Raw genomic sequence first — 57,128 nt, 5'->3', positions numbered from 1 at the left:
AAGTTTTCAAGTACTGACACAAGGTCGCCGAAGGCCTCCGGAGAGGTGTAGCGCAGGATTCGGGCCGCATTGCGCGTTTCCGCGAAGAGGTACTTCTCCTGCACACTCTCGGGAAACATCTCTTTCCAGCTCTCCGTCAGCTCCATATGTGTATCTCATCACATGTGAGACCGGAAGGTCGCGCGGGTACAGACCGGGTGACTGTCGAGCAACTGGAAACTGGGCATGTCTGACCCACCTGATAGAAAAGATCCGTATAGCGTTAGATCTAAAGATCCGCACAGACAGATACGAGTGTCCAGGGAGCAGCCCAGGACCAACGGGAAAGAAGGAACACACCATGTCTGCAGAACCAGTAGCACCCACAGCGGAACCATGTGAAACGCGCACGGAGTTCAAGAGCGCGGTCGCCCCCGTACAACCGCTGCGTCCCGAAGACGATGTTGCTCCACTCCCCCAGATCGCTGGTGGGTTCCAGACCGTGATGGCTGACCCGCCGTGGCGTTTTCAGAACCGCACCGGAAAAGTAGCTCCGGAGCACCGCCGTCTGGACAGGTACTCCACCATGACGCTGGAGAACATCTGTGACCTTGATGTAGACAGTGTCACCGCAAACAACGCTCATCTCTATCTCTGGGTACCCAATGCGCTACTGCCGGAGGGACTCAAAGTGATGGAAAACTGGGGGTTTCGGTACGTCAGCAATGTCATCTGGGCCAAACGACGCAAAGACGGCGGGCCCGATGGGCGAGGAGTCGGCTTTTACTTCCGCAACGTCACAGAGATCCTCCTCTTCGGAGTCAAGGGAAGCATGCGCACACTTCCACCAGCTCGCTCTCAAGTCAACATGATTGAGACACGTAAGAGAGAACACTCACGTAAGCCCGACGAGCAGTATGACTTCATCGAGCGGTGCTCCCCTGGCCCGTACCTAGAGCTCTTTGCCCGTTATCCGCGCGCGAACTGGACGGTGTGGGGAAACGAGGCCTCTGAGAAGGTGCAGCCGCGAGGCAAGGTCTACAAGGGGTATCAGGGCGGTGTCATCGAAAGCAACGTGGCATGGCTCTACCAGCAGGAAAACAAGAGCATCCGAGAAATCTCAGATGAGACAGGTCTTTCAATCCGGAAAGTCAACCAGAGCTTGGATGATGCGGGAGTGGAGAAGCGTAGGCCTGGCCGCCCCAAAGCACGCGTGAGCTAAGACGGCAGAATCCTCTACCAATTCGGGCAAAATAGCATCCCATGTGGGTCGGAAATGCTCCCCATCAGCTCCTTGACTCGAGCTCCTGGTAGTGGGCTCGGAGCAGCTCGGTAAGGCTCCGGCCGCGTACTACCACGCCCGGTTCAGGCAGTTGGTCCAGCAGCGCATCCGGGGCGGAACTGTATCCGGTCCGCTGCGGGAGCTCCGCCTGCAGGGAGTAGAAGCTCTCCAGGCTCTGCTCCAGCGGGGGGCCGGAATGCTCGGCGATATCGGCGGCGGGGGTTCCGCTGTCCCGGGCGGCCCGAAGGTTGATCAGCAGGTCCTCTCGCTCCCGGCCGCGCCAGGCCAGGATCGCGAAAGGGTCTTCGTCAAAGGATTCCGCCAGCAGGTAGAACACCGCAGCCAGGTGTTTGCAGGGCACCTCCCAGTCCGGGCAGGTGCAGTCCAGGCTGAGGTCCTGGGCATCGGCGGGAAACAGTGAGAGGCCGGCGGCGGTGAAGACCTCTTCCACATCCTCAGGCATCTCCCCGGCCAGCAGCTTGGCCAGGTACCAGGCGTTGGCCGCCAGCTCTCGCTCCAGCTCGGCCCACTGCGCCTTGCCGTAGGTCTGCAGACCGATGCGTACCCGGTAGGGCTTCTTGCGGCTGCCCTGCACCTGGGCAGAGACCGCACCGGGTTCAACCGCTAAGGAGATGACCTGGCCCTTGCGGGCATAGGTCCGTCCCCGCTGCAGGCGGGTGCCCACTCCGATGCTCTCCAGCACGTGGAGGAACCGTTGCGACCACCAGGACGTGCCGATCGCGCCCCGGGCGCTGCGGACCTTCAGACCGTCTATGACTTCCCGCGGCTTTGAGGGCGGCGGGAATCCTGAGTTCCAGCGGGAGCTCCTACTCACCGATCGCTCCTTCGGAGAGGGTGAAGAGATCTCGCAGGTCAGCGGTGGACAGCTCGGTCAGCCAGCCTTCTCCGTCGCTGACGACCATATTGGCCAGTGCTTTCTTCTGCTCGATCATGTCGTCGATCTTCTCCTCCAGGGTGCCGGTGCAGATCAGCTTATGCACCTGCACGCTGCGCTTCTGCCCGATCCGGAAAGCACGGTCGGTGGCCTGATTCTCCACTGCGGGGTTCCACCACCGGTCCAGGTGGATGACATGGTTGGCCGCGGTGAGGTTCAGTCCGGTGCCCCCGGCTTTCAGAGAGAGCAGGAAGACCGGCGGCCCCTCACCTGACTGGAACTCGGCGACCATCTCATCCCGGCGGGCCTTGGGGGTGCCTCCGTGCAGATAGGCGACATCAGTGTTGAACCTTGTTGCCAGATGCGGCAGCAGCATCTGAGCGAACTCGGTGTATTGGGTAAAGCACAGCACCCGGTCCCCTTCGGCGAGGATCTCCTCCAGCATCTCCTCCAGCCGCTGGATCTTGCCGGAGCGCTCCCCAAGCGGAGAGCGGTCGTGGAGGAGCTGGGCCGGATGGTTGCAGACCTGCTTGAGCTTGGCCATAGCGGCCAATACGTTGCCCCGCCGTTCAATGCCGGTGCTGTCTTCGATCTTCTGCATCATGTCGCTGACCACCGACTGGTAGAGCGTGGCCTGCTCGGCGGTGAGCCTGCAGTACTGTTTGGTCTCGATCTTCTCCGGCAGGTCATCGATGATGCTCGAGTCTGTCTTCAGCCTGCGGAGCACATAGGGCCGGGTGATGGCACGCAGCCGGCGGGCGGCGTCGTCGTCCCCGTACCGCTCCACCGGAATGCCGTAGCGGCTGCGGAAGAGCTCCTGGGAGCCCAGCATCCCTGGGTTCAGGAACTCCATGATCGACCACAGTTCGGACAGCCGGTTCTCCACCGGGGTGCCGGTCAGCGCCACCCGATGCTCAGCCTTCAGGCAGCGAACAGCTTTGGCCGTGCGGGACTGGCTGTTCTTGATGGCCTGGGCCTCATCCAGAACCACCCTGGACCACTGGATATCAGTCAAGTCCTCGATGTCGCGCAGCGCGGTGCCGTAGGTGGTGACCAGAAGGTCGGTGCTCTCCAGCTGTTCGGCCAGCTCCTCCCCGCGGGGGCGGTCGGAGCCGTGGTGGGCCTGCACTCTCAGGTGCGGGGCGAAGCGGGCGGCCTCCCGCTGCCAGTTCCCCACCAGGGACATCGGGCACAGCAGCAGGGTGGGGCCGCTCTTGGGCCGGCTCTCGCGGTCGTTGAGTTCCAGGGAGAGCAGCTGGATGGTTTTGCCCAGTCCCATGTCATCGGCCAGACAGGCACCCAGTCCCAGCGAGGAGAGAAATACCAGCCAGGAGAGCCCGCGCTGCTGGTACGGTCTCAGCTGAGCCTGCAGGCCTGCCGGCTGGTCCACCGGCGTGATGGCCTCAGCGGCTCTGCCCTGCAGGAAGGCACCGAGCCAGCCCTCTGCCTCCATGGCGGTGACATCCATGGGCGTGTCCAGGTCTTCGGGATGGGCGGCGGCCAGTGTCAGGACCTCCCCGAGGGACTTCCGGCCTGAACCCTGGGACTTCAAGAACTCCAGGCCGCGCTGCAGCTGCTGAGGATCGGCATGGACCCACTGGCCGCGCAGGCGCACCAATGGAGCTTTGGCCTCAGCCAGCGCGGCGAGTTCCTCCTCGGTGAGTTCCTCTTCCCCGACGGCGAGCCTCCATTGGAACTCACAGAGCTGGTCGCGGCCGAAGGCTGGGTCTTTGTCCACGGCCGTGTCAGTGGGTGTGGAGACCGAGAGCTTGAGCCCCAGCTTCTTCCGCTGGTCCCACCAGCTGGGCAGCAGCACACCGAACCCGGCCTCAGCGAGCTTGGGGGCGGCATGTTCCAAAAAGTCGTAGGCACCCGCGGTGTCAAGATCCAGACCCACCGGCCGGGCGTTGCGCAGCCCCTGAGCAATGTGTGGATAGATGCTGCTTGCCCGTCCAAGCTCCTGCAGGAGAATCTCCTGCGGCGCTCTCAGCCACCGGTTCAGGGAACCGTCATCGGCCCAGACGTGTTCTGCCGGAACCAGGAGGCTGGCATCTGCGGTGGACTGCAGGAGGAAATCTACCCTCCAGGAGGAGTGCTCCTGGGAAGGGTCTGCAGTCCCCTCAGCGGACTCCAGACCTTCTCCCTGCTCGACTTCCGGCAAGACCTCGGAGAGCCGGAAAGTGGCCTGTGCCGGGGTGACCTGTCCCCGGTTGGGGTATTCCCAGGCGCTCAGCTTTTGCTGCAGGTCGGTGAGTTCTTCAGGGGCGGCAGTGATCCAGGGATCCTGGCTGGTCAGCGCGGCAAGCCACAATTCAGCCGCTGGGAGCTGCTTGGGCCGGCGGCCGCGGCGGGGTGGTACCAGACTCTTGTCACCGAGCTGGTCCCGGACGGCAACATCTGTCAGTGTCTGCACGGCGTCGAAGAACAGCCGCTCCGGATCCTCCAGGTCAGGCTGAGCGCGGCATACTGGCGGCATTGCGCTGATCAAGGCATGTGCGTGCAGCGCTTCACGCCCGTGCAGATGGGGACGCCACAATGCCCGCCATTCCTGTCCCTGGCGTTCAATCCCCGGGATAACCCGGCCGTTCTGGGCAAGATCGACGGCCCATTCCGCCACCTCCTGGAGGTAGTGGAGGCTCTCACCTTCACGGTAGCTGGTTCCGCTGCTGGAGGCGGTCAGCCAGGCCAGGGCCGCGGGAGTATCCACGCTGAGGACCGGCACCGTCCACTGCAGCAGGTGGGGGTCACGCTGCAGGGCACGCCTAGGGGTCACGCGCACTACTTCGGGGGAGTCCAGGGGTGATTTTGCAGTGGAGGGAAGCTGGAGCACCGCCTGAGCCGGCGCTGCCGGTACACCGATCAGTTCTGAGAGTTTCTCTGCCGAGGCGGCGAAGGGGTGTGGGCGCGCGGACCGCAGAGCCTGGCTCTTGGAAGTCACAGGGAGTTCAGAGTCTTCCGCCCACAGGCAGAGATGCCGCTGCGGATCCCAGAAGCCGTGCACCACCAGCATCCTGTGCGCCCCTCCATTCCTCGCTGCGCAGGTCGAGAACCCTCATACCCTACCGGAGGCGGAAGCAGCGCAGGCCAACACCGCCGGCCAGCACCTGGTCACGGACAGCCCTGGCCCCCGTGGCACTATGGGGGCATGGCGAAGAACTGGTTGTCGATCACCGTGGAGCTGCTGGGTGGGCGCGGCCAGGATCTCTGGCCCTGGCCGGGACGGATTTTTGCGGTAGGCCCCTCACACACTTTTGAGGATCTGGCCCACGCCATCAACGATGGTTTTGCCCGATGGGACCGGGCGCACCTGTCCGTGTTCACTCTGATGGACGGCCAGGTGCTCACCGATGAGAAGACTGGAAATGAGCTGGCAGGTGCTATGGCCGGACCTCTGCTCCGCCCCCTTGACTTTGCTAGGACGAAGGTCGCAGAAACGGTCCGCCCCGGGGATGAGTTCCAGTTCGAGTTCGACCTCGGTGACGGCTGGATGCACCGTTGCACTGTTGGTTCAGAGAAAGTCGATCCGCTGAAGACACTCGGGATCCAGCCCAAAACTCCCCTGCCGTACTGGGGGTGGGGGACTATCCCTGATCAGTACGGGCGCCGGTGGGAGGATGATGACGGGCAGGGACGCACCCCTCGCCGTCCGCGCGAGCCCCACACGATGCTCACCGGTCAGTGGCCTAACCACCGCCAGCTCCCCCAGCTTGAGGCGGAAGAACTCCGCAGCGCCGCTGCATCTTGCGACGCTGAGGCCTTCTTGGCGGCAGTCAGCGGCCGGTTGATAGACGACGCATTGCAGCAGGTGGGCCAGGGCATGCTGATGGCGATAGAACAGAAGCCTGACGACGCCGCGGACGCGACCTTTTCTGTGATCAATCGGCTCATCTTCCGGGGCTTCCCCGGAGACCAGGAGCTTGCGGACCTGCTTCTAGCCCGTCTGCGCGGCGTGCCGTTGGAGGGGGAGGCGCTGCCGGTGGATCTTGAGCTCCTCAGCTCCCTGCTGGAGGGGGACCCTGGCCTTTCCTCAGGCGCTTATGTGGACCGCCACACCGGGGAGGTCTATCCCGGCAGTCTCACCGATCCTGCAATGGTGGGCGAGGACGCTACCATCGATACCGACCAGGATCCCAGCCGGTGGCTCTGGTTGGAACACATCGACTCCCGCAAAGCCTGGGAGGATATGGCTGCTTTTGCTCGGCAGCAGGTGCACAACCTCGAACTCAAAGAACGGATGGAGAGCGCAATCGAGGGCCGTGGTGCTTTCCGGGCCTTCCGTGCGCTTCTCCGCGAAGAGGGGCTCTCCGAGGCATGGGAACTCTTCTCCGCAGACCGGAGAATCGGCCGGGCCCGGCAGTTGCTGGCCGCCGAAGGGATCACCGTCACTCACCCCGCCTGAACTGACTGGACAGTACAGTGCAGGATTATCCCGGGATTACTGCTGCCGCCCCGGTTGCCAGAGGGTGTCTAATGGCAGTGCGTGCAGATTGTCTTCGTAGCTGTAGCTCCGTGAACCGAGATAGAGCACGATTCCGCCGAGGAACCGGCTACCCGCTTTTCTGCCGAGCATGCGCAGTGCGGAGAAGTCTTTGCCGGGCACCCGGCCTGACGCCTTGACCTCGATCCCCAGCACACGCCCGTCATATGTTTCAAGGACTAAGTCCACTTCATCATGATCGTGAGTATGGAAGTGGCCCAGCTCAATGAGTTCCTCTGACCAGGTTGCCTGCTTCATCACCTCATTCACGGCGAAGGTTTCCAGCAGGTGCCCAAACTCGGTGAGCGCAGAAGGATTCCGTGCAGCGAGCTTCTGGGGCGTCAGGCCCAGTAAGTGCGCAGCAACGCCCGTGTCAACCATGTGCAGTTTGGGGTTCCGGGTGATCCGGGATCCCAGTGTGGTACCCCAGGCAGGCAACCGATGCACCAGGAACACCGCTTCCAGCAGTGTGGTGTAGCGCTCCGCGGTAGACCGGTCGAGTTTCACATCCTGGGAGACTTCACTCATGTTCACCAGCTGGCCGGTTTGGCTGGCCAGCCGGCGCAGCAGGTGAGGCAGCTGGGCTCGCTGACGTATCCGCGTCAGTTCCACCACGTCTTTGGTCACCACTAGGTTGATGAAGTCGTTGTACCAGCGCCGCCGGGCGGTCACCGAGGGAGAACGAAGAGCAACCGGAAAACCACCTGCACAGACACGCTCGGTGTACTCCTCACGAGTAGTACGCGAGGGATCACGGCTTACCAACTCAGCAGGATTCCTGAGCGCGGTCTCCAGAAAGGATTCGTGAGTTCCCGAAATCTCACCCTGGGACAGGGGATAGAGGTCCAGGGTCTGTACTCGTCCAGTCAGATAAGTTGCCACCTGCGGGAGACTGCCGTACCGGGTGGAGCCGGTGAGCAGATACTGTCCAGGGGACTGGCCCTTGTTAAGCTCCGCTTTGATCGCCGCCAGCACCTGGGGAACCCTCTGGTACTCATCGACGAGGATAGGCGGCTCCCCGCTCATGAAGTACCCAGGATCATCCTCCACCAGCTCTCGAGTCGCGAGGTCGTCCAGATCCAAGATCGAGGCTTCGAGCTGCTGTGCCAATGCCCGCAGCACAGTGCTCTTGCCTACTGTACGAGGCCCACTGATCACCAGAACGGGGGTTTCCCGAAGGCGCGCCCGGACAACTTCCTCAAGCCGCCGGGGAACCTCTGCAGTAAGTGCCGACATCATGCTCTCGCTTCCCTGTGCACAACATCGAGCCTACTCTGTGCACAATCTCGAGACAAGTTTTTGCGCATTTTCGAGGGGACTTGCCGAACACTTTCGAGGGATAACCTGAGATATGACGACGCCGCCCAGCCCCAGTTTGAGCCCGGTCGGCGTCTCTGCCCGGGCCAACAAGGCATTGCGCTAGACACTATTAGTGCGTAGCGCTATAGTATAAGCGTGATCCGGTCCTTCAAAGACCCTGTTACGGCACAGGTGTGGAAAACGGGAAAACACAGGAAACTCGACCCACGAATCCTCAAGGTCGCGGTTCGCAAGCTCGACATGATCGAGTATGCAGAGAATCTCAACGACCTGCGCATCCCACCGGCCAATCAGCTCGAAGCCCTCACTGGCGACAGAAGGGGACAGCACAGCATCCGCATTAACCAGCAATGGCGCATCTGTTTTACATGGACCCGCTCAGGGGCCGCAGATGTCGAAATCACCGACTACCACTGAGAAAGGAGCCGTACGCATGAGCCCGACCCATCACGCACACCCTGGCGAGATCCTGCTGGAGGAGTTCCTCAAGCCCATGGGCATCTCCCAGTACCGGCTTGCCAAAGACATTGGAGTGGACCCCGCGCGGATCAACGCGATCGTCCATGGCAAGCGCGGCATCACCCCCGCGACCGCAGTTCGGCTCTCCCGGTACTTCAGCATGAGTGAGCGCTTCTGGACCAACGCTCAGTCTCACTATGATCTTGAAGTGGAGAAGGCCCTCCACAGTGACCAGATCGAGGCTATCCGCCCGCTCCAAGCAGCCTAACGCCCGTGGCACCATGGGGGTATGGCAAAGAACTGGTTATCCATCACTGTGGAGCTGCTGGGTGGGCGCGGCCAGGACCTCTGGCCCTGGCCCGGACGGATCTTTGCGGTAGGCCCCTCACACACTTTTGAGGATCTGGCCCACGCCATTAATGATGGGTTCGCCCGATGGGACCGGGCGCACCTGTCCGTGTTCACTCTGGCTGATGGCCGGGTGTTCACCGATGAGGAGACAGGACGTGGGTTAGCAGGGGCTATGGCCGGGCCTCTGCTTCGCCCTCTTGACTTTGCTAGGGCCAGGGTCGCAGCAACGGTCCATCCCGGGGATGAGTTCCAGTTCGAGTTCGACCTCGGTGACGGCTGGAGGCACCGCTGCACTGTTGGTTCGGAGAAAGTCGATCCGCTAGAAACGCTCGGGATACAGCCCACAACTCCCTTACCGTACTGGGGGTGGAGGACCATTCCTGATCAGTACGGGCGTCGGTGGGAGGATGATGACGGACAGGGGCGTACCCCTCGCCGCCCGCGCGACCCCCACCCGATGCTCATCGGCCAGTGGCCTGACCACCGCCAGCTTCCCCAGCTTGATCCCACGGAACTGCGAAGCGCCACAGCAGCTGCCGACGCTGAAGCGCTCATGGCGGCAATCATCGGGCGGGAGATCGACCACGCCCTGCAGCAGGTGGGCCAGGGCATACTGATGGCGTTGGAGCAGGCGCACGACGACGCCGCGGACGCGGCATTTTCTGTGATCAACCGGCTGATCGTCCGGGGCTTCCCCGGGGACCAGGAGCTTGCGGACCTGCTTCTGGCTCATCTGCGCGGTGAGCCGTTGGAGGAGGTGCCCCCGCCTGTCGATCTTGAGCTCCTCAGCTCGCTGCTGGAGGGGGACCCCGACCTCGCCACGGGTGCGTATGTGGACCGCAACACCGGGGAGGCCTATCCCAGAAGTCTCACTGATCCCGCGTTGGTGGGCAAGGACGCCGCCATCGATATCGCCCTGGACCCCAGCCGATGGCTCTGGTTGGAACCCCTCGACTCACACGAAGGCTGGGAGGATATGGCTGCATTCGCCCGGCAGCAGATGCCCAACCTCGAACTCAGAGAACGGATAGAGAGCGCAATCGAGGGCCGCGGTGCTTTCCGGGCCTTCCGTGCACTCCTTCGCGAAGAGAGCCTCTCAATGGCGTGGGAACTCTTCTCCACGGACCGGAAACTCGGGCGGGTCCGGCAACTGCTGGCCGCCGAAGGCATCACCGTTACTTACCCCAGGCTGCGACGGTGAGTACCAGTTTGCCCGTGGTGCGCCCGGTCTCCCCGGCCTCATGGGCGCGTGCTGCTTCCGCGAGCGGGAAGGTGTCGGCGATGGTGACCTTCAGTTTGTCAGTCTCCACCAGCTCAGAGACGGCCTGCATTCCGGCCCGGTCGGCCTCGGCGAGGATGAGCTCCACCCGTACGCCGAGCTGGCGGGCCTTCTCGTAGAGGCCCTCAGCGGGCTTGGGCAGCAGGGAGACTAGGGTTCCCCCCTGCCGCAGGCACTCCAATGAGCGCAGCTGGTAGTCGCCGCCGATAGTGTCCAGAACCACGTCAACGTCTTTGACCACTTCGGTGAAGTCGGTGTGCCGGTAGTCCACCATCTCATCGGCACCCAGTCCCTGGACAAAGCCGTGCTTGCCCGCACTGGCTGTGCCGATCACATAGGCACCCCGGGCTTTGGCCACCTGGACTGCCAAGTGACCTACTCCCCCGGCGGCTGCATGGATCAGCACCCGGTCTCCTGGGCCGAGACCGGCCGTATCCACCAGGGACTGCCATGCAGTCAGTGCGGCCAGCGGGATCGCGCCGGCCTGTACATGGTTCAGGCCGGCGGGTTTGGGCACCAACGCCCGTGCCGGGGCGATCACATATTCGGCATGGGAGCCCGCCCCGTGGGGATAGCGCAGCATGCCGTAGACCTCGTCGCCTGGCTTGTGGATGGTGACCCCGAGCCCCATCTCCTCAACTGTCCCGGAGACATCCCAGCCGAGGGTGTACGGAGGGTTCCCCAGGAACCGCCGGGCCGCCCGGTGCTTCCAATCCGTGGGGTTCACCCCTGCTGCGTGTACCCGGACCAGCACCTCGCTGATGCCCGGCTGCGGCCGCGGCACCTCCACCAGCTGCAGCACCTCAGGGCCACCGAAGACCTCTTGCCGCACAGCCTTCATCAGCGGCCGCCCTACCGTCTGCTCACTGCGATCAGTCATCACCCTCCACCTCACTGTGGATCACATCTACAGCCCTCACAGTAGCTGAGGCGGCACAGCCGGCCAATACCCCACGACGCCGCCCAAGCCCAGTCGGAACCCCGTCGGTGCCGCTTCCTGGGCCAACAACGTATTGCGAGAGACACCAGGGGCATCTCCCGGTATCGGCTTGCGCCTCCCCAGCCACACTGCAGTTCGGCTCTCCCGCTATTTCGGCATGAGCGAGCGTTTCTGTAGCAACGTCCAGGCCCACTACGATCTTGAAGTGGAGAAGGCCCTCCACAGCGACGAGATCGCGGCTATGCGCCCGCTCCAAGCAACCTGGCCGGCGTACCGGGTAGCGACGGTCCGCCGGCCAGTGAGGACTCGGCTTACGGGGCGGCATCACTGGGCCCAGAAAGCCGGGCGAGTCAGGGACACAACTCGCGTGGCACAGGGCGGGAGTCGTCCGGAACGAGCAGGAGGCCGCGGTGGAACTTGGGCTGCTGATTCTGCGGGTGGTGCTGGGACTCATCCTGTTCACCCATGCCGAGGACTGGTGGGGCACTCTGGCTACTCCCCCGCTGCTGGCGGGCTGCGGCGTCGTCGTAGCTGACCTCCTGGCCAGCCTGCCCTTCGCAGGCATGCCGCCGTGGCCGCTAGCACCGGGCAGGACTGTGGCAGAATTGCTGCAATGTCCTGACAAGATGACAAGTGGTGCTGAGGAGGCGTGGCCGTGCCGGATGATCTGCAGATCGATATTGACCGCGGCTCCCCTGTGCCTCTTTACCATCAGGTGGCCCAGGCCTTCGAGCAGGCCATCCGGGAAGGCAGACTGCCTCCGGAGACCAAGCTGGAGAATGAGATAGACCTCGCCAAGCGGTACAACATCTCCCGGCCGACCTTGCGGCAGGCCATGGACAAGCTGGTGCGCGATGGTCTGGTGGTGCGACGCCGCGGCGTCGGCACCCAGGTGGTGGGCCCGCGGGTACGTCGCAGCCTGAAGCTCTCCAGCCTTTACAACGACCTTCGGGACTCAGGGGTCCAGCCCACCACCAGTGTGCTGACCTTTGAAACCGTCGTCAGTGCGGATGAAGTGGCTGACCGGCTCGGCCTGCCGGCTGAGACCGAGGTGTACCACCTCCGCAGGCTCCGCTCCATCGATGGCCAGCGCCTGGGCATCATGGAGAACTACCTGCCACTCTCAGTGGGGACCCTCACCCGCGAGTCCTTGGAGCAGGATGGGCTCTACAACGTGATCCGCCGCCAGGGCACCGATTTCCAGATGGCCCATCAGACTGTGGGAGCCACAGTGGCCACGGCCGATCAGGCTGAGCTGCTGGGCGTCAGTCCAGGTTCTCCCCTGGTCACCGTGCAGCGCACCGCCCTGGACAGCTCCGGGACTGCCATTGAGTTCGGCGACCATGTCTACCGGGCGGACCTGTACTCCTATGAGACCACTCTGATGAACCGCTGAGCCCGCTCACCCTCGGTGTACCGCTGAGCGACCTCATTGTCGCCCAGCGGCGGCCCTAGAAGCTGCCGAAGGCCAGCACCACCGGAATCAGCATGGCCGTGACGCAGACCGGGATCAGCAGCGAGACGATACCCACATCCTTGTAGGACTCCCGGTGGGTCATGCCGCAGACAATGATCAGGGTGATGACCGCCCCATTGTGCGGCATCGAGTCCAGACCGCCTGAAGCCATCGCCGTAATGCGGTGCATCGCCTCCAGACTGATGCCTTGGTCCAGGGCCAGCTGCCGCAGATCCTCACCCAGGGCATTCAGTGCAATGGTCATTCCTCCGGATGCTGAACCGGTTACACCGGAGATGGTGGAGGTGGAGATGGCCGATGCCACCAGCGCATTGTCGCTGAGGGCGAATATGCCGTCCCGGATGATGACGAACGCTGCCAAAGAGGCCACCACCGCTCCATAGCCAACCTCGGAGGCGGTGTTGAAGATTGGCAGCAGGGCGTTCTTGGCACCGGTGATCAAGCCCTGTCCGAACCATTTCAGGTGCTTGATGTTCATCGCCAGGATGCTCAGGATCGCCGCCACCATCGCGGAGATCACCGCCCAGGCACTCAGTCGGTCCTCCAGCACGATGCCGCCATACTGGTCCTCGGCGAGATAGTCCCAGTTCATAGCGGGCAGCACGTACATGGTGAAGCTGAAGTTCACGATGAACACCAGCAGGATCGGGATGAACGGCAGGACGTGATTGGGCGGGGTCAGCTGCTCCTCATCGTCGCCTGGAACCTCCGGATTCTCATGGGCCTCACCGTCCCCACCCGCCGCGGCACTCCCACCGCCAGAACTCCCTCTGGTTTTGGTGGCTGTTGCGGTGCGGGTGCGAGTGGAGCCGGCGTCGTCGCCTCCTACACTCATCGCAGAGGCTCCACCGCCCACGCCGCCGTTCTTCTGCTCCAGCTCAGTGGGGTCTGCAAATGCCTCGCCGGCCGCCATCAGCTTGCGCTTGCGGTACTCCAACCACAGCATGCCCAGGATGAAGATGATGGTCCCGCCCAGGATGCCTAGGCCAGGGGCAGCGAAGGTGTTGGTCTGGAACGCTTGGCCGGGAATGATGTTCTGCACCTGCGGGCTGCCGGGCAGCGCCGTCATAGTGAAGGTCAGCATGCCGTGGGCGATGGCTCCAGGGATCAGCCGGCGGGGGATATTGGCCGCGCGGAAGAGTTCCCGGGTCAGCGGGAACATCACGAAGACCACCACGAACAGGCTGATGCCGCCGTAGGTCAGCAGACCGGTGGTCAGCACTGTGGCCAAGATGGCGCGCTTGGGGCCCAGCCAGCGCGTGACCACCTGGGCAATGTCCTTGGCGTAGCCGGCCATTGTCATCAGCTTCCCGAAGATGGCTCCGGTGAGGAACATCGGGAAGTACTGCTGAATGAAGCCTGCCAATGCGGGCATGAACACTTCGGTGTAGTTGGCCAGGATAGGAGCCCCGGCGAAGATCATGGCCACCAGCGCCGAGATGGGCGCGGCGACCACAATGGTCACACCCCGGTAGGCCAGGGTGATCAGCAGGACCAGCGAGAGAACAATTCCGATGAGGCCTAGTGTCATACGTGCTCCTCAGGCCAGTTCGGGGTTGGTCTCGATGAGCCCGCGGCCCAGAATCTTGCGCTCGTTGAGCAGCCGGTAGGCCTCGTCAGTCTGCTCGAAGGCGAACCGGTGGGTGATCAGCTTCTGCAGGTTGATTTTGCCCTCTGCTGCCAGCTTGATCACCTCAGGCATGGCGGTGGAGGCCGGAGCGCCGAAGGAGCCGAAGATCCGCAGCTTCCGGCGGACTACCTTGGTGATGTCCACATCCATGGTGTGGCCTGCTGGGGCGATGCCGGCCAGCACTGCCCGGCCACCGTCATCCAGTATGTCCACAGCAAGCTTCACAGTGGCCACCGAGCCCAGCGCCTCAAAGGCCACATCGACACCGTGACCCAGCAGCTCAGTGACTCCTGCCACCGGGTCAGCAGTTGCGGAGTTGATCACGTCAGTTGCGCCCAGTTCCCGGGCGAGGGCGAGTTTGTCGTCGTCGATGTCAATGGCGATCACTCGCTCTGCCCCAGCTGCTCGGGCCAGGTGGATGATGCTCAGCCCCACCCCGCCTGCGGCAATCACTGCTACCGTCTCCCCGGGCTGCACACCAGCAACCGTGCTGACCGCGCCATAACCGGTGAACAGACTGCAGCCCAGCACAGCAGACTCCAGCAGCGGGACCCCTTCGGGCAGCGCGAAGACCGCCCGGGAGGGCACTACGCAGTGACTGGCGTGGCCGGCCATCGAGTACATGGCGATGTCCTCACCATTGCGGCTGAGCCGAGTGGTGCCGTCGTAGAGCTGACCGGCGAGCCGGTTGTAGTTGAAGAAGTTCTCGCAGATGTCCTCCAGGCCCTTCTGACAGTGACGGCAGCTGCCGCAGGGCATGATGAAGCTGCAGGCCACCCGGTCACCGGGCTTGACGTGAGTGACACCCTCACCCACTTCGCGGACGATCCCAGAGACTTCATGGCCCAGCACTGCGGGCTTGGGAAAGGCCACCTCGTCCTTGATCACATGCAGATCGGTGTGGCACACCCCGCAGGCGGCAACTTCCACCAGCACCTCTTCGGCTTTGGGGCCTGCGACGGTCACAGTATCGGGGCGCAACGGCTGGTTGGCCGCCTCCAGCACAAAAGAGGGGGATTCTGGCATTTCGAGGTCCTTCCCGCGGTGGTATGCATCACAGCAAAATCAGGCTCACAGTATGCGCCTCTTAGTTGTAATGTCAAGACAAAGTCTGCAGGGTGGGCTACGCAGGGACGACGCCGCCTGCGCACCGCTAACTGCCCCTGCTCAAGTCGGTGCCCAGTCCCGTGGGCACGCCAAATGTGCCTGCCGGACCCGGGGGCTCAGCAGGCACATTTGCTGCCAGTGGCGTACTAGTCCTAGTCGTGGGAGGGGAAGTTCATCGAGGCTGTCACGACGTCGTTCTGGTGGGGCCAGCGTTCGGTGATGACTTTGCCGCGGGTGTAGAAGCGCACGCCATCCGGACCGTAGATGTGGTGGTCCCCGAACAGTGAGTCCTTCCACCCGCCAAAGGAGTGCTGGGCAGCCGGCACCGGGATCGGCACGTTGACCCCGACCATGCCCACGGTGACCTGGCGCTTGAAGGTCCGGGCCGCATTGCCGGACCCGGTGAAGATCGCGGTGCCGTTGCCGTAGGGATTGGAGTTGATGACCTTGATAGCATCCTCCAGGGAATCCACCCGGACCACAGCCAGCACCGGTCCGAAGATCTCCTCCTGGTAGGCGCTCATCTCTTCTTTGACCTTATCCAGCACGGTGGGGCCTACGAAGAACCCTTCCTCCTTGCCTTCGACCACCAGATCGCGGCCATCGACCACTACTGCGGCCCCGTCCTGCTCAGCCTCGGTGACGATGCGCTGGACGCGCTCCCTGGAGGCCGGGGTGATCAGCGGACCCATTTCGACATCGGGCTGGGTGCCCTCGCCGACCTTGATGTCGCGGGCACGCTGGCCGAGCTTCTGCACCAGATCATCGGCGGCCTCGCCCACAGCAACAGCCACGGAGATGGCCATGCAGCGTTCACCGGCGGAGCCGAAGGCGGCAGCGGAGAGGTGGTCAGCGGCCAGATCGAGGTCAGCATCGGGCATCACCACGGCGTGGTTCTTTGCCCCGCCCAGGGCCTGGACGCGTTTCCCGTGGGCAGTTGCAGTCTGGTGGATGTGCTGGGCCACCGGGGTCGAGCCGACAAACGAGATCCCGTCGATCTGCTCATGAGTCAGCAGTCCGTCCACAGTCTCCTTATCCCCGTGCAGGACCTGGAAGACCCCATCAGGCAGGCCGGCTTCCTTATAGAGCTTCGCCAGCAGCAATGAAGCGGAGGGGTCGCGCTCCGAGGGCTTCAGGATGAAGGCGTTACCGGTGGCGATAGCGATCGGAGACATCCACAGCGGCACCATCACGGGGAAGTTGAAGGGGGTAATGCCTGCCACCACACCCAGAGGCTGACGGAAGGAGTAGACATCAATCCCGGTGGAGAACTGGTCAGAGTACTCGCCCTTCAGGGTCTGCGGCAGGGCGCAGGCAAACTCCACAACCTCCAGGCCGCGGCCGACCTCGCCGGCGGCATCAGAGAGGACCTTGCCGTGCTCAGCAGTAATCAGCGCTGCCAGGTCCTGGGTGTGGGCATGGACCAGTTCCCGGAACTTGAACATCACCTGCATCCGCTTGGACATCGACACCTCGGACCAGGCGTCAGCTGCCTTGCGGGCAGCCTGCACTGCCTTCTCCAGGTCATTGCTGTCGGCAAGGTGCAGGCTCCCAGTGACCTGCCCGGTTGCCGGGTTGTATACCTCCTGGCGCCGGGAACCACTTCCAGCGTCCTCAGCACCATTGATCCAATGCGTAATCTCAGTAACGGCCATCGTCCTGTGTTCCTCTCTGCATAGAGACTGGCACCCGGGATGGGAGCCCATCCGGTGCAGCGTCGTGTCATGCACCACTCTCACCCCCATCTGTCCTATTGTCAAGACAAATTGGTCGATGTGGCATCTGCTGAACGCAGTCATGAACGCAGGCGGAGGGCAGGCTCCTTCACGCCTTCGCGAGTTTCATGAAGCTCGTCGATCTTGCCCGCAGCCATCCAGTTCGCCCGATCCGCTGACGGGATCAAGGGCACCTCCTACCCTGCCGATAGCATAGAACCAACAAAACACTACGACGACGTCTACTTCGATTCGACATAAAAAATCGTAGAAATATCCGCATCGAGTCTAGAAAAGTGACCTGCGTCACGATAGAATAGGATCATGGTCCCAAGCCCAGCACCCGTTCCACCCCCGGTGCTGCCTGATGCCCACGAGCACCTTAGTGAGCATCCGCAGCTGGGCCAGGCATGGGAGGCCGAGGTGCGGGCCCGGCGGGCAGAGGCAGAGAAGATCCAGCATCTGTTGGACTACCGGGACCATCGCCTGGCAGTGCAGGCTCAGACCTTGCCGCACACCTTCACACGCAAGGCCGCGGTGAAAGCCGTTCACCACGAGGCTGCAGTGGTGCTGGGAGTCACTGATGCTGAAGTCCGGCGGATGTTCAGCGTGGCTGACACCGCGGGGAAGTGGTTGCCCCAGGCATGGGAGGCCTACCAAGAGGGGTGGATTGATTTCACCCGGCTACAGAGGCTGGTGTCCGGTGCAGGGGACCTGATTGAGACCAACAGTGGAAATCCTGAGGCTCAGCACCAGCTCTCCGCGTCATTGGACAAGCACTTCGCCTCCGTGGCACCGCGGGAGAACAAGAATGTGCTCGATCAGCAGGTCAGAGACTTTGTGGCTGAAGCTGATCCTGCCGGGCATCAACGCCGGTATGAGCGGGCTAGGAGCCAGCGGTATGTGCAGGTCACCCATCATCACAACGGGATGTCGACCCTCCGGGCGCTGCTGCCCACACTGACCCTGGCGCGGCTTGAAGAGAATCTCCATACCGCTGCTAGGACTATGCAGCGCACCCTGAAGTCCCACGCCCAGAAGTCCACTGACCCGATGAATCCAGGGCCCGTCAACCATGGTGAGGCTGAGAGCCTTTCCAGTGCAGGTGACCGTGCTACGGAAGAGGCAACCCTGTCGAACCGAATGGCCGATATCCTCTGCAGCTGGCTTCAAGCCGGCTCCGCGTCTGAGGACCCAACCCGGCCTGCCCCGGCGTCAGAGACTAGGAGTTCAATCACTCGTCCTGTAAGGACAGGGGCCACTATCAATATCACCGTGCCGCTCCAGACCCTAGTAGGCGAAACTGAGGCTCCGGGACTCAGCAGTGATGGCCGGTTCGTCCTCCCTGCTGCTGAGGCCCGCCGGATCGCCAATGATACGACCGCAGGGAACACCTACTACCTCACCGGCACCACTATCGGTGCTGACGGGGCTCCGAAGGTGGAACGCGTCGTGAAGCTCGGCAGGAAGAACCCTTTGGAGGGACTGGTCGAAGGTCCGGGTTCTGGCGACCTGGCGCGGCAAGCTCTGGTTCAGCAGATCCACACCCGCCCAAACCTACTGGACGCCTCATCCACTGCAAGGTTCGTCACCGGGAACCTGCGCGCCGGGATCCAACTCAGAGACCGCCAATGCCAGGCCCACGGATGCACCGAACCGGCCACTCTGTCAGAAGTGGATCACAAAACCTCCCACGAGAGCGGTGGTGCCACCGACGGCAACAACTCCTGGGTGCTCTGCCACACCCATCACGAAATCAAAAGCCACGGTCTGCTCCCCGGGGTGGACACAGACTCTGATCCGCCAGCACGGGCATCACCAGATTCCCCGTCCACGGGGTTCACCACAGAGGAGAGTCCTCCTGCATGGGCCACAGGCAGTGCTGCCTGAACCCGAGAGCACCGCACCACTCTCATGATGGGTGGTGGGCTGGGCCAGCTTGCCCACAGAAGCCCTCTGCCGCGGCGGATAGGGGCCTGACACCTTGATAACTTCATAACGACCGCCCGAGACCGGCGATATGCGAGGGGCTCCTGAGAATCTCAGGGCCCGGTGTAGTTTCCCGATTCGTCGTACTGGTCGGCGAAGATCTCCGGAGGCCGGTCCCCGGGGCCGATCTCGACAGGCCCGTTGCAGCCCCAGTAGCTGGTATCCCGGCATTCGCCGGAGACCTGCCGGTGATCCAGCTTCCAGATATCGGCCTCGCCCGGACTGGCCGGGACGGCGGCTGTGCCGCTGATGGGAGTCCACGCCCCACCGGGGAGGCGGTACTCACCGATGAAGGTGGTGGTCACTGCCACCGGGAAGATCCCAGTCTGCGTGTAGACATGCGAGGTGGAAGTCTCAGCATCCACCAGGGAACGTGGGTCCTGAAAGCTCCCACTCTCAGCCGCCGGCGCCCCGGGACTGTGGGTCGTGCGCACCGTCCCGTCACCGTAGTCGAACTGGTACTCAGACGGGATCACCCGAATCTCCACGGGTATACCGAGCAGTGTCTCGGTGAACTCCTGAGACTCCACGCTTACGAAGATGTTGGTGTGCCGGTTGATATACCCGAAGCCACGCAACTCTTCCTCGAAGCTGACGCTGCCGCCGTTGATAGGCAACGAGGAGAAAGCCTGTTCCACCTCCCCTGGAATCTGGGCGAGAACGTCTTCCCAGGTGGGCCCGGTCTCTAGTGCGGCTTCCAGCGCTTCCTCGGTCACCTGCGGAGGGATATCCTCGGCGCAGATTGAGTTTGGAGCGGCTCCGCCACCGGTAACGAGTGTTACCCCGGTTTCGCAACCAATCAGCCCGCCACTGTTTTGGCTGAGGAACGCAAACATCGAAGCGCACTGCGGATCCATCACCAGCGCAACGCCCAGGCAGTAGTGCGAACTGCCAGATCCCGCCTGATCGCCGTTCCCAGCACCATCGCCCGGTGAACCGCCCTGCGAGTCACCCCCGGAAGACCTCTCCCCCGGCACCCAAACCCGCTCCGAAGTCTCACTCCCCGGCTGCCGCACCTCAAGTTGAACTTCTACGTTATGTCCATCATGTCTCGCATCAATGTCCAGTTCCGGATCAGGCGGATCAGCACCCTGAGTTCCGCCCAACATGGCCCCTACTTGCACAGCAGCACCGACAGCTGCGAGGTGGAACCTCAAGGGGACTCACCACTGTCGGTACTTTCAGGGTCCTGCTGCTCCGAATGCTCCGGGTCATACTCTCCAAGATAATTCGTCTCAATTAGTAGCCACCGTCCCTCCTCGTATACCAGAGCAAATCCGAAGGCTTCTACAGAGTCAGCAACAGTTTCACTATAGAGTTCTCCATGCCAGTAAGTTTCGAAGTCCGATTCATGAAGAGCCAGAATTCCAGTAGCGAGAACTTCTGAGTCGAGACGGATATAGAGATCCCCGATCTCATCAGGAGCACTAACGTACCAACCATCGTTGGAGAAGACCTCTTGAAATACTTCCCGCTCGTGGTCACAAATGGCACAATCCTGGGCGGAAGCGTATTCCAGCGGGACGAAGTCGCCAGTGACTCGAGCATAGTGTCGAGCTTCGTACCAATAATGGAGCGCAGCCTCCGCGCCCTCCTCGGTGGGTTCGTAGATCTCATCCGGAGGCTCAGGCACCGGCCAGTTCTGGGCCGGGCCCTCCGAAGAGGCCGGAACCGGTTCCGGATCGTCAGCCTCAGCCTCCCCACTCGCCTCGGCACTCTGCTCTGACTCTGTGTTTTCTGGAGTGGAGGCGGCGTCGTTGGTTCCCTCCACCGATGGCGCCGAGTCCAAGACCGTGGGCTGGGGAGAATCCGCCTCCGCATCACCGGAACACCCAGTCAGCAACACGGCAAGCACCCCGACAGCTGCTGCAGGGGCCAGGGACCAAGCCTTCCTGCGCGCCGAGTGTCTTGTTTCAGCCACCATCAGATATCCGTTCCGCGGAACCGGGCCCCTCATGCTGAGCTCCACTGAATCGCAACGAAATAACAACATGTACTACTAAAACGCGAGATGCATGTCACACACCCTAGCGGCCTACTGAGCCAAGCACCAGAACCCCAGATCAGCTAGGGACAAGAACCGGCGGCCTGGTGCCGGGCCGAATACCGGCAGCGGCAGGCACCGCGGGGACCATCCGCCGCTACGGGCGCGCAGTCGTGGTACTTGCCCCAGCCGCCAGACCTTGTCCAGTCAGGACGTGAGGTCGTAGCTCACCAGATGGGTGGTATGGGCATCCAGGCGGTCGGGGACGACTCCGTACCCCAGTCCGGGTGCGGCAGGCACAGTGATCAGGCCCGCCTCCATCACCACCTCCGGCTCAATGATGTCCTGGGCCCAGTAGCGGGCCGAGGGTGCGGTGTCCCCGGGCAGGGTGAAGCCGGACAGCGAGGCAATCGCCACATTATGCGCCCGGCCGATACCGGTTTCCAGCATCCCGCCGCACCAGGCGTGTAGTCCGTTTTCGCGGCACAGCGCCTCGATCCTCTGAGATTCGGTGATCCCGCCCACCCGGCCGATCTTGATGTTGATGATCTTTCCCGAGCCTAGCTCGATCGCCTTGCGGGCATCCTCGGCAGAATGGATGGACTCATCCAGACAGACCGGAGTGCGGATCGCGGCCTGCAGCTGGCGGTGGTCCACAATGTCATCATGGGCCAGCGGCTGCTCGATCATCATCAGATCCAGCTCATCCATGGCCTGGAACAGTTCGGTATCAGCCAGGGTGTAGGCCGAATTCGCATCCGCCATGATTGGGGTCTCCGGGAATTCGGTCCGCACAGCGCGCAGCATCTGCAGGTCCCGGCCGGGGGCGATCTTGATTTTGATCCGCTTATACCCGGCATCCACGGCAGCGCCCACGGTCTCGATCAGCTCGGCATCGGTCTGCTTGATCCCGATGCTCAGACCCACCTCAATCTGCCTGCGGGTCCCGCCGAAGGCCTCAGCCAGGCTCAACCCCTGCTGACGAGCCCATAGGTCCCAGACCGCACCCTCCAGGGCAGACTTGGCCATGTTATTGCGTTTGATCGGCGCCAGGGCCTGGCTGATCTGCTCCGGATGGTCGATGAGAACGACGCCGCCCGGGTTTCCTCCCTGCCGGGACCAGTTCTGCAGTGCTGGGATGAGGTACTCCTCGATGGCCACTGCGCAGGTGCTGGTGGCCTCCTCGGAGTAGAAGGGCGCGCTCATCGCCACGCATTCGCCGTAGCCGATGTGTTCCCCGGAGCGAGCCTCCACGAGCAGCAGGTCCCGGTGGGTCTGGGTGCCGAAGCTGGTGGTGAAGGCGGACTGCATCTTCATTCTCAGCCGCCGCACGGTGATCGACTCGATGCGCAGGGGGGTCAGCATAGAGTTCAGCCTATCCCCGGCTCTCAGGGGACTGGTTCTCGGCGGCAGGGGCCCGCAACAGATACTGGCCCTCGCGGCTGATCCCGGCGACCACCCATCCGGCGCTCATCAGCGGGTGCATCGTCTCCCGCAGCGCGGTGCGCCACTGCGCGGCCAGCCCCGGATCAGCTGCGCGCATCGCCTCAATGTCCTGGGGGATGCGCAGGGCCACTGTCCGGGCCCCTGCTGCCGCGGCAACCACATCATCCTCCCGCACTGGGGTGAGCGGGGCGGCGTCGTCGGTGATCTGCAGCAGGACCAGTGGCTGCTCAATGGCGCAGTCCGGCTCCTGCCCAGGCTGCGGGGCGGGCAGGCTCCAGCTGACCAAGGCCCGATCGCTGCCCTGGCCGGCGTTGATACCATCGCGCATCTCGCCGTAGAAGTCCGGCAGATACTCGCTCAGCCCGGCCCCGAGCTTATGCAGGTTGAACCGGGCGTTGCGGGCGATGAGCGGATCGAAGGTCCACTCCATCAGGGAAATGCCGCGCTCCAGGCACCAGGCGCGCTGGTGCTGCTTCATCGCTGCTCCGATGCCGCGCCCGGTGAACCCGGGGAGCACCCCGGCCAGATGGGAATGCATCAGGTGCGAGCGCCCGGCCGGGGACTCCCGGGCACCCAGGAACCCGACTGTGGCACCGACCATCTGCTCCGGGGTTCCCAGATGTTCCCCGGCGAAGGCGGCGGCCACATAGTTGCCTGCGTGCTCCAGGGCCACCAGCATGCCGGCCTCCACCGGCGCCTCGCCCCGCCCGTCGGGAAGCCAGATCGACGCGAGCAGCGCCGCGGCCTGGTGCATCTGTTCGGCGCTGTGCAGGGTCCTGACTTCGCATTCAGCCGATGCGGCAGCTGTAGCAGCGGCGGAAGCAGGCGGACCGACCACTGGCTCAGCCGGCTGCGGGGCGGTCCAGATGGGCGGCGATCAGCCCGGCCAGCAGGGCGGTGCGCGGGGCGATGTAATCCACCAGGGCGTGCTCGTGCTCGGCGTGGGCTCCGGCCCCGCAGGCACCCATCCCATCCAGGGTGGGGATCCCGGCCGCAGCGGTGAAATTGCCGTCAGAGGCTCCGCCCACCTCGGCGGCGGTGAGCTCCTCGATGCCGATGGCAGCAGCCACCTTCTCGGCCCGCTCGTACAGCATCTGAGCGGCCTCGCGCTCCATCGGCGGGCGGTTGACCCCGCCGGTGACCTGGATCCGAGCCCCGGTCATCGGAGAGGTCAGCGCCCGGATCTGCTCGTCCACGCGCTCCTGCTCGGCGATGGTGGCCGCGCGGGCATCGACCACCACCTCGGCATAGTCAGGCACGGTGTTCGTGGTGGTGCCACCCTTGAGCACAGTGGGGGTGACAGTGGTGCCCAGGGAGGGTTCGCCTAGGGCGGCGATCTCCGGCAGCAGCAGCCCGAGTGCGATGCCGGCGTTGACGCCCTTCTCCGGGTCCAGCCCGGCATGGGAGGCCACGCCGTGCACTGCCACGGTGTAGTTGGAGGTTCCTTTGCGGGCCACCTTCAGGGAGGTGTCCAGGGCGCCCTCCATCACGAAGGCGGCGCGGGCTTCGGCGGCCTCCTCCAGCAGCAGCTCCTTGGAGGTGATGGAGCCCAGCTCCTCATCCCCGGTGACCAGGATGGACAGCCCGTAGAGGGTGTGGCCCTGATCCTTGAGGATCTTGGCGGCGTGGATGGACATGGCCAGGCCGGTGAGCATATCGAAGGTCCCCGGGCCGCGCAGGGCGTGGCCGTCATTGCTGAAGGGTTTGCGGGCCACCGTGCCGATGGGCCAGACGGTGTCCTGGTGGGTGATCAGCACAACTTTGGGCTTGGGCTCACCTACACGCAGCCGCAGGTGGGTGACATCGCCAACCACCACCGGTTCAGGCTCCATCCCGAGCCGGTCATACATCAGATCGGCCACCACTGCGGCGCCTTCGGCCACAGCGTCCTTGTCCTCGGAGGGGGTCTCAACCTCAACCAGAGTTTTGATGTCGGCGATGATCTCGTCCAGCCGGGCCTCGGCGGACTTCAGCAGGTCAGGTGATATTGCAGGCATGGTCTCAGCCTACCTGCGCGGCTGCTCGCAGCAGCGGATTGCCCTACGCCCCCGGCGGGAGATCAGGGTACAACGACGGGTTTCAGGGAGTTCGGTTCGCGGCGGGCCAGGGTCAGTGCCGCCTCGGTCTCCTCCAGGGTGAACCGGTGGGTGAGCACGGGGGCCACCTTGACTGCTCCGGTGCCGATCAGCTCCAGGGCTGCCGGGTAGCAGTTGCGGTAGCGGAACACGCCCTGGACCGTGAGCTCCTTGCCCTGCAGGGCGAAGACTTCCAGCGGGAGCTCCGCAGAGCCCATTCCGATCACCACGGCCCGACCGGCCCGGCCCAGGGCCCGCATCCCTGCTTTGAAGGCCGGGGCCGCTCCGGAGCATTCCAGGAGCACATCGCAGCTGTCGGTGGCCAGGGGCTCATCTGCACGTTGGGTGTCGAAGCCGAGCTGGGCTGCCACCTCCAGCCGGAACGGCGAGAGGTCGGTGAGGGTCACCGAGGATGCTCCGTAGGCCCGTGCCACCTGGGCGGCGAAGAGCCCCACCGGTCCGGCACCGGTGACCAGCACCCGGTCGCCCACGGTGACTGACGCCTTGCGGCAGGCCCAGACGCCCACTGAGACGGGCTCGGCCATCGCGGCCTGCTCGGCGGTGAGCCCTGCAGCGGGGTGGGCGAAGGCGGCGTCGATGGTGACGTATTTGGCGATGGAGCCGTCCACCGGTGGGGTGGCGAAGAACCGCATATCCGGGCAGAGGTTGTACCGCCCGGCCAGGCACTGGGCGCAGGTCTTGCAGGGCACTCCGGGCTCCAGGGCCACCAGCTGGCCCATCCGGGAGGGATCCACGCCCTGCCCCAGGGCGGTGATGGTGCCGGCTGACTCATGGCCGATCACCATGGGGGCCTCAAGCACAAAGTCCCCGATCCGGCCGTGCTCGTAATAGTGCACATCGGAGCCGCAGATGCCCACCGCGCCGATGGCCACCTGCACCTGGCCGGGGCCGGGCTGAGGGATCTTGCGGTTCTCGATGGTGATCTGTCCGGGGGCCTGCAGCACGGCGGCGGGATTGGCACTCATGGAAATAATCTTACCGCCGGACAAAAACCGCGCATACCTGGGCGGCGGTGTGTTCAATCAGCTGCGCCGCATCGGCTTGCAGCTGTTCCAGGCTGGCCGCCCCGGGGGCGATGGAAAAGGCCGCGGTGATTCCGGCGGCCCGGGTCTGCTCCGGGCTCAGCTGCACTGCCCCGGCGATGACGACGACGCCCGCCCCCTCAGGTGCCCGGGAGGCCACCGCATCCACCACCTTCCCGCCCAGGGATTGGGAGTCCAGCCGGCCTTCCCCGGTGAGCACCAGATCGGCCTGCGCCAATGCGGACTTCAGGCCTACGGCATCGGCCACCATTGTGGAGCCGGGGACCACCTCCGCACCGAGCAGGCTGACCAGGCTGAGCGGGATGCCGCCGGCTGCCCCGAAGCCCTGGGCGTCCGTGTAGTCCTCCGGCTGTGCCCCGGTGACGGCGGCCAGCGCCTGGGCCAGGTTCTGCAGTCCGGCATCCAGCTGCTGGATCTGCTGTTCTGAGGCGCCTTTCTGCGGCCCGAAGACCGCCGCGGCACCGCGTGGGCCGGTCAGCGGGTTGTCCACATCCACCGCGATCCGCCAGCGGACCTCACGGGCCCGGGGGTGCAGTCCGCCGAGTTCCACCCGGGCGATGCTGGCCAGCCCCTGCCCGCCGGCGGGGACTGGGGAACCGTTCTCATCCAGGAACTCTGCACCGAGGGCCCGCAGTATCCCGGTGCCGCCATCGGTGGTGGCCGAGCCGCCGATACACAGCAGGATCTCCTCCACCGCGGCACCCTGCTCCACTTCAGCGCCCTGTCCCACCTCAGCGCTCTGTCCCATGCTGTCCGCCCTCGAGGTGCCCGGCTGCTCCAGCGCCGCCCGGGCGATCAGCCCGACTCCGTAGGTATCGGCGCGCAGGGGCTGAAGCTCCGCATCGGAGACCTGGGGCAGTCCGTTGGCCTCAGCGGCCTCAATGACCGCGGTCCTTCCGTCCGGGGAGAGCCCGTAGCGTGCTGAGGCCTCCCGGCCCAGCGCATCGACGGTGTCCACCCGCCGGGCGGAGGTGCCCCATACTGCCAGCAGGGCATCCAGCGTGCCCTCTCCCCCGTCAGCGAAGGGCAGCTGAACAATCTCAGCATCAGGGCAGACCTGGCGGGCCCCGGCGGCCAGCGCTGCTGCGGCTTCGGCGGCACTCACCGAGCCTTTGAACGAATCCGGTGCGCAGACAATCCTCATACTGTGCAGACTATGCGAAATGCGGCCTCGTTCTGCGGTCCCGATCACAATGCGGACACCCTGTTGCGGGATTCATGCGACCATAGAGGGCGGTCGGAGATCATCCGCGGTACGTGTCCATCAGTGCTATGAAAGGGATCATGCCGGGTTCACTGCACATCATCACCCTGGTCAAATGGGTGCCCGACGCCCAGCTGGAGCGCCGGATCGGGGCCGACCGGCGCCTGGAGCGCAGCGAGGGCATCCTGGGCGAACTGGATGAGTACCCTCTGGAGGCAGCCCTGCAGATCGCGGAGAATTACGACGACGCCGCCCGGGTCACTGCCCTGACCATGGGGCCGGCAGGTGCCTCGGCAGCAGTGAAGAAAGCCTTGCAGATCGGCGCTGACGACGGGGTGCATCTCTGCGATGAGGCTCTCGCCGGCGCCGATATCTACGCCACCTCCACCGCCCTGGCCGCAGCGGTGAACCACCTCCGGGTCTCCGGGGGGGCGCAGCAGTTTGTGGTGCTGACCGGGATGGCCTCCGAGGACGGTGAGTCCTCCGCAGTGCCGGCCCAGCTGGCTGCCCGGCTGGGGGTTCCGGCACTGACCCAGGCCCGCGGCGTCGTACTCAACGGTGAACAGCTTCAGGTGGAGCGGGTCTCCGGTGACCGGGTGCAGAAGGTGGCGGCACCACTGCCGGCGGTGGTCTCGGTGACCGATCAGGCCAATGAGCCGCGCTACCCGAACTTCCGGGACATGATGAAGGCCAAGAAGAAACCGGTCTCTGCTCTGAGCCTGGCTGAGCTGGGCTTGACCGCACACGGTGTGGAATCCAAGGTTTCTCTGGTGGAGGCCGAGCCGCGGCCGGAGCGCACGGCCGGTGAGCTGATCCATGACGACGGCACCGCCGGTAAGCAGATTGCAGATTTCCTGGACAAGGAGGGCCTGCTGTGACTCAGGTTCTGGTGTTCTTTGAGCGGGTGCAGGAGCAGCTGACGCCCGCCCAGGCTGAGCTGCTCACCCATGCTGATGCCCTGGGCGAGGTGGTGGTGGTCACCGGGTCGCTGCCCGCAGCGGGGCGGTCCGGCACCGGTCAGTCCAGCACCGGCCAGCCCAGTGCTGCTGCCCTGGCGGTGCAGGGGGTCGCCGGGGTGCTGACCGGAGCCGAGCCGGTGGCTGCGCCGATACTGCCGCCGGACCCTGCCCTGGCGGAGCTGATCGCCGCTGCGGCCGGGGAGCTGGACCCGGATCTGATCCTGGGCACCGACACCCCTGATTCGGTGGATGCTCTGGCCGCCGCCGCGGTGAGACTGCAGGCCGGGCTGATTACTGGTGCCACCGGGGTCACCGCCTCCGGGGCGGCCACCAAGACCGTGCTGGCCGGGTCCTGGCACACCACCGCCCAGATCTCGGGTGAGAATGCCGGTCCGCTGATCGCTACGCTGCGGCCGAATACGGCCTCCCAGCCGGTCCCCGCTGCCAAGGAGCCTGACGTGGTGGAACTGGAGGTTGCGGCGTCCTCCGCTGTTCAGGTGTTGGAGGAGTCGGAGCTGGCCAGCTCTGGGCGCCCGGCCCTGGCCGAGGCCTCGACTGTGGTGGCCTTCGGCCGCGGCGTGGAGGGTGACCTGAGCCTGGTGGAGGAGCTGGCCGACGAGTTGAACGCAGCCTTGGGCGCCTCCCGGGTGGCCACTGACGCCGGCTGGATCGACCATTCCGCGCAGGTGGGCCAGACCGGGGTGACCGTCTCCCCGCAGCTCTACCTCTCGGTGGGGATCTCCGGGGCGGTGCAGCAGAAGGCCGGGATGCAGACCTCCGGGACCATTGTGGCGATCAACAAGGATGAGGATGCTCCGGTCTTCGAGATCGCTGACCTGGGGGTGGTGGGCGACCTCAACGAGGTGCTGCCGCAGCTGATTGAGGAGATCCGCGCCCGTAAGGGTTGAGCTGGTCGTGAGTCACCTGCGGGTACACCTATGACATTCCCGAGGTTCTCGGCGACAATAGGAGCATGACGGACGGGAACAGTGGGCAGGGGCGCCGCCCCAGCTGGTACAGCGGAGGCAACAGCCGAGGCGAGCGCGACGCCGCTTCCCGCGGCTCCGATCACGGCGGCCCCAGTGAGCAGCCCGAGTATGCGCAAGGCTACCGCAGCGCACCTGGGATGGATCACAGCCGGCCGGCCTCACAGGTGGGCGGCTACGGGGTCGGGCCCGGGTACGGGAGCGTGCCCGGCTACGGGTCCACCTTTGGGCCGGCCGGGAGCAGCTATGCCCCGGCGGACTACCCGGCCACCGGCTATGCCCCGTCCCGCTTCGGCTACTACTCCCCCACACCCGGGACCGATGCGCTCGAGGAGATGCGCTACCAGCGTGAGGAGAAGGCCCGCGGGCACCACACCGCCGCGCTGGTCCTGGCGATCATCGGGTTCTTCACCGTGCCGATCATCCTGGGCCCGCTGGCCATCTGGCAGGCCACCAAAGCCAGGAACCTGGGGCACCCCGGGGTGGCCGGACTGGTGCTGGGGTGGATCGTAGTGATCTGGTCCGTCACCGGCTGGTTCTTCGGATTCGTGATGATGTTCCTGGTCGGCATCATCGCCACCATCTGAGCTGGTGAGGTCCCGAGCGGCTCATCTCTGGCTGGCGCCTCGATCAAGCACTGCCGCATCAACCAGAGAAGTCTGGGCGGCGCAGGACAACCCTGACATCACGGGCCAGTTCGGCCAACCAGGCGGCGTCGTCCTCGGTCTGGAAAAGACGGGCCTCAGGATGGTGCTTTACCGGCATCAATGAGGCCTGGTTCAGGCAATCACCGAAGAGACAGTGCGCTTTGGCGGAGTTGAACTGGCGGGACATGTAGCTGACTCCGGCAAGTCCCGCGCGCCAGGCTACTTCTGCCCACTGCACGGTGTAGGGGTAGGCGGCTTTCGGCGTGTCAGTCATCTGCCTGGCACAGAGTCCGAGCCGACGCAGCCCCGCGCCGTGGAATGCGGCTGTGCGTATGGGAGCCTGCACTTCGATCGCTGAGAGCACCATGTGCCGCCATGCTACGGGGACCACAACACTTCCGGGTTCTTGACTGTGCAGGATCGTTTCATAGACTGCGGCCTCGGGGGTCTGAGCTGCGTACAGGACGGGGATCGCAGGGTCCCCGAAAAAGGAGAACCGAGCGGACCGTCCGAAGCCTGGGTTTGGGGTGGTCCCGTCGTTCCGGCGGCCATCGGGGAACCTATCCCGGTGGACACGGAACAGCACTGTTCCCGGTTCGATGATCTCGACCAGCGGAGAGAAGTCAGGGCCAGGTACCGGCCAGCTCACCAGATACCCTTCGCCTCATCTTCGGCATCCGCGATCACCCGGTCTACATCAGAGGCGTTCAGGAGGTCGGCAGGGATCTTCCCCTCCAATGAACCGTTGGGGCTGGTCATCCACAGCAAGATGTCCTCATCCTGCCACCCAGCATCCAGCAAGGGGGTCACGATCGACTTCCAGCTGGGGTGAGCTGAGGAGCCTTTGAACTGGAACCTCGGGTACAGCTTGCGCCCGCCCCGAATAAAGCTCAGAAGCTTCTCCCGTTTAGCCAAATTGGTGGCCACGGAGCGATTCTTAGGGTTTGCTCCGCGTAACAGGGCGATCTCAGTTGATGTGAATACTCCGTATTTATGCATCAGCTCGCGCCACCGATGATCAGCGGCCACCACATGCCAAGCCACGGCCGGATGCACAAGATCCGGCTTCAGCTCGACCGACTGCACGAAGTCATCAAGCTGCGCCCGCTTCCGCAGAGCGCTTTCCGCCAGAGCCCGGGCCTCCCGAGGATCCAATTTCCCCGGGACCTGGATCTCTATCGTCACTGACACGCCTGCACCTCCTACGGCTACGCAGACAACAGTTTATTCATGCGTTCATACTGTTGTCCACAGCTGGCCTCAGCCGGCGAAGGCGGGCTGGGGTAGCCCCTGGGCGCCGTGGCCGTCCACGGCGAGCAGGGTGCCGGCCAGCGGCTGTTCGGCTAGGTCGTCCACCATGCCCTCGCCCATGCAGGTCACATAGAGGGTCTTCAGGTCCGTCCCGCCGAAGGCCGGCTTGGTGGGCTTCTCCACGGGCAGGGCGATGGCCCGGTCCAGCTTGCCCTCCGGGGTGATGCGCAGCAGCTGCCAGCCGCCCAGGGCCGCGGTCCAGTAGCAGCCCCCGGCGTCGACCGCGGCGCCGTCAGGAGCGCCGGCCAGGTTCCGGGTGGTGAAGAACGGCTGGGGCCGGCCGTGCTCCCCGGTGGCGGGGTCGTACTCGGCCTGCCAGATCGTTTCCCGGGCGGTGTCGGAGAAGTAGATTCTGGTTCCGTCCGGGGAGAAGGCCAGGCCGTTGCTGATCGAGTACCCAGCAGGCCCGCGGTGCGTGCTGCCGTCGGGGTCCAGCTGCCAGAACGCCCCCACCGGTCCGGGGTCGCCGCGGTCCTTCATGGTGCCGGCCCAGAACCGGCCGCGGGGGTCCACCGCCCCGTCATTGAACCGGGTGTCAGGCTGCTCCGCCTCCGGATCGGCGATTGCGCGCTTCTCGCCTGTCACCGGGTCAAAGATGTGGAAGCCGGTGCGGGTAGCAATGACGACGCCGCCGGCCGACCTGGGTGCCGCACAGCCGAGGTCTTCACCGACTTCCCAGCTCGCATCCCCACCCGTGGGGTCGTGACGGTGCAGCCGGCCGGCGTAGATGTCCACCCACCACAGCACCTGGGCAGCCGGGTCCCAGACCGGCCCCTCGCCGAGCTGGGCGGCGTCGTGCCCTACCCGCTCAATGTTGATCCTCATGGCGACAGCATAATGCGATCTGCTAATATGCTTTTATGCGCACAACAGTTGATCTGCCGGATGATCTGATGCGGAAGGCCAAATGCCGCTCTGCACAGCGCGGGGAGACTCTCAAGCAGATGTTCGTACGCCTGGTCGAGAAAGAGGTGGGCGCAGATTCCTCCCCCGCGCCGCGCCACCGGGTGAGCCTGCCTCTGGTGCCGGCGAAGGACGAGGCTACGATCGAGCTGAGCAACCAGCAGATTGCTGAGCTTCTCGACCAGGATGACGCGGAGCACCTCACCACAGATCACCTCAAGGCGCAGTGATGCTGCTTCCCGATGTCAATGTGTGGCTGGCTGCGGCTGTGGAGCGGCACGCTCATCACCGACTGGCCCGGGAGTGGTTCGACGCTGAGGAGGAGCAACGCGCTCTCTGTCGGGTCACCCAGATGGGAGTTCTGAGGCTGCTCACCCACCAGGCCGTGATGGGCAAGGATGTGCTCACCAGGGCCCAGGCTTGGCAGGTGCTCGACAGGTTCGAAGAGGACGACCGCGTGGTGTGGGCAGAGGAGCCGACCGGGCTGGAGGATGTTTGGCGTGCCCTGTCTGGACACGCGGACTTCAGCACCAAGCTGTGGACAGATGATTATTTGGCGGCCTTCGCGCAATCGGGCAAGTGCACTCTGATCACCTTCGACGCCGGCCTCGCGGAGCGTCATCCCGCGGTGCGCGTCCACTGTTTGAGCTGAGCTGCCTCAGCGGCGTCGTGCCCTGCCCGCTCGACGGTGATCCGGCTCATCTGCCGGTGCTGCGTGGCACCAGGCGGGTGAGTTGGGTGACGTGGCTGGGCTCCAGCTCCTCCAGCGTGCTGACCTCCAGAAGTTTCATTGTGCGCACAATCTGGTCGGTGAGGATCTGGATCATCCGGTCCACCCCAGGGCGGCCGCCGGCCATCAGGCCGTAGAGGTAGGCCCGGCCCACAAAGGTGAACTTGGCGCCCAGGGCGATGGAGGACACGATGTCTGCCCCGTTCATGATGCCGGTGTCCAGGGTGATCTCGAGATCGTTCCCCACCTCGCGGACCACCTCGGGCAACAGGTAGAAAGGCACCGGGGCGCGGTCCAGCTGGCGGCCTCCGTGGTTGGAGAGCACGATGCCGTCCACTCCCAGCCCGGCCAGCTTCTTAGCGTCCTGCACAGTCTGAACACCCTTGACCACCAGTTTGCCCGGGAACAGCTCCCGGATGGTCTTGAGGTCCTCGAAGTTGATAGAGGGGTCCATGGCCTTGTCCAGCAACTCCCCCACTGTGCCTCCGGTGGAGGAGAGCGAGGCGAACTCCAGCGGCGGAGTGGTCAGGAAGTCGTACCACCACCAGGGGCGCGGCACAGCGTTGGCGATGGTCTTCACGGTCAGCGCCGGCGGGATGGAGAACCCGTTGCGCTTATCCCGCAGCCGGGCCCCTGCCACCGGGGTATCCACGGTGAACAGCAGGGTGTCGAACCCTGCTGCTGCCGCCCGCTCGGTCAGGTCGTAGGAGATCTGCCGGTCCTTCATCACATAGAGCTGGAAGAAATTCCGGCCATTGGGGTTGGCAGCCTGGACATCCTCAATGCTGGTTGTGCCCAAGGTCGAGAGGCTGAACGGGATGCCTGCCGCGCCTGCCGCACCAGCGCCGGCGATCTCACCCTCGGTCTGCATCAGCCGGGTGAAACCAGTTGGGGCAATGCCGAAGGGCAGGGCAGAAGGCCCACCGAAGACCTCACAGCTGGTGTCCACCTCGGAGACATCACGCAGAATCGCTGGATGGAACTCCACATCCTTGAACGCCTGCCGTGCCCGGGCCAGGGAGAGCTCGTCCTCGGCCGCACCCTCGGTGTAGTCGAAGGCGGCCTGAGGGGTGCGCCGCTTGGCAATCTTCCGCAGATCTTCAATAGTCAGTGCCGAGGCCAGCCGCCGGCGTGAGGCATTGAAGTCGAACTTCTTGAACTGCATCAAAGGCGCCAAATCGGCGGGCTTGGGCACCCGGCGCTGCACACGCCGTCGAGCCTGATTCTCACTGCTGTCGCTGCCAGGGCGGTTAAACATGCACTCTCCTCGTCACGGGGGCGACACCTATGTCGCTGGACTCAGCCACGGGGCTGATAAGTGGTCAGATGGTGGGTCCGCGAGATGAGCTCGCGGACTTCCTCCAGTGTGCCGGTGATGGTGCCGGCAGTGCGAGCCTGGATCAGGAGGTTGCCAATGGCGGTGGCCTCCACCGGACCCGCGATCACAGGGTACCCTGAACGGTCCGCAGTTGCCTGACACAGCAGGGCGTTCAGGCTCCCTCCGCCAACCATGTGCACCACGTCCACACTGCGACCGGCGAGCTGGGCAGCCTGGGCGAGGGCCTCGGCGAAGCCTGCGGCAAGCGATTCCACGATGCTGCGCACGATCTCCGCGGGCTGCTGGGGAACTGGTTTCTGTTGCTCCTGGCAGAGCTCGGCGATGCGCTGCGGCATATCCCCGGGCGGCACGAACCGCGGGTCCTGAACATCAAAGACCGATACCCGCTCCTTGGGGACCTCGGCTGCGGCGGCAAGCAGCTGGGCGAGGTTCTGCTCCTGGCCGGTACGGCGCTCCCAGGTCCGCAGGGTCTCGGAGAGCAGCCAGGTGCCCATTACGTTGGTGAGGAACCGGATGCGACCGTCGACGCCTCCCTCATTGGTGAAGTTGGCCCGGCGGGAGTCATCGGTGACCACCGGTTCGTCCAGCTCCAGGCCGACCAGTCCCCAAGTGCCGCAGGAGATGTAGGCGGAATTGGGCGTAGACAGCGGGGTACCGACGATCGCCGAGGCGGTGTCGTGGGAACCGACCAGGGTGATGGGCAGATCCTCGGCACCCAGCAGCTCGGTGAGCTCACCGCGGGTGGTGCCCAGGGTGGTCCCGGGCGGGGCCACCGGGGCGAAGAGGTCCGGGGACAGGCCCAGGGTGTGCATCAGCTCGGTGTCCCAGGCCTTGGTGCGTACATCCAGCAGCCCGGTGGTGGAGGCGTTGGTGGCCTCGGTCAGCTGCTGGCCGGTGAGCCAGTAGCCAAGCAGGTCGGGGATCAGCAGCAGCTTGTCGGCCATCCACAGCAGGTCTTCGGCGGCGAGCTGGTAGAGGGTGTTGAACGGCAGGTGCTGCAGTCCGTTGCGCCGGTAGAGCTCGGCGAACGGGACTCGCTGATGGGTGTGCTCGACGCCGCGGGAGGTGCGCTGATCGCGGTAGTGGTAGGGGGTGCCCAGCAGGGCCATCCGCCCCGGTGAGCTGCCCTTGAGGAGTCCGTAGTCCACAGCCCAGGAGTCGATGCCCACTGAGGCCAGGCCGCCCTCCTCGCGGGCCTGCCGGACCGCCTCGGCCAGGCCATTGAGCGCATGCTGGTAGAGGCCGACGATGTCCCAGTGCAACCCGTCGGGCAGGTTGACGGTGCCGTTGGGGAAGCGGGCGACCTCGGTCAGCTCCAGGGTGTCGGGGCCAATCCGGCCGAGCATCACCCGGCCGGAGGATGCCCCGAGGTCGACCGCGGCGTAGGTGGTGACCGCAGCCATCAGCGCAGGAAGGCGGCGGCCACGCCGGCATCGACCGGCACGTGCAGCCCGGTGGTGTGGGACAGGTCAGAGCTGAGCAGTGCGAAGGCGGCATTGGCCACATTTTCCGGCAGCACCTCGCGCTTGAGGATGGTGCGCTGGGCGTAGAACTTGCCCAGGTCCTTCTCCTCGATGCCGTAGGTCTTGGCGCGGTGGGCCCCCCAGCCGGAGGCGAAGATCCCGGAGCCCTGCACCACGCCGTCGGGGTTGATGCCGTTGACCCGGATCTGGTGCTCGCCGAGCTCGGCGGCCAGCAGCCGCACCTGGTGGGCCTGGTCCGCCTTGGTGGCTGAGTAGGCGATGTTGTTGGGCCCGGCGAAGACGGAGTTCTTGGAGGAGATGTAGATGATGTCCCCGCCCAGCTGCTGGTCGATGAGCACCTTGGCCGCGGCCTTGGAGACCAGGAAGGAGCCTTTGGCCATCACGTTGTGCTGTAAGTCCCAGTCGGCCTCGGTGGTCTCCAGCAGGGACTTCGACAGACTCAGCCCGGCGTTGTTGATCACGATGTCCAGCCCGCCGAAGGCCAGCAGGGTCTCATCGATGGCCTGCTGCACGGCGTTCTCATTGGAGACGTCCACGGCCACGCCGATCGCCTTGTCCGGTCCGCCGATCTCAGCGGCGGCTTCTTGGGCTTTCTCCAGGTTGAGGTCAGCGATGGCGACCACGGCGCCCTCGGCAGCCAGCCGCTTGGCGATGGCCTTGCCGATGCCCGAGGCCGCCCCGGTCACCAGAGCAACACGGGTGGCCAGTTCCTTGGGCTTGGGCATGCGCTGCAGCTTGGCCTCTTCCAGCGCCCAGTACTCGATGCGGAACTTCTCACGCTCGTCGATGGGGGTGTAAGTGGACAGGCCCTCAGCGCCGCGCATCACGTTGATCGCGTTGAGGTAGAACTCGCCGGCCACCCGGGCGGTCTGCTTGTTCTTGCCGAAGCTGAACATGCCGACCCCGGGGATGAGCACGATGGCCGGGTCGGCACCACGGATGGCCGGGGAGTCGGCATCGGCGTGCCGGTCGTAGTAGGCCTGGTAGTCCTTCCGGTAGGCCTCGTGCAGTTCCTTGAGCCGGCTGATGGAGTCCTCCACGGAGGCTCCGGCGGGCAGGTCGAGCACCAGGGGCTTGACCTTGGTGCGCAGGAAGTGGTCGGGGCAGGAGGTGCCCAGCTCGGCCAGCCGGGGGTGCTCGGCGTGGGCGAGGAAGTCGAGGACGGCGGCGTCGTCGTTGTAGTGGCCCACCTGGGGCTTGTCCGTACTGGCGATAGCGCGGATGGTGGGAATCAGGGCGGCCGCCTTGGCCCGGCGCTCAGCCTCGGGCAGGGGTCCGTAGCCGTCGAGGGCGGGGCCGAAGGGCTCAGGCTTGGAGTGCTCGGCGATATAGCTTGAAGCGGTGCGGATGATCCACAGGGAGTTCTGCTCGGACTCTTCTGAGGTGTCCCCCCAGGCGGTGATGCCGTGGCCGCCGAGGATGCAGCCCACCGCCTGCGGGTTCTGCTCTTTGATCTCGGCGATGTCCAGTCCGAGCTGGAACCCAGGACGCCGCCAGGGCACCCAGACCACTTTGTCACCGAAGATCTTCTGGGTCAGTTCGGGGCCGTCGGCAGCACAGGCGATGGCAATGCCGGAGTCGGGGTGGAGGTGGTCCACGTGGGCGGCGTCGACCAGACCGTGCATCGCGGTGTCGATGGAGGGGGCGGCCCCACCTTTGCCGTGGGCGCAGTAGTCGAAGGCGGCGACCATCTCGTCCTCGCGCTCAACTCCGGGGTAGGTGTCCACCATGGCGCGCATCCCGTCCAGCCGCAGGACGGCCAGCCCTTCAGGCTTGAGTGTGCCGAGGTCTCCGCCGGAGCCTTTGACCCAGAGCAGCTCGACGTCCTGACCGGTGACCGGGTCGCGGTCGGTGCCCTTGGCGGAGGTGTTGCCGCCGGCGTAGTTGGTGTTCTTGGGGTCAGCGCCGAGCCTGTTGGATCGGGTGATCAGCGCCTCAACTGTGGGGTGTGTCATTAGGTCTCTCCTCTAAACACTTCGAAAATCAATATCAAGCAGAGACGCAGCTGCTTTATAGTCATTTGCTCGATGCCCCACTGAGAGTGACCAATGATGACCTACTCCTGTGGCTGCCCAGTCATCCACCCATTCACCCGGGTCTCGCCCAAAATCAACCCTGCTTGTGGTGTTACCAATCTTCAGCAAAGGCCCAGAGATGACATTTCCCTCAGATGCAATGAACGACAGGGCCCCGTCCTCATCCTGCCCGAGCCCTAGCAGCGTCACTGGGCCGTGCTGAACATCGAACTCAACGCTCACACCCCATCCACGCTTTCCGTGGTAAACACCCAGCCCTCTTAGAAGCGGGTCCCTACTGGACACCGCAAGATGCGCCGGACCGTCATGACCCATTTCAACAATGTTGTCTTCAAAATTGAGAGCCTGGATCTCGCAGAAAGAACCTCCAGCACCTACAACTTCCGTCGCTAGCTGGGCCACGGTAGTGCGCAACTCAAACTCGCCCGTTGTGGGGATACCTCGCCCTGTCAACAGAGAGGCGCCAAGAATCATCCCCGCTCCGAGTCGTTCATGGAGTTCCCCATTGAGGCCCCGATGATAATAAGCAAGAGAATCCAAATTGAAATCTTCAACAAGTCGGTCTAATGCCACTGAAATGCGAGCTCCCCAGGCAAAGTCCTCATTATCGACCGAGTCATCGAGCGTGAAGATGGAACGTGCCTGATCCATACGTTCATTGACTTCATCCTCTTGCACTACTTCAACACGCTCTCTCAGGTCATCGAACTCAAGAACTTCGACGTGGGAGCCGAAAGTGACGGGCAAAAGCGTCAGGTCAGTCGACACATCAAGCATGCCCGGGTACAAATGTCCCATCACTCCGTGTCGCGCGTGTCGCAACGCCGCACGAATATGCGCAGCATTGATCCATTGCTCGATTCGCTCCCAAGCAGACTCCTGACCTAGCCAACCCGACACTGAACGGAACGGGATGCCCGCCCGACGGAAAACGTTCCCAACCTCTGGAACGGGGCACTGACCGCAGTAAGCCAACCAATCACCTGTGTCAAAGCGAGCATGGTCCATCTTTGGGGATGGTTGCAGATCAATCACTAAAATCGGCGCATCGGAGCGTTTAGCGATCGGAAGGACCATAGAGGAGGTGAGGTAAGTTGTAAGAAAAAGAACTATGAGATCGCAGTCATTCTTCCGCAATTTTTCTGCTGCAGCTGCACCCTCCTCTGCATCAGAAATGAATCCAACATCGGTCACATCAGCATCCATTTGTTGAAAACGCTGAGAAACATATTGGGAAGATTTTTTAAGTTGAGGGAGCAGGTCGGGAAATTGCGGCCAATAGGTACCCAAGCCACCTGCAACCAACCCGATACGCGGCTTACGTCGCGATACTGGCTTAAGGAGTCGTCCTACCTTGTTATCGTTACTTAACTCGACCATTGACTCTGTTCCTTCCTTAACTAAACTTGCGCCCTACCAGCTCATCTGGGTTCCGCCGACGCGGTCGGCTTCGATCTTTTCCTGGTATCCGGATGCTGCGTAGGCTGCCATCGGGTCCCCGGGCAGCCCGCGGGATTCCCGCCAGGCAGCCAGGTCTGCGCGCACATCGGTGTAGAAGGCGTCCATGAACACCTGGTGGGCGCCGAGCACATCCCCGGCCTGCTGGGCTGCGGCAAGGGCCTGACGGTCCACCAGTAGGGCGCGGGCCGTCATCTCCTGGACGTTGAGCACACTGCGAATCTGGCCGGGGATCTTCTTCTCGATGTTGTGGCACTGGTCGAGCATGAAGGCCACCTCGGAGTCCGGTCCGTAGCCGCCGCCGCGGATGACCTCGAAGAGGATGCGGAACAGCTGGAAGGGGTCGGCCGAGCCGACGATCAGGTCGTCGTCGGCGTAGTTGCGGGAGTTGAAGTCGAAGGAGCCGAGCTTTCCGAGGCGCAGCAGCTGGGCCACGATGAACTCCACATTGGTGCTGGGGGCGTGATGGCCGGTGTCCAGGCAGACCACGGCATTGTCCCCCAGGGCTTGGACGTGGACCAGAGCGGTGCCCCAGTCGGGCACGTCCGTGTGGTAGAAGGCCGGCTCGAAGATCTTGTACTCCAGCACCAGACGCTGATCGTTGCTGAGCTGGGCGTGGATGGTGGCCAGGGACTCGGCGAGCCAGGCCTGGCGGGCGCGGATATCGGCTTGACCGGGGTAGTTGGAGCCATCAGCCAGCCAGATCTTCAGGTCACGGGAGCCGGTGGCGCCCATGACCTCGATGCATTCCAGGTGGTGGTCCACGGCCTTCTGCCTGATGGCGGGGTCGTGGTGGGTCAGCCCGCCGAGCTTGTAGTCATCGTCCTGGAAGGTGTTGGAGTTGATGGTGCCGATCTCGATGCCGGCGTCTTTGGCATAGCGGGTGAGTGCACCGAAGTCGTCGACCATATCCCAGGGGATGTGCAGCGCTACCTTCGGAGCCAGGCCGGTGAACCGGTGGACGGCGGCGGCGTCGTCGATCTTCTCTTCCACCGTGCGGGGAGTGCCCGGTGAGCCGAATACCTTGAACCGGGTGCCGGAGTTCCCGTAAGCCCAGGAGGGAACCTCAATAGCCTGGTGCTCCAGCTGCGGAGCAATCTCTGCGAACGTTGTCATATCTCCTCTAGTTCCCTTCCAGGGCTGCCAGTTGATCCTCAAGGTGGAAGACTTCCTCCAGCTGCACAAACCCGGTGTCCGGGCGGGCACCTTGGAGCTCCACAAAGTACTCGGCCATCTCTGCCTGCCAGCGCGCGTTGACCTCCTCGCGCTCCATGGCGGCCTGGGCGGCATCGAGCGAGTCCGTCTCCAGGTAGCCGATCAGCAGACCGTCCTCGCGCAGAAACAGCGAATAGTTGTGCCACCCGGAGCGCTTCAGCGCTCTGAGCATCTCTGGCCACACGCTGCGGTGCCGCTGCCTGTACTCATCCAGCCGGTCAGGTCTGACCTGGAGCTGGAAACACACTCGTTGCATACTGCCTCTGCCCTGTGTCGCTTCTATGTGGTCTCTGCTGGCTGGGTGCCCGACCGCGGGATGTGCAGCCGGGCACCCATCGCTGATATGAATCAGAAATCGAAATCGTCGATATTGTCGGCGTCGAAGACGAAGGGATCACCCAGGAGGATCTCGCCGTCTGCACCCACGGTGTACTCACCGAGGCGACCAGCTTCAAAGGTGTCACCCTCCTCGCCGTCGATCTCACCAGTAGCCACCGCGTAGGCGGCCCAGGCGGCGAGGTAGCCCAGATCCTCCGGGTTCCACAACGCGAAAGCCTCGACTACGCCAGATTCCACATATTCACGCATCTGGTTAGGCGTTCCCAAGCCTGTAATGACTATCTCCCCTGCATAGGGCGAGTCAGCAATATATCTAGACGCTGCCGCAATCCCTACAGTGGTCGGCGAAACGATAGCATCCAGGTCCGAATGGGACTGCAGGAGGGCTGCGGTTTGGTCGAAAGAGCGCTGGTCGTCATCGTCACCATAGACTATGTCCACCAACTCGATCTCTGGATAATTGGCTTCAAGCTCCTCCTCCATGAGTGCAATCCACTGATTTTGGTTAGGAGAGTTTGCAGTCGCGGACAAAATAGCGATTCTTCCCTCTCCTCCAATTTGATCAGAAACTAATTCCAACTGTCCCCGAGCAATTCCTTCAGCACTAGCTTGATTTACAAATAAGTCTCGGCAGTCAGGATCAGTATCTGAATCGTAAGTAACCACTGGGATCCCGACCTCCCTGGCCTCGTTGAGCGCCCCACAAACTGCAGATACATCGTTGGCGGCAATAGCAATCGCATCCTCCCCCTGTTGCGCTGCAGTGTTGATGTGCTCAACTTGGGCATCTGGTGTTGCTTCTTGCGGGCCTACAATAGAAAGCGATGCACCAAATTCTTCTGTAGCCTCCCCTGCACCAGTATTTGATGCTTCGAAATAGGGATTACCTAAATCAGTAGGGATAAAGGTGATGCTCAGGTCGCTGCCCTCAGCATCGCCCCCGTTGTCCTCGCCGTTGCCGTTTCCGCTGTCGTCCCCGCCGCAGGAGGCCAGGACCAGGGCAGCGGCCATGCCGGTGGCGGTCAGTGCCGCCCGAGTGCTGAAGGTGTTCCTCTTCATGGTGTTACCTTTCTCTTTTTGGGTCTCCATCGTTGGAGGCCCGCGACAATCTGTGGTGTCATCACCGAGGCGATCAGCAGCAGACCGATGATGATGTTGATGACGTTGACAGTCACGCCTTCCATCCGCAGCGCGGAGGATATGACGCCGATGAGCAGCACACCGGCGATCACCCCGTGCAGGGCTCCGCGACCGCCGAAGATCAGTACACCGCCGAGCAGGACAGCGGCAATCACTTCAAGCTCCAGGCCCATGGCGTTGTCACCGCGTGAATTGCCGAACCGCAGCGTGTAGAAGATCCCGGCAAAGGCCGAGACCGCTCCGGAAAGGATGAACGTGATCATCTGAGAGCGAGCCACGTTCACGCCGCTGAACCGTGCGGTGAGATCGTTGTGGCCGATGTCGTAGAGACCACGGCCGAAGGGGGTGAAGTGCAGCAGGATCACGAAGATCACAATCAGAGCAATGATCGGCACCACCACCAGGGGCACCCGGGATTCACCGATGGAGGCCGTGGCCAGGGAGGTCCACTCCGGGTCGAAGTCGGTCAGCGCCGTGGTGCCGAGCAGTCCCACCGCAAGCCCGCGGAACAGCGCCAGGGTGCCGATGGTCACTGCCAGCGAGGGCAGGTTCACGTAGGCGACGAAGAATCCGTTGAAGGCTCCGCACCCGATGCCGACCAGGATGGCCAGGGCGCCGGCAGCCGGCAGTGAGAGCCCCCACTCCACGTGGGCTATGCCCACCACCACCGAGGAGAGACCCATGATGCTGGCCACTGAGAGGTCGATCTGCCCGGTGATGATGATCAGCGTCATGGGCAGCGCAATCATCATCAGAGGCGCAATGTCCATCAGCAGGTAGCGCACAGTCAGTGGACCGGAGAAGTTGTCCACCGAGATGTTCGCCCAGATCCACACCAGCGCCAACAGCGCGATGATCAGGAACTCGGTGGTCATAAAGGCACGGAACCACCAGGGGCGATGGTAGTGCCGGTATTTGCGTGGCGAGCCTTCTCCCAGCGTGACTTTGTCTACTGCGGGGTTGTGCTCTTCAGAGCGAGTTGCGGTGCTCACGTCTTATCCCTCGCTTCCTGAAGTTTGCGCGTCTGTCTGGCGGCGAGGTACCTGTCCAGGACAATTGCTCCGATGATCAGCGCGCCGACCACGGCCCGCTGCCAGAAGTCGGGGACGCCGATGATCGGCAGGGTGCGGTTGATGGTCATCAGCAGGATCGCGCCCAAGGCTGCGCCCCAGACCGTACCGGAGCCGCCGAAGATGGCTACACCGCCGATCACGGCCGCGCCGATGGCGTTGAGCTCCCAGGTCATGCCGGCCCCGGCGCTGACGGTGCCGTAGCGTGCCGCGTACATGACTCCGGCCAGTCCGGCCAGAGCTCCACCGATGACGAAGGCAACGATGATTCGCTTGGTCGCGGGCAGTCCGTAGAGGGTGGCGGCCTCGGGGTTGGAACCGATGGCGTACATCTCGCGGCCGCTTCGGGTGGAACCCAACCAGTAGGCGGCGGCGAGCAGCACCACCAGCGCGGTGATGGTCAGCAGCGGGATGGTGCCGATCTGCAGGGTCCCAAGGCGCAGGAACTCACGGGGCATGTCAGAAGCGTTGATCCGGTCGCTGCCGGCCCATGTGAGTACGACGCCGCGGTAGATGTACATGGTGCCCAGGGTCACCACCAGGGCAGGAACCTTGCCGAATGCCACCAGTACGCCGTTGATCAGGCCCAGTCCCGCACCCACGGCAATTCCGATGAGGATCACCACCGGGATCGGGATGCCGGGGAAGTCGATGAAGAGCCGGCCGGTCATATAGGCAGTGATGGCCAGGGTTGAGCCGACCGAGAGATCCACGTTGCGGGTGACGATCACGATTGCTGAGCCGACGGCCAGCACCATCAGAATTGAGGGTGTCAGGAGAAGGTCACGCCAGCCCTGGGTGCTGAAGAGAAAGTTCTGATTCAGGCTGGTAGCCGTAGCGATGACCGCCAGGATGACCAGCACGATGGCCATCTCGCGTGAGGCGAAGATGTCTCTGACGAACCGCTGGGTAGCGCTCATCTGACTGGGTTTGGCAAGCGCCTCGGTGCTCATGCGGAAGCTCCCTCTCGGATTTGCTCGTGCCGGGCTGTGGCGGCGTGCATCACCTTTTCAGGAGTGGCCTCGCTGCGCTCCAGTTCCGCACTGATCCGGCCCTCGCTGACCACCAGCACCCGGTCTGCCATGCCCAGCACCTCGGGCAGCTCGGAGGAGATCATCAGCACGGCCAGGCCCTCCCCGGCCAGTTCGGAGAGCAGGCGGTGGACCTCGGACTTGGTCCCGACGTCGATTCCCCGGGTGGGTTCGTCGATGATCAGCAGTTTGGGATCGGTGGCCAGCCATTTCGCGATGGCGACCTTCTGCTGATTGCCTCCGCTCATGGTGGCCGCGTTCATGGACATTGCCGCTGTCTTGACCTGCAGTCGCCCGGCCCAGGGTTCGGCAGCGCGGTTCTCGGTTGACCGCGTGATCAGGCCCAGCTTCTGCAGACGGCTGCGAATGGCAGCTCCAATGTTGTGCCCCACCGAGGACTCCAGGATCAGGCCCTGTTGCCGGCGATCCTCAGGAACCAGCGCCATCCCGGCGTTGATAGCCGCAGTGGGCCGGTTCTTGGGGATCGTCCTGCCGTTGAGCCGCACTGTGCCGGAGTCGTAGGGGTCCACACCGAAGACTGCGCGGGCGATCTCACTGCGGCCTGCCCCGACCAGGCCGGCCAGGCCCACTATCTCTCCTGCCCGAACGGTGAAGCTGACGTTGTGGAAGGTGCCTGTACGGTTGAGGTCCTCGACCTCGAGCACCACATCGCCGATCTCAGCGGGAGTCTTGGGGAAGAGCTCGGTGACTTCCCGCCCGACCATCATGGTGACCAATTCATCATTACTTGTTTCCTCGGTCTTCACGGTGCCGATATAGGTGCCGTCCCGCATCACAGTAACGGTGTCGCTCAGGTCAAAGACTTCGTCGAACCGGTGGGAGATGAATACGATGCCGCGCCCCTCATCCCTGAGGCTGCGGGTCACGGTGAAGAGCCGTTCAACCTCCATGCCGGAAAGCGCAGCAGTGGGCTCGTCCATGATCAGCAGATGTGCGTCCAGGGAGATAGCTTTGGCGATCTCGATGATCTGCTGGTCTGCGATGGAGAGCCCCTGTGCTGGGCGGCGGGGGTCCAGGTCTACGCCGAGCCGGTCAAAAATGCGCTGGGCCTCATCGACCATGGCCTGCTTGTCGATGCGCCGGCTGCGGCCCACCGGCTGCCGGCCCATGAAGATGTTCTCCGTGACCGATAGGTCAGGGAACAGCGTAGGTTCCTGGTAGATGACGGCGATGCCGGCGTCTTTGGCATCGGCGGTGGAGGAGAACTGGGCCTCTTTGCCCCGGAACCGGAAGGTCCCGGCGTCCCGCTTATGCAGGCCGGCCACGATTTTGATCAGCGTGGACTTCCCCGCGCCGTTCTCGCCCACGAGCGCATGCACAGAACCGGGGTGCACGGTGAGAGTGCCCTCAGCTAGCGCTGTCACACTGCCGAAGGTTTTGCGCACACCCTCGAGTTCAAGGACAGGCGAGGTCTGCTCAGCGACCATGAACCCTCCAGATACGAATGATGGTGGTAACCGATACTTCAGAGGTCGGCAGACTTCCGATGTAAATCGATTCAATAAGTGACACCGATCATAGGATCTGAGTCACTGAGCTGTCAATGCGCCCGGCCCGCCTTCCCGAAAAGCAGCGGTATTGTTATCCACTATGGCGATGGCTCAAGTTCGTGATGTGGCGGAACGGGCCGGGGTCTCTCCCGCAACGGTCTCCAACGCGCTGAACCATCCGCAGCGGGTCTCCGAACGGACCTTGGCCAAGGTCCATGCGGCTATCGAGGAGCTCGGCTATGTCCGCAACGACGCCGCCCGGCAGCTGCGCGCCGGGTTCAACCCGGCGGTAGGGCTGATCGTGCTCGACGCCGCCAACCCCTACTTCACCGACGTCGCCGGTGGGGCCGAACAACATCTTCGGGATCTGGGCAGGCCGCTGCTGCTGGGCAACTCCTCCCAGGAGAGTGATCGGGAAGTCACGTATTTGAACCTGTTCGAGCAGCAGCGGGTAGCCGGGATCCTGATCGCCCCCGTGGGCAATGTGCTGCCGCGGCTGCGGAAGCTGAAGAGCAACGGGATCCCGGTGGTGATCATTGACCGTAAGGCGGGGGCCGATGAACTGTCCTCGGTCTCAGTGGATGATGAGCGCGGCGGCTGGCTCGCTGCAGACCACCTCATCTCCCAGGGCGCGACCCGGATTGCCGTGGTGGGAGGGCCGGAGGGGCTGCGCCAGGTCCGGAACCGGCTGCGCGGAGCTCAACAGCGGGTGCGCCAGTGCGCTGAGGCTGCGGTGGAGTACATCGCCACTTCAGCCATGGACGCCGCGGCGGGACGCACTGCCACGGAGGCTCTGCTGAGCCGGGAGGCCAAGCAACGGCCGGATGCGGTCTTCGCCACCAACGACCTGGTGGCCCTGGGCGTACTGCAGGTGCTGGTGCGTTCCGGAATCTCGGTGCCCCAGGACATCCTGCTGGCCGGTTATGACGATATTGAGTTCGCCGCCAATGCCACGATTCCGATCACCTCGATCCGCCAGCCCGCAGCCGAGATGGGAGAGCACGCCGCCCAGCTGCTGCAGCGCGCCATCGAGGACCCTGCCTCTCCGGTCCAGCACACCGTCTTCCAGCCCGAGCTGATCATCCGAGAGTCGACTCAGGCCTAAGATCTCCTACCACCTGGGGGTGTGCTCCAGGTTGTTATGAACCTGAAAGCGGTTTCATTTCAGACAGCTATCACCGCGGCAGCAAGGATCGTCACGGGCAGGGCCAGAATGGAGCTGGCGAAGATTGTGTCCTTGGCTACTGTCTGAGGCATCCGGTAGTGCATGCCGAACAGCAGCACGTTCTGTGCGGTCGGCAGCGCGGCCATAGCTACCAACCCGAGCAGGTCTGTGCCTTCCAGCCCCGCCACCGGTCCGCCCAAGAGTAGTGCGATCGCGGGCATGAGGACCACCTTGCCGAGAGTGGCCAGCACACTGTCGGGTATCCGGCTGCGCTGCGCGAAAGGATGGCTGCGCACCAGCACCATCCCGAAGATCATCAGCATCAGCGGGATAGAGGCTTCACCGACCATCGTCACCGGCTCCCAGAGGACAGCAGGGAGATTCACTCCGATCAGTGAGATCACCGCTCCGAGGATTACTCCCACAGTAGTAGGGTTCAGCACCGAGGAGAGGATCATCTTCAGCCGAGAGCCGCCTGGCTCGTCCTTCGCAGCTCGACGGGAGATGACCCCAAAGATGAGTAGGTACATCGGCGCCAGGACCAGCAGTTGTGCCAGCAGGAAAGCCACCACGGGCGCTGTGGTGCCCACGGCATAGATCGCCACGGGTACACCGATGTTCCCTACATTGGCGTAGGAGGAGGCCATAGCCCCTACCGCGGTGTCGGCGGCAGAACGCTTCATCACTAGACAGATGAGGGCAAAGACTAGTGCCGTCAGCAGCGCAATCGCGAGAGCTAATGGGGTGTAGAGCCCGGCAACCACGCGAACGTCCGTGCCGGCCACTACCACCACCATCAGACAGGGATTGGTGACGTAGTACACCAGCGGCACCAAGCCTTTGTGGATGGCCACCGCTTTGTCTCGGGCAACTACGGCGATAACCACCCCGATCAGAACGATCACCGCCACGATGCTGAAGCCGAGAACTACCCCACCCACCGAGTCAATGGTCCTCTCTCCAGGTCAGCGGGACTTCCTCCTGGTGAGGAAACGCGGCAGATCCGGCCCGCCGGCGGCGTCGTGCTCGGCTGACCCTCAGCGGGCTGATACGAACTCGGTGAAGGCGTCAATGTACTTCCTCGCCCGCGCAGTGGTCTGCTCATCGGCGGTGCCATCCTCGTGGAATGTCTCGCCGGTGACCTGCACGGCCAGCACCGGGGAGCCCATCAGCTTCACCCCTTGGGGCGGTAGGAACTGCCGCATCTGCGCTTGACCGTTGATGGTCCCGAAGCGCCCCGGCGAGGCGCCGGCAATGCCCAGCTTCAGACCAGCCAGCTGCCCCTCCTTGGGCGGGCGGGAGAGCACGTCGATCGCGTTCTTCACCGGTGCCGGGAATGACTGGTTGTGCTCCGGGGAGACGATCAGCAGCCCATCCACCGCAGCTACCTGCTCCTTGAACTCGCGCAGCACCTGTGGGAAATCGGCATCCATATGCCGGTCATAGAGCGGCAGCTCAGTGATGTTGATCTCCACCAGCTCCGCCTGCTGCGGTGCCTGGTCCACGATCACCTGCGCCAACTTCCGGTTGATGGAGTTCTGCGCAAGGCTTCCTACGATGTACCCGATTTTCACCATATTCCTACCGTAACGTCCCGAACCATGCACCGGCTGAGTACGCTGGGTCCATGACGGGACTTGACGACCATACCGAGCAGATCATCATGCTGGCCTGGTCGCGGATCCTGGGGCTTCAGGACGGTGCCCTCGCCGCCGCCACCCCCGGTGAGCGGATCGAGGCAGGAAACGACGACGCCGCGGCAGTCAGTTTGGTTCAGCTCTTCGGCCGCACTGCCCTCTACGGGCCACCGGAGGTTCTCGCCGCCGCGCGCCGAGTCCCTGATGAGGAACTGGCCCTGGAGTCACGGCTGCTGGGAATCATCAGCGAGCATCACCGTGGGGCCCGCATGCTGGGTGAGGCCCATCTGCTCTATTGCGAGGAGCCGCCGGAGATCCAGGGTTCGGAGAAGGTCTCCGTCTCCTTCGAGGCGGAGCATATCCGTCAGCTGAGCAGTCGCTGCCCTGCAGATGACGTGGCTCTCTCCGGGATTCAGCAGGCTGAGTGGACCGCGGCGGTGGTGGCAGAGGCCACCGGTGAGGTGATGGCCGCAGCCGGCCGAGACACCTGGCAGGATGTGCTGGGGCACATCGGGGTGCTCACCCAACCGGACCACCGCGGCCTGGGCCTGGGCCGGTTCGCCGCAGCGGTCGCCGTGGAGGAGGCATTCGTGGAGGGGCTGGTCCCGCAGTGGCGGGCCGCCGCCGAATCACCAGGATCCTTGCGGATGGCCATCAGCCTGGGCTTCACCCAAGCCGGCCACCAAACCACTGTCACCCTGGACTGACAGGTCGCGCTGAACCTCTATGATCAGCCGCGGGGCTTCATCCGGGTATTGGGCAGCGCAGGGGCGGGCAGCGGTGCGGCCTGGCCGGGCGGGAAGTCGCCGAACTGCGGGAAGGGCCGGCCGTCCCGGTACTGGCTGCCGGTCAGCGCATCGCGCAGCGCCCCACCGATGGGTTCGCCCAAGGCGCCGGGGGCCACCTCGACCTCTTCCTGGGTGCCGTCAGGCTGGGAGGCCTGCTCGGTGAGCACCTCAGAGTACGACGACGTCCCCTGCAGCTTCTCTGCCAGCGGGGACTCCTCACCCGGGGCCTCAAAGCCCATCTCCGCCTGGTAGGCCTGCCGGTAGGCGGCAATCTCCTCATGCGATCGACCCACGAAGTTCCACCACATCACAATCTGCTCACCCAGGGGTTCGCCGCCGATCAGCAGGGCGAGCACCGGCTGCTCATCAGACTGCAGGCGCAGCACCGTTGCCCCGGTGTCCACCACCGCCAGATGGTCGGCAGGCACCGGGCAGCCGTTGAGCGCCACAGACCCGGAGATCGGCAGCAGTGCGTGCTCGTGGCCGGCCGGAATCTCAATGTCCAGGACCTGTCCGGGCTCCAAGCGGATCTCAGCACCGGTGAGCGGGATATAGGTCTTCACCGGTGAGCGGTAGCCCAGCAGCTCACCCAGAAACACCTTGGCCTCCCAGCCCTGACCGCGCACCGGCTCCGGGTGATGGGATTCCAGGTTGGGCTCCACGAACCGGTGCTCCTCCGGGAAGGCGTACCAGAGCTGGGCCCCGTGCAAGATCTTAGTGTCAGCGGTGGAGTATTCGGAGTGACTGATCCCGCGGCCGGCGTTCATCAGGGCCACCTCCCCCGGGCGGACGGTAGCCCAGTTCCCGGCGGAGTCCAGGTGGTCGATCCGGCCTGAGAACAGCCAGGAGCAGGTGGCCAGCCCGGTGTGCGGGTGGCGGGGGACCCGCATCGGGGTGGCCTCGGTGAGGTCATCAGGTCCGTAGAAGTCCAGGAAGCACCAGGCACCCACCAGCGAGCGCGCCCGCTGCGGCAGGGTCCGGCGCACCGTCATGGCCCGCGGCCCGCCAAGCGGCACATCACGCGGCTCCAGCAGCTGCACCCCGTTGCTGGCCCGGGTGATACCGGGGCTCAGCTGCCCCTCGCCGGGGGCAGTGCCAGGCGGGCCGGCGGCCTCATCCGCACCTCCGGAGAAGTCGAAGGTGTAGGGGCCGTTGATGCAGACCTGCTCCTTGGGCTGCGCCTCTGTATTGCTCATATTTCATTCTTTCAAGATTGAAGCAAGTGGTACAGGGGGCGCAGCCGGAGCCCAGCCGGCTCAGTCCTGGGCTGCAGTGACTTTGATTTCGGATGATGCTAACTCGAACAGTAGCGTCTGCACGCAGTCCTAGTACTGACCGAGGTGCCGGTATTCCCGTTAACTAACCTCGGATATCTCGAAGAGACGGCATGTGGTCGCCCAACCCCCAAACCATCCACTGTTTGGGGCCGGTGCGCACCAAGGTGACGAAGACTGCACTGGGCACCGCCATTGGGGCAAAGGTCCGCGATGACTGTGCAACCTCCGGAATGAACCTCATATATGCAACTTCCTCCGGAGCGTCCACGGCATAGTAAACCTTGGACGCCAGGGAATACCCTCTGAGCATCTCATCGACCCACTCGTAGTCTCCGAAGGCTTCCGGTAACCATGTCAGCGAGTGCAGCACTTCTTTCGCCGCAGCATTCGTGAACCGGTCAGCCAAGGCAGTCCACCATACATAGAGCACATGGTCAGGTTTGCCGAAGTCAGGCTCCCCCATCGACCCCGCGTAGGGGGACTGCATCGGATCAGCAGCTTCGTAGGCGGGAAGTGTTGTAGCACGCTGCCCCCAGTGGTTGTGGAGAGTATTGGCGGTCATGGGAGTAATCGGCGCAATCCCTGAAAGGACGCCCCGCACGTCCATCGGAGGGCGGCGCATACGTTTCGCTTCGTACTCAATGCCCGATTCCACAGCCTGTTGATGCTCCGCCCAGAGGCGAAGCAGAAAATGATCCGGGTGCCGGACCGGAACATCGCCAGGCTGGCTCGACTCCGCGGGAAAGTCGCTAAGGTTGAACGTCACCAAGAGATCGGCAGTAGCCCACTGAGCCGCCGCATAGACATGCTGATCCTTGGGATGACACCGTGGGTCACCGGTGAAATCTTCAAGCCCAACGACCGCCGCTCGTGGAAAGGCCCGCCGCATGGCGGCAAGCCGTCGCGCTACCTTGTCTGCCCCTAAGCCGAGTTTATTGACCAGGGTGCGTTCAACCTCATCGAGAATCCGGTCAGACCAGCGAGGCTGAAAAAGATCGCGCTCTGCCAGAGTCAGCAATAAGCTGCTCAGCCGCTGAGGCACCAAAACATTGGCATCCAGCAATACAACTGGAGCACTCAACGCGTGGACACAACCTCATCGGGCAGCTCAGAGTCAAAGGTTTCTGCCAAATCCTCCAAAGCCTGTTTTCTGGCCTGAGCTTCTGCAACCAGGTATTCCTCTAGCGCCTGCTTGGGAATGCGACGGTGTGTGCCGGGACGCTCATAGCGGATGAGCCCTTCATCAAGCATCTTCACCAGTGTTGGTCGACTGACCCGCAGGATCTCTGCAGCCTGTTGCGTGCTCAAGTACTCGGGACGTGCGACAACATCTACCTCGTCACCTGCCGCAATATGACGCAGCAACTCACGCAGCCCATCTTTGAGCTCATCACTGAGTGGAATTTCGCGCCCGTCGATTGCCAGTGAGCGAGCAGACTGGACTAAGTCCGCTGCCTGACGAGCAGCATCGCGTGGGGTGAGCGTCGGTGTTGCCATACCCCTATGGTAACAAACGAAAGAAACGAAAATCCCAAAACACGCAAAAGCACCTGCTTCTCTTCAGGATTGCGCCCAGATTGGGCCGAGGCGAAGAGAAGCAGGTGCTCCGCGGCAGGAACGCGAAAGCTCAGTCCTGGGCGGCAGTGACTTTAACCTCGATATTGCCGCGGGTGGCCTTGGAGTAGGGGCAGAAGGCATGGGCCTTCTCGGCCAGTTCCTCGGCTGCGGCCTGGTCCAGCTTAGGCAGCACCACCTCGATCTCGGCGGCCAGGCCGAACCCGCCGTCATCATCGGCGCCGATGCTGACCTTCACGCCTACCGATGCATCGGTGGTGTCGTAGTCGTCGCCGGCTACCTTCTTGGTCGCGCCCAGGAAGCAGGCGGCCCAGCCGGTGGCAAAGAGCTGCTCGGGATTGATTCCCTCCCCGGAGCCGCCGAGCTCCTTCGGCGGAGCCATGGTCAGGTCCAGAGCACCGTCAGCGGTGCGGGCCTTGCCTTCCCGGCCGCCGCCGGTGGCCAGGGCTTCTGCGGTGTACTTCACGTCTACGGCCATAGTGGGCTCCTCCTTGGGTAGTTGCGGTGACGATGCCTGGGGCGGCGTCGTCGTGCTTTCGGTACTAGACCATCACAGTATGAGCTAACTGGCTAGGGGTGATATTCAGCTGTGCGCGGGAAAGAGCAGACAGTGGCAGAATTGGAGCTCATGCGTGAAAATTCCGCCCGCTGGTTGGCTCCGGGGGATCCCGAATCGATTGCTGCGGCACTGACCACCCGCTTCGCCCATGTCTATGAACGTGATGCCGCGGGGGTGTGGTTCGCCCCCGGGCGGGCGAACCTCAACGGCGAACACATCGACTTCCATGGCGGCCGCTGCCTGCCGGTGGCCCTGCGCCATGGCACCTATGTGGCTGCCGCTGCCAGGACTGACGGTATGCTGCGGCTGCGCACCCTAGACCCGGACCTGGACACCGGAGTGGTGGAGATCCCCGACGCCGCTAACTCACCGATGCCGGAGAGCGCCCCTTCCTGGACCGGCTATGTTTCCGGGGTGCTGTGGTCCCTGGCCCAGGTGGGTGAGGAGCTTCCGGACCTGGCCCTGGAGCCTGGCTATGGGGCCGATGTGCTGATCCGCTCCACGCTGCCGATCGGCGGGGGCCTGTCTTCCTCGGCCTCCTTGGAGTGCGCGGCTGTTCTGGCCTTCGCCGGCACGGGCACACCGCTGGGAGCAGAGAATCCAGATGAGGAGCTCAATGAGGCGCTGACCGATGCGCTGCGCGCCACCCTTGCCCGGGCCTGCATCCGCGCTGAGGTGGAGGTGGTCGGGGCAGGCACCGGCGGGCTGGACCAGAACGCCTCCCTGCGTGCCGCCAAGGACAAGCTGGTCTCCCTGGACTGCCGGGACTTCTCGGTGACCCGCACAGATCTGACATTTCTGCTGCGCGACTACCAGTTTCTGGCCATCGACACCGGCCAGCCGCATGAGCTGACCGACGGGCAGTTCAGCTCCCGGCGGGCCGAGGCAGAGGCTGCCGTGGCGGTGCTGGATGTGGACCGGCTACGTGATGCGCTGCCGGCAAGGCCGCGTAAGACTGATGTGGAGCTGCTGCTGGAACGGTTCGACCAGGCGGTGGAGGCCGGGGCAGACTTCGGCGGCCTCGAGCCAGGGGCCTGCCGGCGTAGGCTCAAGCACGCCCTGGGCGAGATGCTGCGCAGTGAGAAGATCCATGCCCTGATCACCGCTGAGGCGCATGGGGTCTCCCATACTGCGCAGGTGCTGGGCGATATTCTCTCTGCCGGTCACACCTCGATGAAGGAGCAGGCGGAGGTCAGCTTCCGGCTGGCTGACCAAGTGGTGGACGCCGCGGTGCAGTTCGGTGCCCTGGGCGCCCGCCTGATCGGCGGCGGCTTCGGCGGCTCGGTGCTGACCCTGGTGCCCCGCTCACGGATCAACGACGTAGTGGGCGTGTGCACGCGACTGTCTCCCGATATCCGCTTCCTGGAGGTCACCCCCTCCGCCGCTGCACGTGCAGTGTAAGCCGGCGAGCGGCGTCACATTCTTTCGAGCTTAACTCAAAGGTTCCCAGCTAGCTTTCAGGTAGCGTTGTCGAAAATTTAGACTTCGGCCAATGGGGACGCAATGATCAGAGTCGAGAAGCCCAAAGACCGCCCGTGTAAGTACCGAATCGGAATTGACGTTGGCCAGCGAGGCATAGGCCTCGCTGCCATTGAGTTGGATGACGACGGTTTCCCCATTCAGCTGCTCTCGGCCCTCACCCATCGGATGGACGGCGGCATCCTGCCTGGCACGGAGAAATCTCCAGAGAGCAGGAAGGCCAAAGCTGGGCTGGCCCGCCGAGTGCGTCGAATGCGAAAGTATCGCAAGCAACGACTCCAGAAGCTCGACAACAAGCTCCGCGAGCTCGGCTACCCCATCATCGACGGTCCCGCCACCTATGAGCCCTGGCAAGCTCGCACACGGCTGGTGGAAGGCCGGATTACTGACCAGGAGCAGCTGAAGGCTGACCTTTCCATGGCACTACGCCACATTGCTCGACATCGCGGATGGCGCAACCCCTGGCTGACCTGGAACACATTCTGTGAACTGCCAGTGCCGAGCAATAACCACAAGAAGAACATCGACGCCGCCCGGGAACGTTTCGGGCGGGACTTTCCTGAGGATTTCACGGTCGGGCAACTCGGCGCCCTCGGCAACGATCCCACCATCGTCATTCGTCCCCGAAAATCCAAGAACAGTCGGACCCAGACCGCCGGCGAGCTCCCGCTCTTTGAGCACAAGCTCCTGCAAGAGGACCAGCTGGCTGAGGTGGAGAAGTACTGGGATATCCAGGACCTCCCAGCGGACGACCGGGATTCATTGATCCGCGTCGTGTTCCATCAGGAGAAGCCGCGGGTTCCGCAGGAGAACGTGGGCAAGGACGAACTGCCGGGCATGACGCAGTTCTACCGGGCTCCGCGTGCCTCTCTGGAGTTCCAGGAGTTCCGCATCCGGGCCGCGGTGGCCAATCTCGGCATCCGGGGAGGCCGAGGTTTCCGCAAACTCACCGATGAAGAGTACGACGCCGCCACCAAGCTCCTCCTCAACTGGCATAAGAGTCATCTGCCCACCGAAACTCCGGTGTGGGCTGATGTTGCTGAATGCCTAGACGTCTCGCCACGGGCGCTGAAGACCAACGCACTGGATGACGTCGTCGGGAACAACCCCCCGATCAACCGAACCCTAGACCTGCTGGAGTATGGGATCGATCAGCTCCCAGCCAAGGCCAAGAAACCCATCAAGAAGTGGTTTGCCGAGGCTGACGCTGAGCTGATCCAAGCATTCGTCTCCTGGCTGATCGACACCACTGACGGGCAGGATGAGCTGTTCGCACAGACCGGGCTCGATGACGTCGTCACCGAGTGGGACGAGACCGCCCTGGAGAAACTGGCTAGCATCGAACTGGAGAACGGCCGGGCTGCCTACTCCACTCAATCCTTGAAACGGCTCAATGCAAGGATGGCTGGGCACCGTGAAGGGCTGCATGAGGCTCGCAAGGCCGTCTTTGGTGTGGATGATACGTGGAAACCGACTCCACCTTCACTGGACGAGCGTACTGAACATCCCACTGTGGACCAGAATCTCACCGCCATCCGACGGTTCCTCCTGGGTTGTGTTCAGAACTGGGGCTTGCCCGAGCAGGTCAATCTGGAACATGTTCGTAGCGCCTTCATGGGCGCGGCTGCCCTGGAGGAGTATCGGCGCGAACAGCGCAAGATCCTTAGCGACCGAGAGAAGGCCCGCGAGGCGCTGAGGGGTGTCCTCTCCCACGAGCCGACCCGGCGCGACGCCCGGCGCCACGAGTACGTGCAACGCCAGAACTCGCAATGCGCCTACTGCGGTACAACGATCGACGCGAAGTCCTGCGAGCTCGACCACATTGTTCCGCGGGCCGGAGGAGGTGCCTCGACCCGGGCCAACCTAGTAGCGGTCTGCCGAGGTTGCAATCAGGACAAGGGCCGTGTGCCTTTCGCTGCCTGGGCGTCTCGAACCCAGCGTGAAGGGGTCAGCGTGGATGAGGCTATCGCGCGGGTCAAAGGATGGCTGGGGCGGGGAGCGAATGCCTCAGAGAGGAAGATCAACCGCGAGACTATTCAGCGTCTGCGCCAGGGCGAAGAGGACGAGCCGCTGGATGAGCGCAGCATGGAGTCCACTGCATATGCGGCGCGTGCCCTGCGCGAGCGGATTCAGAAGTTCCTCACGGATGCTGCTGCGCAGCTGGGCGTTGCGGCACCCACAGCGAATGTGTACCGCGGTTCCGTGGTGTCGGCGGCACGGAAAGCCTCAGGGATCGACTCGATGATCCATTTGCGCGGCAAGGACATCAAGGATCGCGGTGACTTCCGGCATCACGCGGTCGACGCCGCGGTGGTTTCACTGATGAACCATGCCGTGGGTCAGGTGCTGGCTATCCGTGACAACATGCGCAACACTGCCTTCTGGGTCGGTGAGCAGGAGTGGGAGAAAGGTTGGCAACGCCTCTACGGCGAACGCCAATCGTTCTTAGAGTGGAAGCTGCGAGCCCAGCGCCTGGGCGAGGTGATCCGTGATGCGATCCGAAACGATGAAATCGCCGTGATCAACCCTCTGCGGCTTGGCCGAAATGTCGGTCCGGTGCACGAGGACACTGTTCGTACACTGAAGTCCAAATCCTTGCATACCGAGTGGTCAGCCAAGGACGTCCAGCGTATTGTCGACCCGAAGATCTATTTACTGGTCAAGAAGGAACTCGAAGGGACCAAAGCACCCCAGTTCCTTTCCGAGGCGCTAGTAGGCAACCTGACCAGGCGGGTTGGCGGAGAAATTCTTACGTTCCCAAGCGATTCCGCCCAACTGCCCGTACGAGGTGGGGCCGTGGAGCTCGGAAGCGTCCATCACGCACGCATCTACGCATGGAAAAACAAGAAAGGGGCCATCGAACTCGGGATCCTTCGGGTTTTTGCAGGCGAAATTGCGAAGATGTGGCCCAACCCTAAGGTCGACCTTCTAACCGCCGCAGTCCCGGAATGGTCGATGTCCAGGCGGGACGTGCAAACTAAAACCGAAGCGGCGCTCAGTTCGGGAATTGCTCGACAAGTCGGCTGGATTGCTCCAGGTGATGAGATAGAAGTCGACGTTTCAATGGCAGCCCAGGGCAAAGACAAGTTCGCTTCATTCCTGCGATCGACACCCGAACATCGGTGGACTGTCTCCGGACTGAAGATGAGCAGAATAATCAGCCTCCGCCCACTCTTTCTCAGTTCTGAGGGCTTGGACAATAATTCGGACCCGCTCCTGCGGGAAGTAGTAGAACGGACACTTGTGAACCCTGGAGTGGTACTACCTCTAGTCAAGATTGTCCGTCGCGATGCTTTAGGCCGACCCCGCCACTTCTCCCGTCATCTCCCCCACAGCTTCTCCCCTATGGAAGAAGCCAAGAGGTTACTGGGATGAGCTGATGGCGGCGTGGCAGGTGCTCGATCTCCTCAACTACGAGGGAAAGGTCCGGACTGAGCGTGGAGCGTTCAGTATTGACGGGCGCCGGATTCCATTGGAGTCGCTCTCTACCGCACTGATCGGCCCCAAGTGTTCTATCTCCTCCGGCGTCCCGCACCATGCCGCCAAATACGACGTCGTGGTCCTGTTCTGTGACTGGAAAGGGGAACCACTCTCTGCTCTGCTGCCGTGGTCAGACAACACACGGACCGGAGCACGAATGCAGGCCCAGGCGACCCTTTCGGAACCTCGTCGAAAGAACGCCTGGATGCGCGTGATCAAGGCCAAGATCACGTCTCAAGGCAGAACACTGGAGATGGCGGGGAAGAGGAGGGAAGGTCAAGTCCCGTGTAGTGGTGTAACTGGCTCTCCGAGTTGCTGGGTGATTATGCGGCTTCG

51 protein-coding genes (1 of these 51 running past the window's edge) are annotated in these 57,128 nt (G+C 63.6%); 17 read left to right on the top strand and 34 right to left on the bottom strand.

Features of this window, described 5'->3' with window-relative positions; genetic code table 11:
* Window positions 1-146: the 5' end (the start) of a BglII/BstYI family type II restriction endonuclease gene (locus GNZ21_RS01035; protein WP_157320537.1), read on the bottom strand. It extends 712 nt beyond the left edge of the window; 146 of the gene's 858 nt are visible here — the first part of the coding sequence; the start codon lies at window positions 144-146; the stop codon falls past the left edge of the window.
* A gap of 194 nt (window positions 147-340) precedes the next feature.
* Between GNZ21_RS01035 and GNZ21_RS01030 the strand changes: the two genes are divergently transcribed.
* Entirely contained in the window at window positions 341-1,201 is an 861-nt protein-coding gene (locus GNZ21_RS01030) for an MT-A70 family methyltransferase (RefSeq protein WP_157320535.1), read from the top strand.
* Window positions 1,202-1,265: 64 nt separating this feature from the next.
* On the opposite strand, the gene GNZ21_RS01025 is transcribed toward GNZ21_RS01030, so the two are convergent.
* Together GNZ21_RS01025 and GNZ21_RS01020 are read right to left on the bottom strand one after the other, a co-directional pair.
* A complete protein-coding gene (locus GNZ21_RS01025; RefSeq protein WP_188503596.1) occupies window positions 1,266-2,096 on the bottom strand; it encodes an SWIM zinc finger family protein in 831 nt (276 codons plus the stop codon).
* Window positions 2,089-5,094 (bottom strand): DEAD/DEAH box helicase, encoded by a 3,006-nt coding sequence (locus tag GNZ21_RS01020; protein ID WP_229659466.1) that lies wholly within the window; start codon window positions 5,092-5,094, stop codon window positions 2,089-2,091. The genes GNZ21_RS01025 and GNZ21_RS01020 overlap by 8 nt, the downstream gene beginning before the upstream one ends.
* A gap of 207 nt (window positions 5,095-5,301) precedes the next feature.
* On the opposite strand from GNZ21_RS01020, the gene GNZ21_RS01015 reads away from it, so the two are divergent.
* The gene (locus tag GNZ21_RS01015; protein WP_157320531.1) at window positions 5,302-6,555 is read left to right on the top strand and encodes a UPF0158 family protein; all 1,254 of its coding nucleotides are present in this window, start codon (window positions 5,302-5,304) and stop codon (window positions 6,553-6,555) included.
* Between the two features lie 36 nt (window positions 6,556-6,591).
* Here the strand turns inward: GNZ21_RS01015 and GNZ21_RS01010 are convergent, their stop codons facing one another.
* Window positions 6,592-7,872, bottom strand: a complete 1,281-nt coding sequence (locus GNZ21_RS01010) for an ATP-binding protein (protein ID WP_157320529.1) — start codon at window positions 7,870-7,872, stop codon at window positions 6,592-6,594.
* Window positions 7,873-8,088: 216 nt separating this feature from the next.
* Here GNZ21_RS01010 and GNZ21_RS01005 point away from each other — a divergent pair, with 216 nt between their 5' ends.
* Genes GNZ21_RS01005 through GNZ21_RS00995 form a run of 3 tightly spaced genes read left to right on the top strand, consistent with a single transcriptional unit; the run spans window position 8,089 to window position 9,964 of the window.
* Window positions 8,089-8,370 carry a type II toxin-antitoxin system RelE/ParE family toxin gene (locus GNZ21_RS01005; protein ID WP_188503595.1) on the top strand — a complete coding sequence of 94 codons (282 nt, stop codon included), beginning with the start codon at window positions 8,089-8,091 and terminating at the stop codon, window positions 8,368-8,370.
* Between the two features lie 16 nt (window positions 8,371-8,386).
* On the top strand, window positions 8,387-8,680 hold the full coding sequence (locus tag GNZ21_RS01000) for a HigA family addiction module antitoxin (protein WP_229659465.1): 294 nt from the start codon (window positions 8,387-8,389) through the stop codon (window positions 8,678-8,680).
* Window positions 8,681-8,701: 21 nt separating this feature from the next.
* Window positions 8,702-9,964: a plasmid pRiA4b ORF-3 family protein gene (locus GNZ21_RS00995; protein WP_157320525.1), complete on the top strand. Its 1,263-nt coding sequence runs from the start codon at window positions 8,702-8,704 to the stop codon at window positions 9,962-9,964.
* Here GNZ21_RS00995 and GNZ21_RS00990 read toward each other — a convergent pair.
* Window positions 9,939-10,922 (bottom strand): NADP-dependent oxidoreductase, encoded by a 984-nt coding sequence (locus tag GNZ21_RS00990; RefSeq protein ID WP_157320523.1) that lies wholly within the window; start codon window positions 10,920-10,922, stop codon window positions 9,939-9,941. The genes GNZ21_RS00995 and GNZ21_RS00990 overlap by 26 nt on opposite strands.
* A gap of 709 nt (window positions 10,923-11,631) precedes the next feature.
* Here GNZ21_RS00990 and GNZ21_RS00985 point away from each other — a divergent pair.
* A complete protein-coding gene (locus tag GNZ21_RS00985; RefSeq protein ID WP_308805458.1) occupies window positions 11,632-12,378 on the top strand; it encodes a GntR family transcriptional regulator in 747 nt (248 codons plus the stop codon).
* Between the two features lie 55 nt (window positions 12,379-12,433).
* On the opposite strand, the gene GNZ21_RS00980 is transcribed toward GNZ21_RS00985, so the two are convergent.
* From GNZ21_RS00980 to GNZ21_RS00970, 3 genes are all read right to left on the bottom strand, one after another.
* Window positions 12,434-13,990 carry a GntP family permease gene (locus GNZ21_RS00980; protein WP_157320521.1) on the bottom strand — a complete coding sequence of 519 codons (1,557 nt, stop codon included), beginning with the start codon at window positions 13,988-13,990 and terminating at the stop codon, window positions 12,434-12,436.
* A 9-nt stretch (window positions 13,991-13,999) separates the two neighbouring features.
* Window positions 14,000-15,115, bottom strand: coding sequence for a zinc-binding dehydrogenase (locus GNZ21_RS00975; RefSeq protein ID WP_157320519.1), 1,116 nt, complete (start codon window positions 15,113-15,115; stop codon window positions 14,000-14,002).
* A 233-nt stretch (window positions 15,116-15,348) separates the two neighbouring features.
* Window positions 15,349-16,851: a CoA-acylating methylmalonate-semialdehyde dehydrogenase gene (locus GNZ21_RS00970; protein ID WP_157320517.1), complete on the bottom strand. Its 1,503-nt coding sequence runs from the start codon at window positions 16,849-16,851 to the stop codon at window positions 15,349-15,351.
* A gap of 384 nt (window positions 16,852-17,235) precedes the next feature.
* On the opposite strand from GNZ21_RS00970, the gene GNZ21_RS00965 reads away from it, so the two are divergent.
* A complete protein-coding gene (locus GNZ21_RS00965; protein ID WP_157320515.1) occupies window positions 17,236-18,801 on the top strand; it encodes an HNH endonuclease signature motif containing protein in 1,566 nt (521 codons plus the stop codon).
* Between the two features lie 152 nt (window positions 18,802-18,953).
* On the opposite strand, the gene GNZ21_RS00960 is transcribed toward GNZ21_RS00965, so the two are convergent.
* The 7 genes from GNZ21_RS00960 to GNZ21_RS00930 all read right to left on the bottom strand — a co-directional run bounded on the left by GNZ21_RS00960 (window position 18,954) and on the right by GNZ21_RS00930 (window position 26,613).
* On the bottom strand, window positions 18,954-19,616 hold the full coding sequence (locus GNZ21_RS00960) for a hypothetical protein (protein WP_229659464.1): 663 nt from the start codon (window positions 19,614-19,616) through the stop codon (window positions 18,954-18,956).
* 437 nt (window positions 19,617-20,053) lie between these two features.
* A complete protein-coding gene (locus GNZ21_RS00955; RefSeq protein ID WP_157320513.1) occupies window positions 20,054-20,857 on the bottom strand; it encodes a DUF6318 family protein in 804 nt (267 codons plus the stop codon).
* Window positions 20,858-21,091: 234 nt separating this feature from the next.
* Window positions 21,092-22,249 (bottom strand): o-succinylbenzoate synthase, encoded by a 1,158-nt coding sequence (gene menC / locus GNZ21_RS00950; protein ID WP_198345932.1) that lies wholly within the window; start codon window positions 22,247-22,249, stop codon window positions 21,092-21,094.
* Window positions 22,250-22,259: 10 nt separating this feature from the next.
* The gene (locus tag GNZ21_RS00945) at window positions 22,260-23,084 is read right to left on the bottom strand and encodes a hypothetical protein (RefSeq protein WP_188503594.1); all 825 of its coding nucleotides are present in this window, start codon (window positions 23,082-23,084) and stop codon (window positions 22,260-22,262) included.
* A gap of 88 nt (window positions 23,085-23,172) precedes the next feature.
* Window positions 23,173-24,327, bottom strand: a complete 1,155-nt coding sequence (locus GNZ21_RS00940) for a M20/M25/M40 family metallo-hydrolase (protein WP_157320511.1) — start codon at window positions 24,325-24,327, stop codon at window positions 23,173-23,175.
* Between the two features lie 62 nt (window positions 24,328-24,389).
* On the bottom strand, window positions 24,390-25,391 hold the full coding sequence (locus tag GNZ21_RS00935) for an NAD(P)-dependent alcohol dehydrogenase (RefSeq protein WP_157320509.1): 1,002 nt from the start codon (window positions 25,389-25,391) through the stop codon (window positions 24,390-24,392).
* 10 nt (window positions 25,392-25,401) lie between these two features.
* Window positions 25,402-26,613 (bottom strand): glycerate kinase, encoded by a 1,212-nt coding sequence (locus tag GNZ21_RS00930; RefSeq protein ID WP_157320507.1) that lies wholly within the window; start codon window positions 26,611-26,613, stop codon window positions 25,402-25,404.
* 140 nt (window positions 26,614-26,753) lie between these two features.
* Here GNZ21_RS00930 and GNZ21_RS00925 point away from each other — a divergent pair, with 140 nt between their 5' ends.
* The 3 genes from GNZ21_RS00925 to GNZ21_RS00915 all read left to right on the top strand — a co-directional run bounded on the left by GNZ21_RS00925 (window position 26,754) and on the right by GNZ21_RS00915 (window position 29,205).
* On the top strand, window positions 26,754-27,551 hold the full coding sequence (locus GNZ21_RS00925) for an electron transfer flavoprotein subunit beta/FixA family protein (RefSeq protein WP_188503593.1): 798 nt from the start codon (window positions 26,754-26,756) through the stop codon (window positions 27,549-27,551).
* Window positions 27,548-28,540, top strand: coding sequence for an electron transfer flavoprotein subunit alpha/FixB family protein (locus GNZ21_RS00920; RefSeq protein WP_188503592.1), 993 nt, complete (start codon window positions 27,548-27,550; stop codon window positions 28,538-28,540). Before GNZ21_RS00925 ends, GNZ21_RS00920 begins: the two co-directional genes overlap by 4 nt.
* Before the next feature lie 65 nt (window positions 28,541-28,605).
* Entirely contained in the window at window positions 28,606-29,205 is a 600-nt protein-coding gene (locus GNZ21_RS00915) for a hypothetical protein (RefSeq protein ID WP_157320505.1), read from the top strand.
* Between the two features lie 58 nt (window positions 29,206-29,263).
* On the opposite strand, the gene GNZ21_RS00910 is transcribed toward GNZ21_RS00915, so the two are convergent.
* From GNZ21_RS00910 to GNZ21_RS00900, 3 genes are all read right to left on the bottom strand, one after another.
* Window positions 29,264-29,851, bottom strand: coding sequence for an RES family NAD+ phosphorylase (locus GNZ21_RS00910; RefSeq protein ID WP_229659474.1), 588 nt, complete (start codon window positions 29,849-29,851; stop codon window positions 29,264-29,266).
* A 59-nt stretch (window positions 29,852-29,910) separates the two neighbouring features.
* Window positions 29,911-30,456, bottom strand: coding sequence for a hypothetical protein (locus GNZ21_RS00905; RefSeq protein WP_157320501.1), 546 nt, complete (start codon window positions 30,454-30,456; stop codon window positions 29,911-29,913).
* 69 nt (window positions 30,457-30,525) lie between these two features.
* A complete protein-coding gene (locus GNZ21_RS00900; RefSeq protein WP_157320500.1) occupies window positions 30,526-31,401 on the bottom strand; it encodes an SMP-30/gluconolactonase/LRE family protein in 876 nt (291 codons plus the stop codon).
* A 35-nt stretch (window positions 31,402-31,436) separates the two neighbouring features.
* Between GNZ21_RS00900 and GNZ21_RS00895 the strand changes: the two genes are divergently transcribed.
* Window positions 31,437-31,709 carry a hypothetical protein gene (locus GNZ21_RS00895; protein WP_157320498.1) on the top strand — a complete coding sequence of 91 codons (273 nt, stop codon included), beginning with the start codon at window positions 31,437-31,439 and terminating at the stop codon, window positions 31,707-31,709.
* Entirely contained in the window at window positions 31,709-32,131 is a 423-nt protein-coding gene (locus GNZ21_RS00890; RefSeq protein ID WP_157320496.1) for a TA system VapC family ribonuclease toxin, read from the top strand. Before GNZ21_RS00895 ends, GNZ21_RS00890 begins: the two co-directional genes overlap by 1 nt.
* A gap of 46 nt (window positions 32,132-32,177) precedes the next feature.
* Here GNZ21_RS00890 and GNZ21_RS00885 read toward each other — a convergent pair whose 3' ends face one another.
* From GNZ21_RS00885 to GNZ21_RS00840, 10 genes are all read right to left on the bottom strand, one after another.
* Complete coding sequence (locus GNZ21_RS00885) at window positions 32,178-33,467, bottom strand: alpha-hydroxy acid oxidase (protein ID WP_188503591.1); 1,290 nt, start codon at window positions 33,465-33,467, stop codon at window positions 32,178-32,180.
* Window positions 33,468-33,508: 41 nt separating this feature from the next.
* Window positions 33,509-34,951 carry a rhamnulokinase gene (locus tag GNZ21_RS00880; RefSeq protein ID WP_157320494.1) on the bottom strand — a complete coding sequence of 481 codons (1,443 nt, stop codon included), beginning with the start codon at window positions 34,949-34,951 and terminating at the stop codon, window positions 33,509-33,511.
* Window positions 34,951-36,987 (bottom strand): bifunctional aldolase/short-chain dehydrogenase, encoded by a 2,037-nt coding sequence (locus GNZ21_RS00875; protein ID WP_157320492.1) that lies wholly within the window; start codon window positions 36,985-36,987, stop codon window positions 34,951-34,953. Before GNZ21_RS00875 ends, GNZ21_RS00880 begins: the two co-directional genes overlap by 1 nt.
* A gap of 12 nt (window positions 36,988-36,999) precedes the next feature.
* Entirely contained in the window at window positions 37,000-38,448 is a 1,449-nt protein-coding gene (locus tag GNZ21_RS00870; RefSeq protein WP_157320490.1) for an L-fucose/L-arabinose isomerase family protein, read from the bottom strand.
* Between the two features lie 33 nt (window positions 38,449-38,481).
* The gene (gene rhaI / locus GNZ21_RS00865; RefSeq protein ID WP_157320488.1) at window positions 38,482-39,642 is read right to left on the bottom strand and encodes an L-rhamnose isomerase; all 1,161 of its coding nucleotides are present in this window, start codon (window positions 39,640-39,642) and stop codon (window positions 38,482-38,484) included.
* Window positions 39,643-39,649: 7 nt separating this feature from the next.
* Window positions 39,650-39,997, bottom strand: coding sequence for an L-rhamnose mutarotase (locus tag GNZ21_RS00860; protein ID WP_157320486.1), 348 nt, complete (start codon window positions 39,995-39,997; stop codon window positions 39,650-39,652).
* Between the two features lie 92 nt (window positions 39,998-40,089).
* Window positions 40,090-41,139 (bottom strand): rhamnose ABC transporter substrate-binding protein, encoded by a 1,050-nt coding sequence (gene rhaS / locus GNZ21_RS00855; RefSeq protein ID WP_188503590.1) that lies wholly within the window; start codon window positions 41,137-41,139, stop codon window positions 40,090-40,092.
* Window positions 41,136-42,212 carry an ABC transporter permease gene (locus tag GNZ21_RS00850; protein WP_229659463.1) on the bottom strand — a complete coding sequence of 359 codons (1,077 nt, stop codon included), beginning with the start codon at window positions 42,210-42,212 and terminating at the stop codon, window positions 41,136-41,138. Before GNZ21_RS00850 ends, rhaS begins: the two co-directional genes overlap by 4 nt.
* On the bottom strand, window positions 42,209-43,210 hold the full coding sequence (locus GNZ21_RS00845) for an ABC transporter permease (protein WP_157320633.1): 1,002 nt from the start codon (window positions 43,208-43,210) through the stop codon (window positions 42,209-42,211). Before GNZ21_RS00845 ends, GNZ21_RS00850 begins: the two co-directional genes overlap by 4 nt.
* Window positions 43,211-43,239: 29 nt before the next feature.
* The gene (locus GNZ21_RS00840) at window positions 43,240-44,769 is read right to left on the bottom strand and encodes a sugar ABC transporter ATP-binding protein (RefSeq protein WP_157320484.1); all 1,530 of its coding nucleotides are present in this window, start codon (window positions 44,767-44,769) and stop codon (window positions 43,240-43,242) included.
* Window positions 44,770-44,938: 169 nt separating this feature from the next.
* Here GNZ21_RS00840 and GNZ21_RS00835 point away from each other — a divergent pair, with 169 nt between their 5' ends.
* Entirely contained in the window at window positions 44,939-45,937 is a 999-nt protein-coding gene (locus GNZ21_RS00835) for a LacI family DNA-binding transcriptional regulator (RefSeq protein WP_157320482.1), read from the top strand.
* Between the two features lie 59 nt (window positions 45,938-45,996).
* On the opposite strand, the gene GNZ21_RS00830 is transcribed toward GNZ21_RS00835, so the two are convergent.
* Complete coding sequence (locus GNZ21_RS00830) at window positions 45,997-46,938, bottom strand: AEC family transporter (RefSeq protein ID WP_188503587.1); 942 nt, start codon at window positions 46,936-46,938, stop codon at window positions 45,997-45,999.
* 96 nt (window positions 46,939-47,034) lie between these two features.
* Complete coding sequence (locus tag GNZ21_RS00825) at window positions 47,035-47,574, bottom strand: NADPH-dependent FMN reductase (RefSeq protein ID WP_157320480.1); 540 nt, start codon at window positions 47,572-47,574, stop codon at window positions 47,035-47,037.
* A gap of 50 nt (window positions 47,575-47,624) precedes the next feature.
* Between GNZ21_RS00825 and GNZ21_RS00820 the strand changes: the two genes are divergently transcribed.
* Window positions 47,625-48,341 carry a GNAT family N-acetyltransferase gene (locus tag GNZ21_RS00820; protein ID WP_157320478.1) on the top strand — a complete coding sequence of 239 codons (717 nt, stop codon included), beginning with the start codon at window positions 47,625-47,627 and terminating at the stop codon, window positions 48,339-48,341.
* 23 nt (window positions 48,342-48,364) lie between these two features.
* Here GNZ21_RS00820 and GNZ21_RS00815 read toward each other — a convergent pair whose 3' ends face one another.
* The 4 genes from GNZ21_RS00815 to GNZ21_RS00800 form a co-directional block, all read right to left on the bottom strand.
* Complete coding sequence (locus GNZ21_RS00815; protein WP_157320477.1) at window positions 48,365-49,618, bottom strand: pirin family protein; 1,254 nt, start codon at window positions 49,616-49,618, stop codon at window positions 48,365-48,367.
* Between the two features lie 163 nt (window positions 49,619-49,781).
* The gene (locus GNZ21_RS00810) at window positions 49,782-50,780 is read right to left on the bottom strand and encodes a PIN domain-containing protein (RefSeq protein WP_157320475.1); all 999 of its coding nucleotides are present in this window, start codon (window positions 50,778-50,780) and stop codon (window positions 49,782-49,784) included.
* Window positions 50,777-51,196: a helix-turn-helix domain-containing protein gene (locus tag GNZ21_RS00805; protein ID WP_157320473.1), complete on the bottom strand. Its 420-nt coding sequence runs from the start codon at window positions 51,194-51,196 to the stop codon at window positions 50,777-50,779. The genes GNZ21_RS00810 and GNZ21_RS00805 overlap by 4 nt, the downstream gene beginning before the upstream one ends.
* A 130-nt stretch (window positions 51,197-51,326) precedes the next feature.
* Window positions 51,327-51,752, bottom strand: a complete 426-nt coding sequence (locus tag GNZ21_RS00800; protein ID WP_157320471.1) for an organic hydroperoxide resistance protein — start codon at window positions 51,750-51,752, stop codon at window positions 51,327-51,329.
* A gap of 150 nt (window positions 51,753-51,902) precedes the next feature.
* Here GNZ21_RS00800 and GNZ21_RS00795 point away from each other — a divergent pair, with 150 nt between their 5' ends.
* The 3 genes from GNZ21_RS00795 to GNZ21_RS00785 all read left to right on the top strand — a co-directional run.
* Complete coding sequence (locus GNZ21_RS00795) at window positions 51,903-53,234, top strand: galactokinase (RefSeq protein ID WP_157320469.1); 1,332 nt, start codon at window positions 51,903-51,905, stop codon at window positions 53,232-53,234.
* A 102-nt stretch (window positions 53,235-53,336) separates the two neighbouring features.
* On the top strand, window positions 53,337-56,687 hold the full coding sequence (gene cas9 / locus GNZ21_RS00790) for a type II CRISPR RNA-guided endonuclease Cas9 (RefSeq protein ID WP_157320467.1): 3,351 nt from the start codon (window positions 53,337-53,339) through the stop codon (window positions 56,685-56,687).
* A gap of 4 nt (window positions 56,688-56,691) precedes the next feature.
* The coding region (locus GNZ21_RS00785) for a CRISPR-associated endonuclease Cas1 (protein WP_198345931.1) at window positions 56,692-57,128 on the top strand (437 nt) is incomplete at its 3' end.

Origin of the sequence: Nesterenkonia alkaliphila (genome assembly GCF_009758175.1) — a bacterium.
Classification (GTDB): Bacteria; Actinomycetota; Actinomycetes; order Actinomycetales; family Micrococcaceae; genus Nesterenkonia; species Nesterenkonia alkaliphila.
The sequence above is the reverse complement of the archived record's forward strand: the minus strand, read 5'-3'. Positions and strand labels throughout refer to the sequence as shown.

Bases quoted from the DNA above. Each gene is read 5' to 3' on its own strand.
- GNZ21_RS01030 (WP_157320535.1), top strand. From the start codon at position 341: ATGTCTGCAGAACCAGTAGCACCCACAGCGGAACCATGTGAAACGCGC.
- GNZ21_RS01015 (WP_157320531.1), top strand. From the start codon at position 5,302: ATGGCGAAGAACTGGTTGTCGATCACCGTGGAGCTGCTGGGTGGGCGC.
- GNZ21_RS01010 (WP_157320529.1), bottom strand. From the start codon at position 7,872: ATGATGTCGGCACTTACTGCAGAGGTTCCCCGGCGGCTTGAGGAAGTT.
- GNZ21_RS01000 (WP_229659465.1), top strand. From the start codon at position 8,387: ATGAGCCCGACCCATCACGCACACCCTGGCGAGATCCTGCTGGAGGAG.
- GNZ21_RS00995 (WP_157320525.1), top strand. From the start codon at position 8,702: ATGGCAAAGAACTGGTTATCCATCACTGTGGAGCTGCTGGGTGGGCGC.
- GNZ21_RS00990 (WP_157320523.1), bottom strand. From the start codon at position 10,922: ATGACTGATCGCAGTGAGCAGACGGTAGGGCGGCCGCTGATGAAGGCT.
- GNZ21_RS00980 (WP_157320521.1), bottom strand. From the start codon at position 13,990: ATGACACTAGGCCTCATCGGAATTGTTCTCTCGCTGGTCCTGCTGATC.
- GNZ21_RS00975 (WP_157320519.1), bottom strand. From the start codon at position 15,115: ATGCCAGAATCCCCCTCTTTTGTGCTGGAGGCGGCCAACCAGCCGTTG.
- GNZ21_RS00970 (WP_157320517.1), bottom strand. From the start codon at position 16,851: ATGGCCGTTACTGAGATTACGCATTGGATCAATGGTGCTGAGGACGCT.
- GNZ21_RS00965 (WP_157320515.1), top strand. From the start codon at position 17,236: ATGGTCCCAAGCCCAGCACCCGTTCCACCCCCGGTGCTGCCTGATGCC.
- GNZ21_RS00955 (WP_157320513.1), bottom strand. From the start codon at position 20,857: ATGAGGGGCCCGGTTCCGCGGAACGGATATCTGATGGTGGCTGAAACA.
- menC (WP_198345932.1), bottom strand. From the start codon at position 22,249: ATGCTGACCCCCCTGCGCATCGAGTCGATCACCGTGCGGCGGCTGAGA.
- GNZ21_RS00945 (WP_188503594.1), bottom strand. From the start codon at position 23,084: ATGCACCAGGCCGCGGCGCTGCTCGCGTCGATCTGGCTTCCCGACGGG.
- GNZ21_RS00940 (WP_157320511.1), bottom strand. From the start codon at position 24,327: ATGCCTGCAATATCACCTGACCTGCTGAAGTCCGCCGAGGCCCGGCTG.
- GNZ21_RS00935 (WP_157320509.1), bottom strand. From the start codon at position 25,391: ATGAGTGCCAATCCCGCCGCCGTGCTGCAGGCCCCCGGACAGATCACC.
- GNZ21_RS00930 (WP_157320507.1), bottom strand. From the start codon at position 26,613: ATGAGGATTGTCTGCGCACCGGATTCGTTCAAAGGCTCGGTGAGTGCC.
- GNZ21_RS00925 (WP_188503593.1), top strand. From the start codon at position 26,754: ATGCCGGGTTCACTGCACATCATCACCCTGGTCAAATGGGTGCCCGAC.
- GNZ21_RS00915 (WP_157320505.1), top strand. From the start codon at position 28,606: ATGACGGACGGGAACAGTGGGCAGGGGCGCCGCCCCAGCTGGTACAGC.
- GNZ21_RS00900 (WP_157320500.1), bottom strand. From the start codon at position 31,401: ATGAGGATCAACATTGAGCGGGTAGGGCACGACGCCGCCCAGCTCGGC.
- GNZ21_RS00895 (WP_157320498.1), top strand. From the start codon at position 31,437: ATGCGCACAACAGTTGATCTGCCGGATGATCTGATGCGGAAGGCCAAA.
- GNZ21_RS00890 (WP_157320496.1), top strand. From the start codon at position 31,709: ATGCTGCTTCCCGATGTCAATGTGTGGCTGGCTGCGGCTGTGGAGCGG.
- GNZ21_RS00885 (WP_188503591.1), bottom strand. From the start codon at position 33,467: ATGTTTAACCGCCCTGGCAGCGACAGCAGTGAGAATCAGGCTCGACGG.
- GNZ21_RS00880 (WP_157320494.1), bottom strand. From the start codon at position 34,951: ATGGCTGCGGTCACCACCTACGCCGCGGTCGACCTCGGGGCATCCTCC.
- GNZ21_RS00875 (WP_157320492.1), bottom strand. From the start codon at position 36,987: ATGACACACCCCACAGTTGAGGCGCTGATCACCCGATCCAACAGGCTC.
- GNZ21_RS00870 (WP_157320490.1), bottom strand. From the start codon at position 38,448: ATGGTCGAGTTAAGTAACGATAACAAGGTAGGACGACTCCTTAAGCCA.
- rhaI (WP_157320488.1), bottom strand. From the start codon at position 39,642: ATGACAACGTTCGCAGAGATTGCTCCGCAGCTGGAGCACCAGGCTATT.
- GNZ21_RS00860 (WP_157320486.1), bottom strand. From the start codon at position 39,997: ATGCAACGAGTGTGTTTCCAGCTCCAGGTCAGACCTGACCGGCTGGAT.
- rhaS (WP_188503590.1), bottom strand. From the start codon at position 41,139: ATGAAGAGGAACACCTTCAGCACTCGGGCGGCACTGACCGCCACCGGC.
- GNZ21_RS00845 (WP_157320633.1), bottom strand. From the start codon at position 43,210: ATGAGCGCTACCCAGCGGTTCGTCAGAGACATCTTCGCCTCACGCGAG.
- GNZ21_RS00840 (WP_157320484.1), bottom strand. From the start codon at position 44,769: ATGGTCGCTGAGCAGACCTCGCCTGTCCTTGAACTCGAGGGTGTGCGC.
- GNZ21_RS00835 (WP_157320482.1), top strand. From the start codon at position 44,939: ATGGCTCAAGTTCGTGATGTGGCGGAACGGGCCGGGGTCTCTCCCGCA.
- GNZ21_RS00825 (WP_157320480.1), bottom strand. From the start codon at position 47,574: ATGGTGAAAATCGGGTACATCGTAGGAAGCCTTGCGCAGAACTCCATC.
- GNZ21_RS00820 (WP_157320478.1), top strand. From the start codon at position 47,625: ATGACGGGACTTGACGACCATACCGAGCAGATCATCATGCTGGCCTGG.
- GNZ21_RS00815 (WP_157320477.1), bottom strand. From the start codon at position 49,618: ATGAGCAATACAGAGGCGCAGCCCAAGGAGCAGGTCTGCATCAACGGC.
- GNZ21_RS00805 (WP_157320473.1), bottom strand. From the start codon at position 51,196: ATGGCAACACCGACGCTCACCCCACGCGATGCTGCTCGTCAGGCAGCG.
- GNZ21_RS00800 (WP_157320471.1), bottom strand. From the start codon at position 51,752: ATGGCCGTAGACGTGAAGTACACCGCAGAAGCCCTGGCCACCGGCGGC.
- GNZ21_RS00795 (WP_157320469.1), top strand. From the start codon at position 51,903: ATGCGTGAAAATTCCGCCCGCTGGTTGGCTCCGGGGGATCCCGAATCG.
- cas9 (WP_157320467.1), top strand. From the start codon at position 53,337: ATGATCAGAGTCGAGAAGCCCAAAGACCGCCCGTGTAAGTACCGAATC.